General features: G+C 41.3%; 57 protein-coding genes (1 of these 57 cut by a window edge). 30 read left to right on the top strand and 27 right to left on the bottom strand.

The genetic code is table 11. The annotated features are described in order from the left end of the window. From lptA to HBH39_RS02450, 10 genes are all read left to right on the top strand, one after another. Positions 1-504, top strand: the 3' portion of a protein-coding gene (lptA, locus tag HBH39_RS02495; RefSeq protein ID WP_167675308.1) for a lipopolysaccharide transport periplasmic protein LptA. The gene continues 87 nt to the left of window position 1, outside the view; the window shows 504 of its 591 coding nt (coding positions 88-591); its start codon lies beyond the left edge, outside the window; its stop codon occupies positions 502-504. Then, complete coding sequence (gene lptB, locus HBH39_RS02490) at positions 501-1232, top strand: LPS export ABC transporter ATP-binding protein (RefSeq protein WP_167675306.1); 732 nt, start codon at positions 501-503, stop codon at positions 1230-1232. Before lptA ends, lptB begins: the two co-directional genes overlap by 4 nt. Before the next feature lie 171 nt (positions 1233-1403). Further along, positions 1404-2885 (top strand): RNA polymerase factor sigma-54, encoded by a 1482-nt coding sequence (locus HBH39_RS02485; protein ID WP_167675304.1) that lies wholly within the window; start codon positions 1404-1406, stop codon positions 2883-2885. Between the two features lie 25 nt (positions 2886-2910). Then, a complete protein-coding gene (gene hpf / locus HBH39_RS02480) occupies positions 2911-3198 on the top strand; it encodes a ribosome hibernation promoting factor (protein WP_167675302.1) in 288 nt (95 codons plus the stop codon). Between the two features lie 2 nt (positions 3199-3200). Further along, positions 3201-3644 carry a PTS IIA-like nitrogen regulatory protein PtsN gene (ptsN, locus tag HBH39_RS02475; protein ID WP_167675300.1) on the top strand — a complete coding sequence of 148 codons (444 nt, stop codon included), beginning with the start codon at positions 3201-3203 and terminating at the stop codon, positions 3642-3644. After that, on the top strand, positions 3641-4498 hold the full coding sequence (gene rapZ, locus HBH39_RS02470; protein WP_167675298.1) for an RNase adapter RapZ: 858 nt from the start codon (positions 3641-3643) through the stop codon (positions 4496-4498). Before ptsN ends, rapZ begins: the two co-directional genes overlap by 4 nt. A 37-nt stretch (positions 4499-4535) precedes the next feature. Continuing rightward, positions 4536-4811 (top strand): HPr family phosphocarrier protein, encoded by a 276-nt coding sequence (locus HBH39_RS02465; RefSeq protein ID WP_167675296.1) that lies wholly within the window; start codon positions 4536-4538, stop codon positions 4809-4811. 75 nt (positions 4812-4886) lie between these two features. Further along, complete coding sequence (mgtE, locus tag HBH39_RS02460) at positions 4887-6254, top strand: magnesium transporter (RefSeq protein WP_167675293.1); 1368 nt, start codon at positions 4887-4889, stop codon at positions 6252-6254. 301 nt (positions 6255-6555) lie between these two features. Beyond that, positions 6556-6705: a hypothetical protein gene (locus HBH39_RS02455; protein WP_167675291.1), complete on the top strand. Its 150-nt coding sequence runs from the start codon at positions 6556-6558 to the stop codon at positions 6703-6705. A 77-nt stretch (positions 6706-6782) separates the two neighbouring features. Continuing rightward, positions 6783-7031 (top strand): transposase, encoded by a 249-nt coding sequence (locus tag HBH39_RS02450; protein ID WP_167675289.1) that lies wholly within the window; start codon positions 6783-6785, stop codon positions 7029-7031. A 368-nt stretch (positions 7032-7399) separates the two neighbouring features. Here the strand turns inward: HBH39_RS02450 and HBH39_RS02445 are convergent, their stop codons facing one another. The 3 genes from HBH39_RS02445 to HBH39_RS02435 are packed head-to-tail and all read right to left on the bottom strand — an operon-like array spanning position 7400 to position 9761. Next, the gene (locus HBH39_RS02445) at positions 7400-8875 is read right to left on the bottom strand and encodes a methyl-accepting chemotaxis protein (protein ID WP_167675287.1); all 1476 of its coding nucleotides are present in this window, start codon (positions 8873-8875) and stop codon (positions 7400-7402) included. Then, positions 8875-9507 carry an amino acid ABC transporter substrate-binding protein gene (locus tag HBH39_RS02440; RefSeq protein WP_167679930.1) on the bottom strand — a complete coding sequence of 211 codons (633 nt, stop codon included), beginning with the start codon at positions 9505-9507 and terminating at the stop codon, positions 8875-8877. Before HBH39_RS02440 ends, HBH39_RS02445 begins: the two co-directional genes overlap by 1 nt. Positions 9508-9527: 20 nt before the next feature. After that, positions 9528-9761 carry a hypothetical protein gene (locus tag HBH39_RS02435; protein ID WP_167675285.1) on the bottom strand — a complete coding sequence of 78 codons (234 nt, stop codon included), beginning with the start codon at positions 9759-9761 and terminating at the stop codon, positions 9528-9530. 337 nt (positions 9762-10098) lie between these two features. Between HBH39_RS02435 and HBH39_RS02430 the strand changes: the two genes are divergently transcribed. Together HBH39_RS02430 and HBH39_RS02425 are read left to right on the top strand one after the other, a co-directional pair. Continuing rightward, entirely contained in the window at positions 10099-11094 is a 996-nt protein-coding gene (locus HBH39_RS02430; protein WP_167675283.1) for an ABC transporter substrate-binding protein, read from the top strand. Next, positions 11094-12413: a GGDEF domain-containing protein gene (locus tag HBH39_RS02425; protein WP_167675281.1), complete on the top strand. Its 1320-nt coding sequence runs from the start codon at positions 11094-11096 to the stop codon at positions 12411-12413. The genes HBH39_RS02430 and HBH39_RS02425 overlap by 1 nt, the downstream gene beginning before the upstream one ends. Here HBH39_RS02425 and HBH39_RS02420 read toward each other — a convergent pair whose 3' ends face one another. Then, positions 12414-12944 carry a hypothetical protein gene (locus HBH39_RS02420; RefSeq protein ID WP_167675279.1) on the bottom strand — a complete coding sequence of 177 codons (531 nt, stop codon included), beginning with the start codon at positions 12942-12944 and terminating at the stop codon, positions 12414-12416. A 137-nt stretch (positions 12945-13081) separates the two neighbouring features. Here HBH39_RS02420 and ubiD point away from each other — a divergent pair, with 137 nt between their 5' ends. From ubiD to HBH39_RS02400, 4 genes are all read left to right on the top strand, one after another. Next, positions 13082-14563, top strand: coding sequence for a 4-hydroxy-3-polyprenylbenzoate decarboxylase (gene ubiD, locus HBH39_RS02415; protein WP_167675277.1), 1482 nt, complete (start codon positions 13082-13084; stop codon positions 14561-14563). 109 nt (positions 14564-14672) lie between these two features. Then, the gene (fre, locus tag HBH39_RS02410) at positions 14673-15371 is read left to right on the top strand and encodes an NAD(P)H-flavin reductase (protein WP_167675275.1); all 699 of its coding nucleotides are present in this window, start codon (positions 14673-14675) and stop codon (positions 15369-15371) included. Positions 15372-15663: 292 nt separating this feature from the next. Next, positions 15664-17202, top strand: coding sequence for a methyl-accepting chemotaxis protein (locus tag HBH39_RS02405; RefSeq protein WP_167675273.1), 1539 nt, complete (start codon positions 15664-15666; stop codon positions 17200-17202). A gap of 15 nt (positions 17203-17217) precedes the next feature. After that, positions 17218-17796, top strand: a complete 579-nt coding sequence (locus HBH39_RS02400) for a nucleoside triphosphate pyrophosphohydrolase family protein (RefSeq protein WP_167675271.1) — start codon at positions 17218-17220, stop codon at positions 17794-17796. A 299-nt stretch (positions 17797-18095) separates the two neighbouring features. Here the strand turns inward: HBH39_RS02400 and ubiA are convergent, their stop codons facing one another. Beyond that, positions 18096-18962 (bottom strand): 4-hydroxybenzoate octaprenyltransferase, encoded by an 867-nt coding sequence (gene ubiA / locus HBH39_RS02395; RefSeq protein ID WP_432280134.1) that lies wholly within the window; start codon positions 18960-18962, stop codon positions 18096-18098. Between the two features lie 10 nt (positions 18963-18972). Continuing rightward, positions 18973-21156 carry a DNA helicase II gene (uvrD, locus tag HBH39_RS02390; protein WP_167675269.1) on the bottom strand — a complete coding sequence of 728 codons (2184 nt, stop codon included), beginning with the start codon at positions 21154-21156 and terminating at the stop codon, positions 18973-18975. A 218-nt stretch (positions 21157-21374) separates the two neighbouring features. Between uvrD and HBH39_RS02385 the strand changes: the two genes are divergently transcribed. Next, positions 21375-22256, top strand: a complete 882-nt coding sequence (locus tag HBH39_RS02385) for a LysR family transcriptional regulator (RefSeq protein WP_167675267.1) — start codon at positions 21375-21377, stop codon at positions 22254-22256. Between the two features lie 105 nt (positions 22257-22361). Here HBH39_RS02385 and HBH39_RS02380 read toward each other — a convergent pair whose 3' ends face one another. The 4 genes from HBH39_RS02380 to udp form a co-directional block, all read right to left on the bottom strand. After that, entirely contained in the window at positions 22362-23297 is a 936-nt protein-coding gene (locus HBH39_RS02380; RefSeq protein WP_167675265.1) for an SPFH domain-containing protein, read from the bottom strand. Further along, positions 23297-24232, bottom strand: coding sequence for an SPFH domain-containing protein (locus tag HBH39_RS02375; protein ID WP_167675264.1), 936 nt, complete (start codon positions 24230-24232; stop codon positions 23297-23299). Before HBH39_RS02375 ends, HBH39_RS02380 begins: the two co-directional genes overlap by 1 nt. A gap of 43 nt (positions 24233-24275) precedes the next feature. Continuing rightward, the gene (locus tag HBH39_RS02370; RefSeq protein ID WP_167675263.1) at positions 24276-24731 is read right to left on the bottom strand and encodes an NfeD family protein; all 456 of its coding nucleotides are present in this window, start codon (positions 24729-24731) and stop codon (positions 24276-24278) included. A gap of 289 nt (positions 24732-25020) precedes the next feature. Then, positions 25021-25779 carry a uridine phosphorylase gene (gene udp, locus HBH39_RS02365; RefSeq protein WP_167675262.1) on the bottom strand — a complete coding sequence of 253 codons (759 nt, stop codon included), beginning with the start codon at positions 25777-25779 and terminating at the stop codon, positions 25021-25023. A gap of 303 nt (positions 25780-26082) precedes the next feature. Here udp and HBH39_RS02360 point away from each other — a divergent pair, with 303 nt between their 5' ends. Continuing rightward, a complete protein-coding gene (locus HBH39_RS02360; RefSeq protein ID WP_167675261.1) occupies positions 26083-26307 on the top strand; it encodes a YdcH family protein in 225 nt (74 codons plus the stop codon). A gap of 109 nt (positions 26308-26416) precedes the next feature. Here the strand turns inward: HBH39_RS02360 and HBH39_RS02355 are convergent, their stop codons facing one another. Then, the gene (locus tag HBH39_RS02355; protein WP_167675260.1) at positions 26417-27592 is read right to left on the bottom strand and encodes a type III PLP-dependent enzyme; all 1176 of its coding nucleotides are present in this window, start codon (positions 27590-27592) and stop codon (positions 26417-26419) included. Positions 27593-27877: 285 nt separating this feature from the next. Further along, on the bottom strand, positions 27878-28348 hold the full coding sequence (locus tag HBH39_RS02350) for a hypothetical protein (RefSeq protein ID WP_167675259.1): 471 nt from the start codon (positions 28346-28348) through the stop codon (positions 27878-27880). A 155-nt stretch (positions 28349-28503) separates the two neighbouring features. On the opposite strand from HBH39_RS02350, the gene HBH39_RS02345 reads away from it, so the two are divergent. Further along, positions 28504-29337 carry a mechanosensitive ion channel family protein gene (locus HBH39_RS02345; protein WP_167675258.1) on the top strand — a complete coding sequence of 278 codons (834 nt, stop codon included), beginning with the start codon at positions 28504-28506 and terminating at the stop codon, positions 29335-29337. 59 nt (positions 29338-29396) lie between these two features. On the opposite strand, the gene HBH39_RS02340 is transcribed toward HBH39_RS02345, so the two are convergent. Together HBH39_RS02340 and HBH39_RS02335 are read right to left on the bottom strand one after the other, a co-directional pair. After that, the gene (locus HBH39_RS02340) at positions 29397-29858 is read right to left on the bottom strand and encodes a GNAT family N-acetyltransferase (RefSeq protein ID WP_167675257.1); all 462 of its coding nucleotides are present in this window, start codon (positions 29856-29858) and stop codon (positions 29397-29399) included. Between the two features lie 42 nt (positions 29859-29900). Beyond that, a complete protein-coding gene (locus HBH39_RS02335) occupies positions 29901-30779 on the bottom strand; it encodes a radical SAM protein (protein WP_167675256.1) in 879 nt (292 codons plus the stop codon). A 161-nt stretch (positions 30780-30940) separates the two neighbouring features. On the opposite strand from HBH39_RS02335, the gene HBH39_RS02330 reads away from it, so the two are divergent. Continuing rightward, the gene (locus HBH39_RS02330; protein WP_167675254.1) at positions 30941-31195 is read left to right on the top strand and encodes a hypothetical protein; all 255 of its coding nucleotides are present in this window, start codon (positions 30941-30943) and stop codon (positions 31193-31195) included. A gap of 66 nt (positions 31196-31261) precedes the next feature. Here HBH39_RS02330 and HBH39_RS02325 read toward each other — a convergent pair whose 3' ends face one another. Both HBH39_RS02325 and HBH39_RS02320 read right to left on the bottom strand, forming a co-directional pair. Continuing rightward, positions 31262-31579: a putative quinol monooxygenase gene (locus HBH39_RS02325; protein WP_167675252.1), complete on the bottom strand. Its 318-nt coding sequence runs from the start codon at positions 31577-31579 to the stop codon at positions 31262-31264. A gap of 12 nt (positions 31580-31591) precedes the next feature. Next, on the bottom strand, positions 31592-32044 hold the full coding sequence (locus tag HBH39_RS02320) for a GNAT family N-acetyltransferase (protein ID WP_167679928.1): 453 nt from the start codon (positions 32042-32044) through the stop codon (positions 31592-31594). A gap of 283 nt (positions 32045-32327) precedes the next feature. Between HBH39_RS02320 and HBH39_RS19935 the strand changes: the two genes are divergently transcribed. Continuing rightward, positions 32328-32453 (top strand): hypothetical protein, encoded by a 126-nt coding sequence (locus tag HBH39_RS19935; protein ID WP_280117338.1) that lies wholly within the window; start codon positions 32328-32330, stop codon positions 32451-32453. Between the two features lie 237 nt (positions 32454-32690). On the opposite strand, the gene HBH39_RS02315 is transcribed toward HBH39_RS19935, so the two are convergent. Beyond that, complete coding sequence (locus tag HBH39_RS02315; protein ID WP_167675250.1) at positions 32691-35858, bottom strand: TonB-dependent receptor; 3168 nt, start codon at positions 35856-35858, stop codon at positions 32691-32693. A gap of 273 nt (positions 35859-36131) precedes the next feature. Between HBH39_RS02315 and HBH39_RS02310 the strand changes: the two genes are divergently transcribed. After that, entirely contained in the window at positions 36132-36926 is a 795-nt protein-coding gene (locus HBH39_RS02310; RefSeq protein WP_167675248.1) for a S1/P1 nuclease, read from the top strand. Between the two features lie 124 nt (positions 36927-37050). Here HBH39_RS02310 and HBH39_RS02305 read toward each other — a convergent pair whose 3' ends face one another. The 3 genes from HBH39_RS02305 to zntR all read right to left on the bottom strand — a co-directional run bounded on the left by HBH39_RS02305 (position 37051) and on the right by zntR (position 41279). Next, the gene (locus HBH39_RS02305) at positions 37051-39027 is read right to left on the bottom strand and encodes a multiheme c-type cytochrome (protein WP_167675246.1); all 1977 of its coding nucleotides are present in this window, start codon (positions 39025-39027) and stop codon (positions 37051-37053) included. 269 nt (positions 39028-39296) lie between these two features. Beyond that, complete coding sequence (locus HBH39_RS02300) at positions 39297-40736, bottom strand: SO_0444 family Cu/Zn efflux transporter (protein ID WP_167675243.1); 1440 nt, start codon at positions 40734-40736, stop codon at positions 39297-39299. 72 nt (positions 40737-40808) lie between these two features. Beyond that, complete coding sequence (zntR, locus tag HBH39_RS02295; protein ID WP_167675241.1) at positions 40809-41279, bottom strand: Zn(2+)-responsive transcriptional regulator; 471 nt, start codon at positions 41277-41279, stop codon at positions 40809-40811. A 317-nt stretch (positions 41280-41596) separates the two neighbouring features. Here zntR and purH point away from each other — a divergent pair, with 317 nt between their 5' ends. The 3 genes from purH (at position 41597) to nhaC (ending at position 46984) form a co-directional block, all read left to right on the top strand. Beyond that, positions 41597-43186, top strand: a complete 1590-nt coding sequence (purH, locus tag HBH39_RS02290; protein ID WP_167675239.1) for a bifunctional phosphoribosylaminoimidazolecarboxamide formyltransferase/IMP cyclohydrolase — start codon at positions 41597-41599, stop codon at positions 43184-43186. An 85-nt stretch (positions 43187-43271) separates the two neighbouring features. Continuing rightward, on the top strand, positions 43272-44573 hold the full coding sequence (gene purD / locus HBH39_RS02285) for a phosphoribosylamine--glycine ligase (protein WP_167675237.1): 1302 nt from the start codon (positions 43272-43274) through the stop codon (positions 44571-44573). A gap of 929 nt (positions 44574-45502) precedes the next feature. After that, positions 45503-46984, top strand: a complete 1482-nt coding sequence (gene nhaC, locus HBH39_RS02280) for a Na+/H+ antiporter NhaC (protein WP_167675235.1) — start codon at positions 45503-45505, stop codon at positions 46982-46984. On the opposite strand, the gene HBH39_RS02275 is transcribed toward nhaC, so the two are convergent. Genes HBH39_RS02275 through HBH39_RS02265 form a run of 3 tightly spaced genes read right to left on the bottom strand, consistent with a single transcriptional unit; the run spans position 46981 to position 49122 of the window. Further along, positions 46981-48330, bottom strand: a complete 1350-nt coding sequence (locus HBH39_RS02275; protein WP_167675233.1) for an NAD(P)/FAD-dependent oxidoreductase — start codon at positions 48328-48330, stop codon at positions 46981-46983. The genes nhaC and HBH39_RS02275 overlap by 4 nt on opposite strands. 4 nt (positions 48331-48334) lie before the next feature. Then, positions 48335-48562 carry a hypothetical protein gene (locus HBH39_RS02270; RefSeq protein WP_167675231.1) on the bottom strand — a complete coding sequence of 76 codons (228 nt, stop codon included), beginning with the start codon at positions 48560-48562 and terminating at the stop codon, positions 48335-48337. An 8-nt stretch (positions 48563-48570) separates the two neighbouring features. After that, positions 48571-49122 (bottom strand): GNAT family N-acetyltransferase, encoded by a 552-nt coding sequence (locus HBH39_RS02265; protein ID WP_167675229.1) that lies wholly within the window; start codon positions 49120-49122, stop codon positions 48571-48573. A gap of 163 nt (positions 49123-49285) precedes the next feature. On the opposite strand from HBH39_RS02265, the gene HBH39_RS02260 reads away from it, so the two are divergent. The 4 genes from HBH39_RS02260 to HBH39_RS02245 all read left to right on the top strand — a co-directional run bounded on the left by HBH39_RS02260 (position 49286) and on the right by HBH39_RS02245 (position 53036). Continuing rightward, the gene (locus tag HBH39_RS02260) at positions 49286-49987 is read left to right on the top strand and encodes a spondin domain-containing protein (RefSeq protein ID WP_167675227.1); all 702 of its coding nucleotides are present in this window, start codon (positions 49286-49288) and stop codon (positions 49985-49987) included. Between the two features lie 11 nt (positions 49988-49998). Continuing rightward, positions 49999-50724 (top strand): spondin domain-containing protein, encoded by a 726-nt coding sequence (locus tag HBH39_RS02255; RefSeq protein WP_167675225.1) that lies wholly within the window; start codon positions 49999-50001, stop codon positions 50722-50724. A 90-nt stretch (positions 50725-50814) separates the two neighbouring features. After that, positions 50815-51546, top strand: a complete 732-nt coding sequence (locus HBH39_RS02250) for a response regulator transcription factor (RefSeq protein WP_167675223.1) — start codon at positions 50815-50817, stop codon at positions 51544-51546. Next, complete coding sequence (locus HBH39_RS02245) at positions 51546-53036, top strand: sensor histidine kinase (RefSeq protein WP_167675221.1); 1491 nt, start codon at positions 51546-51548, stop codon at positions 53034-53036. The genes HBH39_RS02250 and HBH39_RS02245 overlap by 1 nt, the downstream gene beginning before the upstream one ends. Before the next feature lie 269 nt (positions 53037-53305). Here HBH39_RS02245 and hemE read toward each other — a convergent pair whose 3' ends face one another. Further along, complete coding sequence (gene hemE, locus HBH39_RS02240; RefSeq protein ID WP_167675219.1) at positions 53306-54370, bottom strand: uroporphyrinogen decarboxylase; 1065 nt, start codon at positions 54368-54370, stop codon at positions 53306-53308. Between the two features lie 473 nt (positions 54371-54843). On the opposite strand from hemE, the gene rsd reads away from it, so the two are divergent. Beyond that, positions 54844-55311, top strand: a complete 468-nt coding sequence (rsd, locus tag HBH39_RS02235) for a sigma D regulator (protein WP_167675217.1) — start codon at positions 54844-54846, stop codon at positions 55309-55311. A gap of 94 nt (positions 55312-55405) precedes the next feature. Here rsd and HBH39_RS02230 read toward each other — a convergent pair whose 3' ends face one another. From HBH39_RS02230 to HBH39_RS02220, 3 genes are all read right to left on the bottom strand, one after another. Next, positions 55406-56455: an MJ1255/VC2487 family glycosyltransferase gene (locus tag HBH39_RS02230; protein WP_167675215.1), complete on the bottom strand. Its 1050-nt coding sequence runs from the start codon at positions 56453-56455 to the stop codon at positions 55406-55408. Positions 56456-56491: 36 nt separating this feature from the next. Continuing rightward, positions 56492-57001: a phosphatase PAP2 family protein gene (locus HBH39_RS02225; RefSeq protein WP_167675213.1), complete on the bottom strand. Its 510-nt coding sequence runs from the start codon at positions 56999-57001 to the stop codon at positions 56492-56494. A gap of 143 nt (positions 57002-57144) precedes the next feature. After that, complete coding sequence (locus HBH39_RS02220) at positions 57145-57399, bottom strand: YgjV family protein (protein ID WP_167675211.1); 255 nt, start codon at positions 57397-57399, stop codon at positions 57145-57147. Between the last annotated feature and the right edge of the window lie 272 nt (positions 57400-57671).

Genomic DNA, 57671 nt, shown 5'->3' with positions numbered 1-57671 from the left:
TCAGCTAAAGAAGGTGATTTACAGCAAGAATTAAAAATTGCAGCAGTCAGTCAACGCGCAGACATTAAAAACAATCAAATCATCTTTAATGGCCCTGTGAAAATCACCCAAGGTTCAATTAATATCAATGCAGATGAGCTAAGAGCCTTTTCAAGCGAGAACGGACAAACCCAAACCTTAGTTGCCACCGGAAATCCTGCGACCTTCTCTCAAGAATTAGATGATGGCCGCGTCGGTACAGCCAGTGCAAATGAAATTCGTTATGACTTAGCAACGACCACATTACTTCTCACTGGTAATGCTAAGCTTGATCAAGCGGGCAGCCAAGTTACCGGCAACATGATCCGCTATAACATAAATGCTCAGGAATTAGTTGCAGAAAGTACAGGCACAGGTAACGATCGCGTCATTACTATTATTCAGCCAGAAAACTTCCAAGAGGCTGATCCTGCTAGTCAGCCAAAAAGCCCTGAAACCCAGCTAGAAAAACAAGGTAACCAATGACTCAAATTACCTTAAAAGCCGAAAATTTAGCTAAAAGCTATAAAAACCGCCAAGTTGTCAAAAGCGTCAGTTTAACCGTTAAAACTGGTCAAATTGTGGGCTTATTGGGCCCTAATGGTGCAGGAAAAACCACTACCTTTTACATGGTTGTAGGACTAGTAAAAAGCGACAACGGCCGAATACTCATTGATGAAGACGACCTAACCGCAGACCCCATGCATTTAAGAGCACGTAAGGGCATCGGTTATCTGCCTCAAGAAGCGAGTATTTTTAGAAAACTAACCGTACACGATAATATTATGGCGGTATTGCAAACTCGCAAAGAAATCAGTAATGAGCAACGTTTAGAAGAACTTGAACATCTTTTAGAAGAGTTCCACATTACACATATTCGAGACAGCCAAGGTATGGCATTATCGGGGGGTGAACGTCGTCGAGTTGAAATCGCCCGAGCATTAGCGGCAAACCCTAAGTTTATCTTATTAGATGAACCTTTTGCAGGGGTAGACCCCATCTCGGTTATTGATATCAAGAAAATTATTCAACAGTTAAAAAATCGTGGTTTAGGGGTACTGATCACCGACCATAATGTGCGTGAAACCCTTGATGTATGTGAACGCGCTTACATTGTTAGCCAAGGTAATTTGATTGCCGAAGGCACACCGGAAGAGATCCTAAACAATCAGCAAGTTCGGGCTGTATACTTAGGCGAACAATTCAAGCTATAGTTAATCTGAGGTGTAATTTAAATCAACGATGATTAAATTCAATCAGTGATTCACAGTCACAATGTTAACGGATAAAATAACAACTAACATTCAGTTTTAATTAACTATTTCAGTAATGAATTACTGTATAATCTGTGTGGCAAACCATATTTCATCTAGGGATTAGTCGTAATGAAAGCTTCACTCCAACTAAAAATGGGTCAACATCTAACGATGACCCCACAGCTGCAACAAGCGATTAGGTTGTTGCAGTTATCTTCATTGGAGCTTCAGCAAGAAATTCAACAGGCATTAGATTCAAATCCCCTACTAGAAATGGAAGATGAGTTTTCACCATTAAACACTGAAAAGTCAAAAGATCAATCTGACACCGACTTCAATGAAGTCTCGGTATCTGCGGTTGAAAGAGATACCTCAAACGTCGATACAGCAGAATCACTAACCAAAGAACAACTACCAGATGAACTCCCAATGGACACCTCTTGGGATGAAGTCTATACCGCATCGCCAATGTCTGGTTCAGGTTCTGGTAACCTGCCAAGTGATGATATGCCATTTCAAGGTGAAACCTCTGAAGGCTTATATGAACATCTAGAATGGCAAAAAAACCTAACCCCATTTTCCGAAACCGACTTAGCCATTGCCACAGCCATTATTGATGCCATTGATGACACAGGCTACTTAACCCAAAGCACTGAAGATATTTTAGAGGCGATGGGCGATGAAAATATTGAGCTTGACGAAGTTGAAGCCGTATTAAAGCGCATTCAGCATTTTGACCCAATAGGCGTGGCATCACGAGACTTGCGTGAGTGTCTATTAATTCAACTAATGCAATATGCCCCTGACACGCCGCACATTGAAAACGCAAAACTGTTGATCAAAGACTATTTAGATTTGATCGCTGGTCGAGATTTTCGCACCTTAATGCGAAAAACCAAGCTCAAAGAAGATGATTTACGCGAAGCTATAGAGCTAATCCAATCACTGAATCCGCGTCCAGGGGCAATGATCTCCCCCCCTGATGACGATTATGTTATTCCAGATGTATCAGTGACCAAAAAGAATGGCCGCTGGGTAGTTGAATTAAACCCAGATAACATGCCAAAAATTAGTATTAATCAGCACTATGCTTCAATGGCTCGCAGTACCAAAAACCAAGCAGATAGCCAATTTATTCGTGGCCATTTACAAGAAGCCAAGTGGTTTATCAAAAGCTTAGAAAGTCGCAACGACACCTTACTTAAAGTCGCCAATTGCATTGTGCAATTTCAACAAGGTTTCTTTGAATATGGTGAAGAAGCCATGAAACCTATGGTGTTAAATGATATTGCTGAAGCCGTTGAAATGCATGAATCTACCATTTCACGGGTTACCACCCAAAAATACATGCACACCCCACGGGGTTTATTTGAACTGAAATATTTTTTCTCTAGCCACGTTAGCACTGACGATGGCGGAGAATGCTCTTCAACAGCAATCCGCGCATTTATTAAAAAGCTGGTTGCGGCTGAAAACCAGAAAAAGCCATTAAGCGATAGTAAAATGGCCGAACTGCTGGCCGAGCAAGGGATTAATGTTGCGCGTCGTACTATCGCGAAATATCGTGAAGCGATGATGATCCCGCCCTCAAACCAACGTAAGAGTTTATAACCTACTAAGCGATTGGAGGAACTATATGCAAATCAATTTATCAGGACATCATGTAGAAATTACCGAGTCACTTCGAGAATATGTCGCGACAAAATTCACAAAGCTTGAACGACATTTCGATCAGATCAATAATGTCAACGTGGTACTGAACGTTGAAAAACAATCACAAAAAGCAGAAGCTAAAGTGAGTTTAAACGGCGCTGAAGTATTTGCCATGTCAGAAAACAGTGACATGTACGCAGCCATAGACGCCCTGATCGATAAACTCGATCGTCAGGTTATTAAACACAAAGAGAAATTGACTAAGCATTAACGATGGAACTTAGTACCATCCTGCAGCCGGAATGCACTACCTGTGCCACACCGGGCAGTAAGAAAAAGGTACTGGAATTAATCAGCGACTTAGTCGCTGCCCAGTACCCGACCCTTTCCTCACAAGAAATTTTCGAAAGCTTAGTGGCTCGCGAAAAAATGGGCAGCACAGGTATAGGCAATGGTATTGCGATCCCGCATGGTCGCTTGACAACTATTGATCACCCAATAGGCGTTTTTATCAAATGCGAAGAGCCTATTGCTTTTGATGCCATCGACAAACAACCGGTTGACTTACTGTTTGCACTGTTAGTTCCTGCCGATCAATGTCAGCAGCACCTCAGTACATTATCTTCAATGGCAGAAAGGTTATCAGACAAACTCACACTCAAGCAGTTGCGTAAAACTAACGATTCAAGCGAACTTTATCAGGTTATTACCACATGAAATTAGTCATAGTATCAGGACGTTCTGGCTCAGGAAAATCCGTTGCACTTAGGGTGCTGGAGGACCTTGGTTATTATTGTGTTGATAATTTACCTGTGGCAATGATTGGCACCTTGCTTGAACAATTAAAAGCCAGCAGTGATTTAGTCGCCATCAGTGTTGATGTCAGAAACATTGCAGAACAAGGTAAAGTACTACAAGCGCAACTGGCACTACTTGGTAATGATATTGAAGTCACTAGCTTTTTTCTGAACTCATCAGATAAAGTGCTACTTAAACGCTACAGCGAAACCCGTCGGTTACACCCTCTCTCTAAAAATCAAATTTCACTTCAAGATGCGATAAAGCTAGAAGGCAAACTGTTAGAGCCGATAGCGAGTGTTGTTGATCATTACATTGATACCTCTGCGCTCAATATTTACGATCTTAGCGACCAAGTTCGTGAAATTTTAATGGGTAGTGTTGATAAAGACTTAGTGATCAACATTGAATCATTTGGCTTTAAACATGGCATGCCAACAGAAGCAGACTTTATGTTTGATGTGCGCTTTTTACCAAACCCACATTGGGAAGTTGAATTAAGACCTTTTACAGGCCTTGAGCAACCTGTACAAGACTTTTTAGGTAAGCAGCCACTGGTTAATAAATTCATTATGCAAATTGAAAATTTGTTTGAAACATGGATGCCACACCTAGAGCGTAATAATCGTAGCTATTTAACCATCGCAATTGGTTGTACTGGTGGACAACATCGCTCAGTTTATATTGCGGATCAACTCAGTAAACGATTTGCATCCAGCACCAAGCATGTTGTTCACGCAAGGCACCGCGAGCTTGATAACAAACACAAATAACCTAAAGTTTAAAACCTCTGTTGATGGAACACTCACAATGAGCCTATTGCAACGTCAAGTCACCATCACGAATAAACTCGGTTTACACGCCAGAGCAGCGACCAAGCTCGCAATATTGGCTACCGAATTTGATGCTAATGTCACACTAATCCAAGGCAGTAAACAAGCAAACGCCGCCAGTGTGCTAGGCTTGTTGATGTTAGAAAGCGGTATTGGTAAAACAATAGACATCACCGCTGAAGGACCAGATGCACAAGCAGCATTAGACGCCATATGTAATTTAATCAATGCCAAGTTTGACGAGTGCTGTTAAAGCCTTGCTTTGATAGGCTTGATATAACATCAAATTATTTAAACAGCATTTTATTGAGCTCGACAGGAGTGTTAAATGGGTATCGAAGAAGCATTAGATACTGAATTGACCGCGGCACGACTCAATCAACTTAGCCAAGCGCTTAGCAGCGGAATGTTTGTCCATGTGCGCAATATGCTCCATGACATGGCCGCCAACGATGTAGCCCATATTCTTGAATCTTCTCCCCCCAAAAGCCGACAAATATTATGGCAATTGATCGACCAACAACAAGCCGGTGATATTCTCGAGGAGCTCAATGAAGATCTAAAAGATGCACTTATCAGCGGTATGTCACCAGAAAAACTGGCCCAAGCCACTAGTGACATGGACACCGATGACCTCGCTTATATTTTAAGAAGTCTCCCCGATACCGTCTATCAACAGGTACTACAATCAATGAGTACCCAAAATAGGCTCAGAGTAGAACAAGCACTTAGCTACCCAGAAGATACAGCTGGCAGTTTGATGAACACCGACACCCTAACTCTTAGACCGGATGTCAGTATCGATGTCGTGCTGCGCTACCTGCGCCAAAGAGGCAATATTCCAGATACCACTGATACCCTCTACGTTGTTGACAGATCAGATTCGGTTCTTGGTGGGGTTAGGTTGGCAGATCTATTGACCTGTAATCCTAACGACAATATACGTAGCATCATGGCAGATGACTTGGAAAGTATCCCGGTCGACATGCCTGATACCGATGTCGCACAATTATTTGAACGCCATGACTGGGTATCTGCGCCGGTTGTTGATGAACACGGTAAGCTGCTAGGCAGGATCACCATTGATGATGTGGTAGATGTTATCCGAGAAAATGCCGAGCATTCTATGATGGGTATGGCAGGCATGGATGGTGACGAAGACACCTTTGGCCCCGTCCTCAAAAGTACTTTACGTCGCTCAATGTGGTTAACCATTAATTTATTTGCCGCCCTGCTGGCTGCTTCTGTGAGTAACATGTTTGAAGGAACATTAGAACAGTTTGCTACCATTGCCATTTTAATGACGATAGTACCCAGTATGGGTGGTGTGGCAGGTAACCAAACCTTGGCGCTGGTGATCCGCGGGATTGCCGTTGGTCACATAGGCCAGTCAAACTCACGCTGGTTAATAGGCAAAGAGCTGGCCATTGGCTTTTTAAACGGCCTAATATGGTCAATATTGGTCTTTATAGCCATCTGGTTATGGAAAGACGATCTCGCCTTAGGTGGATTGATTGGTGGCGCGATGCTTATCAATATGACCATCGCTGGTTTTGCCGGAGCAGCCATTCCGCTCGTACTTAAAAAGTTTAATATTGATCCCGCATTAGCCGGTGGCATGGTATTAACAACCGTCACTGACGTTATCGGTTTGTTTGCCTTTTTAGGATTAGCCACATTGTTTTTAATGTCTTAACCTTATCCAGTCTTAACACCACTACTTGACCTCAACTTATCTGCCAGCAGATTGCCAAGCTGTTATTTAATTTCAGCTTGGTAACTTTTACCCATTTATCACTCTTATTTACGCCAAGTTAGTGCAATTGCACCAAAACGATCCAGCTATAGAGTTTGCAATAATTAGCTAAAACCACAAGTTGCTGAAATTTAACAACAAAAATTATTTTAAAACTTGGCACAGACTTTCCATATAGATAAGTACCCATAAAGGAGTAGTTCATTACGTGAACACTGCTCATGTTGTAGGAGATAAGGTTATGAAAAACAATTCAATCGTTAAAGTTTTACCGGGCAGCATACTTAAAAATGTCACTCGTACCTGTCTATTAAGCACAAGCTTCATTCAACAGCAATATGCTTTTTTTGCTCACCTAGGAGTGAGCCAATGGGAAGTCGAAAAGCACTAAACTTAACCTCTTGTACCTATAGTTTGCAAATGTACTTCTGGTTGCAGAACTTAACGTGTAAAAAATGGATATAGATTATGAATTACTATCGAAATAGCCGTTATTCAGATGCACTAATTAACGAAGTCGTTAATCAAGTTAAGTGCCATAATCGCCTACTTTCTGAGGTGGCTAAAGATTACGGCATTGCCTCAAAAACCGTTTACAACTGGGTTAAGTCAACCGACAACACAAAGCTCAATAAAAAGCATCAAATCGTGGGTCAAATTGCATCACTACAACAACAAATAAAAAGTTTACATCAGCAATTACAATCAATTGCTTAAAATCAGTTTCGGCAAGGGTGTTAGGATATAGACAATTGTCCCCCAGCAATTTTATATATCAATGCAAACAACAATCACAAACAATAATATGGCGCTAGAGCCAACATAGTGAGTTTTCTAACATCCTTGCCATTTTCATTAAAGGCAATAGATAAAAAAGTTTACATCAGCAATTACAATCAATTACTTAAAATCGGTTTCGGCAAGGGTGTTAGGATATAGACAATTGTCCCCCAGCAATTTTATATATCAATGCAAACAACGATCACAAACAATAATATGGCGCTAGAGCCAAAATAGTGAGTTTTCTAACACCCTTGCCATTTTCATTCCCAAAAGCTTAGCCTCAAGACTCAGCTTGTAATCACTTAATAATTAAACCTATCGATTTGTGCTTCCATTTTTTTTGATACTTCAATGAGTTTTGCCGTGGTAGTTTGTAATTCTTCCGCGTCATCACTCAATGAATGTGCACCTTGGCTAAGTGTGCGCATATCATTAGCGACTGTTGAAGTGACGTTAGATTGCTCTTCACACGCACTAGCAATCATGGTGATCATATCGTTAATGCTATTCATTTCATCAGTAATTTTCATCAATGACTCACCCGTTTTATAGGTGGTTTCAATCGTGACGGCTACCAAGTCTTTACTGGTTAAGGTTGCTTGATATGATGCATCAGCCTGTTTTTGCAAATGACTAATAATAGATTGAATTTCCGAGGTGGAATCATGAGTTTTACTTGCTAGTGCCCGCACTTCATCTGCGACTACAGCAAACCCTCTCCCAGACTCTCCAGCGCGAGCGGCTTCAATGGCGGCGTTAAGTGCCAACAAATTTGTTTGTTCAGCAATACCACTGATCACATCCAACACCTTGCCTATATTATCACTCGCAGCTTTCAAACTTGTCACTTCAGTGGCGGTACGATCTAAGTTATCTACTAGTGCTTGAACCTGTTCTACATTGGCCTGAATATCTTTACCGCTCGCAACTGATAATCGATAAGCTTGCTGAGTTTTAGCTGAGGTTGATTCCGAATTACTGGCGATTTCTTTAGTGGCCAAATCGAGTTGGTGTAAATTAGAAAGCGAAACGGCGGTTAAATCACTTTGTTTCGCATTGCCTTGAATTGCTTTTTGATTGACCGATTTGACTTGAATAGAAACCTGTTTGAGCTGATGTTCAGCACCAGCAATATCTTTAATAATCAATTGTATAGTTTCGATAAAACTATTGAAATTTATCGCTAACTGACCAATTTCATCATTACGCTCGACTGGAATACGTGCCGTTAGATCACCGCCACCACCGGCGATATTAGCTAAAACCTTATTTACATCTAACAGCGGCAACACCATCACTTTACGCAGAACAATAACCAATAAAATCACTAACGTGATTAAATTAATTAATGAAGAAATAAATGCTTCTAATAAAATGGCATTAAGTGCATCACGCATTTGTTGTTTACTAAACTGTACAGTCACCTCACCAATAACACTTCCCTCCCATTGAAGGGATAACTGTATTTGTTCATCTTGAGATTTGTCTGTTGAAATATTTGCCATTAAGCGATTTCGCTGATCTTGCACTGAGATTTTTGCAATAAGCGGCTGCTTTGAAAACGCCATAATAATGGAATTGATACTGTCTTTATCATAGACAAATACAGGCTCTTTTAAGATAACTTCAAGTTGACTTTTAATAACTGATTTTTGAATATCATATTGGTCATAAAGTCTTTGGCTATTCACTAAATATGAGCCTACAGCAACAGCGACACCGACTATTAATACGATGATAATGACTAAAGATGTAATTTTACCAGTAATTGTTTTCATTATTTTGTTCCAGCAATAGGGTCAAACCAAACTTGACTAGGGATAGCGTTTACACGATCAGAAACATAAGGATTAGTAAGATCAATCACTACCCGTTTATTCAAATGACCTAATTTCAATGCTTTTTTTACATCGGCATCGGCATTGAATAACTTTTGGTAAGTGCCATCTTCAAACATGGCAAACAAAATAGTATTTAAGTGATCAGCTAATGCTAAATTGCCCTGTTTCACAAAAAAGAAAAATGGCATTTTGTAGCGCAGCATAATATGCGGCTCAACTTGCAGCTGGTACTGAGCTTCTCTCTCAACCTCAACCCAAGGCTCAAAAATAGCCCTAGGAAAATAGTCACATCTATCGGCCTCAACCATCGGGAAAATATTCGGATAACCTAAGCTTTTAGCCACTTTAATTCCATTAGCTTCAAGCACGTGAGTATCTGCCCACATTTTACCTTGGCAGGCCGTAAACCGTTGTAAATCAGCAAGGTTTTTAACATTACTAAATAACGACGTATTATTATCTCTTACAATCCCTAATCGCATCCCTAACGTCCCGCGATAGAGTGGAAAATAAACCGCTAGTAATTGTGATTCATATTCTGTTGATGTCGCGGTCCATAATAGATCCAATGTTCCCGCATTAAGGTCATTTACTGTTTTACTAAAACTGGTATCCCCCTTGAACCATAGGCAAAAGTGATAGAGTCATAAACATCACTGCGTTTAACGACTTCTTCAAGCAGAGTTACCGGTAAAGTGGTTCCTCCTTCAACGCCTGGAATAAGCAGTGGTTTTGCAATCACATTTATATGAATCAAAAACAGCATACATATAAGAGCAATCTTGACAGACTGCTTAATTGAAAACTCAGATATTAAGTGCACAAACACTCCTTTAAGGATTATTAATTCTTATTTTTAAACATGCACGACAAACACTATAGGTAGAAATAACAGAGCATTAACAAACTGTTAATGTCACACAGGTCGTCTACTGTCAAAATGAATACGTTTGCACATATATATGAGTGACTTAACCAATAGTTATAAATATGAGTTAACAACTGATTTGGTGGAGCTTTAGCAAGATAGATCAACAATGTGCGCTAGGTTAGCTCATAGCAGCTTTTGTAATAAATACGACAGAAAATTTATCATCATTCATACCTAAATATGAATATAGCGCTACACTTATAACAATAACCCTGCCAATCAGGTACCTATGAAGCTATTTTATGTCGCATTGATGATACTGCTCGTCGGTTGCCAACCAGCTAACGAAACTAAAAATGTTGAACATATTGTCAGTGATGACACTAGCAACACTTTTACCATTGCGGTATCAAATACCCCATTATCTAGCCCCATTTTTGTCGCGCATCATCTCGGATTATTTAAACAACACAAGGTTAATGTAATACTTCAAAGAGAAAACGGTGGCGTGAAGTGCTTTGATGAATTGGCCGCAGGTAATGTAGATTTTGCTACATCGTCTGAAACCGTCGCTGCGTTTAATAGTTTTTATCGCAATGACTTTGCCATTATGACTAGCTTTGTGGAATCGGATAACGATGTAAAACTGCTAACCTTATCGCCTCAAAAATACCAAAATCTGGCCAACATTGAAGGCGCAAAAGTGGGAGTCGTGAAAGGAAGCGCCAGTGAGTTTTTCTTTGATAGTGTACTCATGCTGCATCACATGCAACATATCAATGTAGAAAGAGTTTACTTAAGCTCTACCGAATTAATCCCCGCACTACTTGCCAATCAAGTTGATATAGTTTCGGCATGGGAGCCTTCAGGCTATGAGTTATATAAAGAAATCGGTCTGCACAACCAGATAATGAGAACCAAGGGTTTATACAATCTCTCGTTTAATTTAATCCGTTTAAAAACCAATCCTATTGACGAAAAGAGTATGCAAAACATCCTCAACGCGTTGAATGAAGCGATTGATTACATGCATCAAAATCCGCAAAAAACTCAACAAATAATGAGTAAAATATTAGAGATAGATAGGGCCCAATTAAGCTATCTTTGGCCAGATTACACCTTCAGACTGTCATTAAGTAATGCCTTAGTATCAAATATACAATCACAGTTACAATGGGCAATTGACAGAAATTTAGCCCCCCAAGATAATCGAATCGATATAAGAATGATTATTGATAGAAGGTTGTTTGAATCTGCCATCAAGCAACATCAAGGGGAACATTAATGAGGTTTGCCGCGCGCCTAAATCTGACAGCGTTTTTATGCACCCTTTTGACGCTTGCTGTAGGCGCTACATTATTTCAAGCCCATCTATATCAACAAAAAATCTATTCTCAACTGAATCACTCAATGCGAATTCAGTTAAGCATCGACAGTTTGCGCAGTCAATTATGGCTATATGAAGAATATAGCGACCAAATGAGTTTAAATGAACTCAATACCCGTCAAGCTAATTTAGCCTTTGAGCTAACACGAAAAATGCAGTGGAATAGCCAACAACAAAGAGTGCTTGATAATCTTAATCGACTTAATACTAACATTAGGGTGTTATTTAATACTCAATTATCTAAATCTTCACAGATTCAAACCGAGCAAGAACGAATCAATTCAGAGCGACTGTTGAAAGCAAAATACAGCATGAATATTGAAAGAATGACTGAAGACATGACTAACCTTCACCAACTTACCATTGCACAAGCTAAACAAACGCAACAAACCTTACTTATCGTAGTCTCTGTCGTGGTATTTTTACTGTCGCTAACCGTAACATTATGGTCATCCATGACTTTATTCCGCTTTAGACAAGGTATGAAAACACTCATTATTGGGATGAAAAATTTAGCCGAGGGTCATTTACATAGCCGTATTAAGTATCAAAATACCGATGAGTTTTCAGAAATGGCACAACACTTTAATCAAATGACGTCATCACTTGAAAGCACCACCATTAAAAAAGAAGCCCTAAAAGAAGAAGTTGCCAGACAAACCCAGAAATTGACAGAGCAACAAGTTAAACTCACTTATTTAGCGGAACATGACGAGCTAACAGCTATCTACAATCGCCGTGCATTTATTAAACAAATTGATCTTGCCATCACCAGAGACGCACGCTCCCAACAACAAGCCGCATTGCTATTTATCGACCTTGATCGCTTTAAAATTATTAACGACACCTTAGGTCATCAAACCGGTGATGAAGTACTTACCCAAATAGCCAAACGATTAATCATGAGCCTTAGAAGTAGTGATTTTGTCGGGCGTTTTGGCGGTGATGAGTTTGTTGTGTGGTTAGATTTTATCGAAAGCCGTACAGATATTATCGCTAAAACCCAACAAATTTTAGATGTGATAAAACTGCCAATGAAAATGGGCAACGATACCATCAATGTTGGCGCGAGTATTGGTATTAGTCAATTTCCAGCCCATGGAAAAAATAGCCTCACCTTAATCACTGCAGCTGATACCGCCATGTATATTGCAAAGCACGACCCACGCAGAGAATACTGTTTATTTGAAGATATTGACCAAGCTGGCTATGATTAACTATTGTTTAACATAGATTTTGAGATTCCAATCATAAGCATAAATTTGCCCTTGCCACTGATATAAGACCTTGCCATCTTGCTGAATCACCCTCGCATTATCCGGTAACGTTTTTAAGCCAGAATCGTACTGAACTGAAGTGGTTGTTTGCTCTGGTGGAGCTTTACTTACAGGATCAGTCCTAACGGGTTGATAAGAATAAGCATCATTTTGATATCGGTTATAACGATAAGGGTAACGCCAGTCATTCCCCCATCGATAACCGCTACTCCAACCAATGCCAAAACTGGGGCCCCAATAATTATTCCAACCGGCTCCCCAGCGCCAAGGATCACGATAACCACGATAGTGAGGGCGAATGGGATGATGAGGCCTATGATGATATTTGGATAACTGATGATTCACAGATGATTTTGGCTGGTTTAAATGCTCATAAGCTAACGGGCCTTGCGCCAGTGCAGACAAAGAAAAACCGCTCAATGGTAGCGCAACGATCGCCATTAACACCGCAGTTTGCTGGATCTTTAACATGATATTCTCGCCTAAAATACCAAACCATTAAAAGATAATATACCTAAACTGACTGAGTTAAAATCAAATGGCTTAACCCCAAATTATAAAAATGCTATAGTGCGCGCCACATAGGATTAGCAATACAGGCGGTAGGTATGAGTTTCAAGGATTTACGCAGCTTCATCACACATCTTGAAGCCAATGGTGAACTAAAGCGTATTAGTCATCCCGTCGATCCCCATTTAGAGATGACCGAGATCGCTGACCGAGTATTACGCTCAGGCGGCCCGGCATTATTATTCGAAAATCCCACTAATCACACCATGCCAGTGTTAGCCAATCTATTTGGCACCCCTAAACGCGTTGCCATGGCGCTGGGCAAAGAAGACCCGTTAACACTGCGTGACGTGGGCGAACTGCTAGCCTTTTTAAAAGAACCGGAACCACCGCGCGGCTTTAAAGATGCCATTGCTAAAATCCCCATGTTTAAACAAGCTTTAAACATGCCACCCAAAACAGTTCGTAATCCACCTTGCCAAGAAGTCGTTAAAACTGGAGAAGAGGTTGATTTAACCGCCTTACCTATTCAGCACTGCTGGCCGGGCGATGTTGCGCCACTAGTCACTTGGGGATTAACCATCACCAAGGGACCACGTCAAAAACGTCAAAACCTCGGCATTTATCGCCAGCAATTATTAGCTAAAAACAAACTCATTATGCGCTGGCTCGATCACCGTGGCGGGGCATTAGACTTTAAAGATTTTAAAGAAAAACATCCCGGTGAGCGCTACCCAGTAGTTGTCGCTTTAGGCAGTGATCCGGTCACTATTTTAGGTGCTGTTACTCCAGTTCCTGATGCGATGAGCGAATATGCCTTCGCAGGGTTATTGCGTGGTGAACGCACCGAAGTCTGCAAAGCAATAAGCTGCGATTTGGAAGTCCCCGCCACCAGCGAAATCATTTTAGAAGGCTATATTGAACCCGAAGAAATGGCTGAAGAAGGCCCATATGGTGATCACACAGGCTATTATAACGAAACAGACTCATTCCCTGTGTTCACCGTCACCCATATTACCCATCGTAAAGATGCCATTTATCACAGCACCTATACCGGCCGTCCACCTGATGAACCGGCAATGCTAGGTGTGGCATTAAATGAAGTCTTTGTGCCTATTTTACGTAAACAATACCCTGAAATTATCGACTTCTATTTACCGCCTGAAGGCTGTTCATATCGCATGGCGATTATTTCAATTCGTAAGCAATACCCTGGTCATGCCAAACGGGTGATGATGGGGGCATGGTCTTTCTTACGCCAATTCATGTATACCAAATTTATTGTGGTGGTTGATGACGATGTTAATTGCCGCGACTGGCAAGATGTTATTTGGGCGATTACCACGCGCATGGATCCCACACGCGATACCGTAATGATAGATAACACACCAATTGATTACCTAGATTTTGCCTCCCCTGTAGCGGGCCTTGGCTCAAAAATGGGCTTAGATGCCACGAACAAGTGGCAAGGTGAAACAAATCGCGAATGGGGTACGCCTATTGTAATGGATGAGTCGGTTAAACAAAGAGTTGATCAGATATGGAGTGATTTAGGTATAGATGAGCAACCAACACTCTAGGTGGAATAACCATAAGGCCCAATAAAAGTCTTAACAATATATACCCTATAACCGCTATAATTTAGCAAATGATAAAACACCTTCAAAGAAAGGGCCCAAAGGACGTTAGATGAAAACCATTCGTTGTCAGATAGAAAAAGTTACTCCGTTTAATGATGCTGTTTATCAAGTCATCTTAAAACCTGAAGCCACATTTGATTTTAAAGCAGGCCAATATTTATCTGTGGTGATGGGCGAAAAAGACAAACGTCCTTTTTCAATTGCCTCAGCCCCAAATGCTGACAAAATTGAGCTTCACATTGGTGCTGCGGTTAGCGAAAGCTATCCAATGCAAGTGGTTGAGCGCTTACAAACCGCCACTCATATTGATATTGAAGCACCGGCAGGGGAAGCATTTTTACGCAGCGATAGCCAACGCCCACGTATTTTGATCGCTGGCGGCACAGGTTTTTCTTACATCAAAAGTATTGTCGAAGATCAGATTGCTACTCAACAAAAGGTTAAAACTCAACTGTATTGGGGATGTCGAACTGAAGAAGCAATGTATTATCAATCTATTGCCCGTCAATGGCACAACGAGCATGATTGGTTAGAGTTTATTCCCGTTGTTGAACTGGCAGGCCCAGATTGGAAGGGTAAGCAAGCCAACCTCATTGAGCAAATCAAACATGATTTTATCAGCTTAAATGGCTACGATATTTATATCGCCGGTCGTTTTGATATGGTTGGCGCCGCACGCGAAGCATTCCGTGAAATCGGTTTTGAAGAAGCGCATTTATATGGCGACGCCTTTGCCTTTATAAAATAGAACATAAAATAAAACTATAAATCAATAATTTAAAAAAATACCTAACCGAAATGTTAGGTGTTTTTTTATCAATATCAACAAGCAATTCCCCATCACACCCTCTCACCTCAATATGTAACCATTTGTATCGCCGCGGGTATATTTAGTGAACTAGATCATGTTTTCCACTAAAATTAGCAAAACCGAATTCGTTAACCAATCAGTAACATTCCAATAAATCTATACTGAAAGTTGTACTACCTGCAACTTTAGTTTCAAAACGATAATTAACAATAATAAATGGATTTACCACATGCGAAATAAGCCAGTCACTAACAAAGAAGTTAAATTAGCCCCTGACGACGAACTGGTCTCAATTACCGATACTCGCGGCATTATTACCTATGCAAACCCATGCTTTATCCGTATTTCAGGGTATAGCGAACAAGAACTCGTTAGTCATAACCATAACCTTGTCCGCCACCCAGATATGCCCGCAGCGGCCTTTCAAGACTTATGGGATAGATTAAAAGCCGGTGACTCATGGCGCGGCATAGTTAAAAACCGTTGTAAAGATGGCAGTTATTATTGGGTTGATGCTTTTGTTTCACCCTTATATGAAAATGGAAAAATAACCGGTTATCAATCTGTTCGTATTAAAGCAAAACCTGAATATATTCAAAATGCAACCCGCCTTTATGCAAGCATTCTTCAAGGTAAAAAAATTTCCAATCCACTGAGTTTTAGTCAAAAGCAGCTTATTGGCGCTTTATTGGTTATGGCTGGCGCAATAACCTTAGGAATTAGCACAAGTGTCTTTGCCTCATTTGCCTTTATCTTATTTGCCGTTGTGTTAGCTGGGTTGTTTAAAGAAGAGCTATTTAGTATTCCTGCCAAAATTACTCAATATAAAAATGACTATGATTCGGTTAGCCGTTTAGTTTTTTGTGGTAACAGCAATAGCTCTGTGTTGGATTTTCAACTCAAAATGAACCAAGCCAAAATGCAAGGGGTACTTGGCCGAGCTCAAGATCAAGGCAATCACCTTGATCGCATTGCCAATGAACTCGTAGCAACCGCAAAACAAGCCAATCAAAGTATTGAGCAACAAACAGATCAAATTAATCAAATTGCCACTGCGATCGAAGAAATGAACATGACCGCTGCTGAAATGGCGCAACATGCCGTATCAACCTCAACAAGCGTTGAACAAGTTCAGCTAGTATGTGTTGATAATCTTGGGGCCATGAAAACGAACCGAGACAATATCGAAAACCTCACTCGTTCTGTCACCGAAGCGGCTGAAAATGCACACCTTCTTAATAAAGAAGCAGAAAATGTGGCTAATGCCATGTTAGAAATTAACGGCATCGCAGAGCAAACCAACTTGTTAGCATTAAATGCCGCCATTGAAGCCGCCCGCGCCGGCGAGCAAGGTCGCGGCTTTGCCGTAGTGGCCGACGAGGTACGGGCTCTTTCGACTCGCACCCAGTTATCCACCGATCTTATTTCAAAAAGCGTGCAATCAATGCACACCATGCTCAACAAATGGTCGCAACAAATGCAAAGCAGTAAACAACAAGCGGCCAATTGTGTCGATGAAATCAGTCATGTTGCCGAGCAATTTGAACAAGCGTACCAGCAAGTCACCGGTATTAATCAATTTACCCAGCAAAGTGCGGTTGCCGCTGAACAACAAAAAGCGGTTACCAATGAAATGACCCACAATATTCACCAAATCAGCGAACTCAGTCAAAGTAATGTTGATAACCTAATTGTGATAGGATCAGCAGCGCAGAATATTCAGCAAAATGCTGAAAAAGCCAAAGGGCTTAGAAACACATTTGGATAATTTTTAAGGTTAATCATGCAGCTCAGTCAACTAACACAACCGATTTACGATCATCTGTACCGCGATATTTTTGAATTTAGAACCACCTTCGATTTACCTGTTGAAGATGAATCTAGCATAGATGCAAAAGCCGATACCTTGCACACCTCACTTATCATTGAAGAGCTGACTGAACTTGCCGAAGCAGATTGCCGTGTTGAACAAGCCGATGCCATTGTTGATTCGGTATATGTATTAATGGGGCGCTTAGTGCACTTAGGCGCCGCCAAAGTCGCCGACAGACTAGAAATTAGCTATTTGATTGACTTATTACTCAACGTAGCGAAAAACCGCGAAATCGACTTTATTCGCTGTTGGGATGAAGTCCATTCAAGCAACATGAGCAAAGTGTGCCGCAATCAGCAAGAATTAGACGAAACTATTGCACATTACGCTAAGCAAGGTGTTGAAATTGTTGGCAGTAGCAAAGGTGAGTTTATCATTGCTAAATGTGCCAAAGATGTCGAAATGGCCGGTAAAGTGGTTCGCCAAGGCAAAGTGTTAAAGTCGGTTTATTACCGCCCGGCTGATTTAACTTCGTTAGTTAAGGATTAAGGATTAAGGATTAAGGATTAAGGATTAAGGATTAAGGATTAAGGATTAAGGATTAAGCCTTAAACCATTGGTCAGCTAAAAACACACTTAATCATTGTGACCAAATACCACGTAACATGCGCTTACTTATTAAGCGCATGTGTGTATTTAATGTGTGAAATATAATAGCGTTTCCATCTTGATTATTAAAATAAAACAACTGCAAAAAAACTATAACGATATTTGCTATACCTATGTTTTTATTTAATATTCCGATGAGATAACTCGCCACCCCAAAAGCAAATATGCATCTAAAAACTCTACATATAGTAATCAGCACTTAAGGCGACAAACAACGCAAAACCTGCCCAATTATTATTTAAAAATGCTTTAAAGCATGGCGCACGTTCACGGCCATAGATTAGCCATTGTTGATAACTGCTAAAGGCTACAAATGTAACTAAGCCTAACGCGTAAAATAAACCTCGCTCGGCTGACCAACCTGCCATCATAAAACAGCCTAAAGCGGCTAATTGAAACAAGCCTATCCATTGACGATCATACTGACCGAACAAAATTGCCGTAGATTTAATACCAACCTTTAAGTCATCATCGCGGTCAACCATGGCATACATGGTGTCGTAAGCAACAGTCCAGCACCAATTTGCCGCAAATAACCACCAAGCCTCAACGGGTACATAACCAAGTTGAGCGGCGTATGCCATTGGAATAGACCAACTCCACACTATCCCTAAAAACATTTGTGGCATATTGGTTACCCGCTTCATAAACGGGTACAAAATGGTCAATATAATGCCCACAACCGATAATTTCACCACTAGGGTATTTAAAAAAAGCACTAAACTAAACGCGACTAACCCTAAAATAACAAATAAACTCAGTGCTTCTTTAACGCTCACCTCACCTGATACTAAAGGTCGCATTTGAGTGCGCTCAACATGGGCATCTAATTTACGGTCGGCATAATCGTTGATAATGCAGCCACAAGCGCGCATCACCACCACACCACAAACAAAAATAATCAGCACCTTAATATCAGGCATACCTTGTGCCGCTAGAATGAGCGCCATTAAACATGGCCATAGCAACAACAACGTACCAATCGGTCTATCTATTCGCATTAAACGCGCGTAAGCATTTAGTTTTTGCTTCACGGACAACTCCATTTATTGTGACTTAACAGGCTTCCAGTTTTGCTAAACTCACCAGCAGCCATTTACTGCCAAAGTCGCTGAAATTCACCTGAATGCGAGCCTTTTCACCCGTACCTTCAAAGTTTGTCACCACACCTTCATTAAACTTAAAATGCTTAACCCGTTGGCCAACACTAAAACCTGTACTGTTAGGCGCACTATCTTTAAAGCCTGAAGTGGAACCGCGGGCAGGATAGCGTTGACTAATTGAGGGGGAAACTTGTGCCCGCAAACGAATTTGCTCGACGTATTTCTCAGGAATTTCATTAATAAAACGCGACGGACTAGCGTAATCTTCTCGGCCATAAATACGGCGTGATTCAGCATAACTGATATACAGTTTTTGCATTGCGCGGGTCATGCCAACATAACAAAGACGACGTTCTTCATCTAAGCGATCGCCTTCATCTAAGGCCATTTTGCTTGGGAATAACCCTTCTTCTACTCCAGCCATAAACACCATTGGAAACTCAAGTCCTTTGGCTGAATGCAACGTCATCAATTGCACCGCATCGGTAAAGGCATCGGCTTGGCCTTCGCCCGCTTCTAATGCTGCATGAGATAAAAAGGCGTTTAGCTCGCCCATATCTTCAAGCTCTTCGGGCATTTCAAAACTACGCGCAGCAGTCACTAACTCGTTTAAGTTTTCAATACGTGCTTGGGCTTTCTCGCCTTTTTCGGCTTCGTACATGGAGCGCAGACCAGAGGTATTTATCACGCTATCAGTCATACGATATAGCAGCATATCTGCGGTATCGGTACGCATATTGATGATTAAATCCATAAAACCGCGCACAGCATTAGCTGCACGGCCAGCAAGTACTTTTTCATCTAATAAACGTAAACTAGCTTGCCATAGGGTTAATTGATGCTGTCTGGCTGTCGAGCGGATAATTTCTAAGGTGCGATCGCCAATGCCACGGGTAGGCGTATTCACCACTCGCTCAAAGGCGGCATCGTCATCTTTATTGTTGATAAGACGCATATATCCCATGGCATCTTTAATTTCTTGGCGTTCGAAGAAGCGTAATCCACCATAAATTCGATAGGCGATACCCCGATGCAATAAGGCTTCTTCTAATACCCGCGACTGAGCATTTGAGCGATACAAAATAGCACAATCACTAAGACTACCGCCCTTGTCGTGCCAATCATTAATTCGGCCAACAATAAACTTAGCTTCATCCATTTCATTAAAGGCGCAATAAACTGAAATCGGCTCGCCGTCTTTATCTTCAGTCCATAGCTTTTTGCCTAATCGATCAGGATTGTTGGCGATCAGTTCGTTTGAGGCATTCAAAATATTGGCTGTTGAGCGGTAGTTTTGCTCAAGGCGAATTGTTTCTGCACCAGGGAAATCTTTTAAAAAACGATGCAAGTTTTCAATTTGCGCCCCGCGCCAGCCGTAGATAGATTGGTCATCGTCACCCACAATCATCACGTTAGCGGTATTGCCTGCTAACACTCTGATCCATGCATATTGAATCGCGTTCGTATCTTGGAACTCATCCACCAAAATATGACGAAAACGCTCTTGGTAATGGGCAAGCAAATGTGGTTTATTGAGCCACAGCTCATGGGCACGTAACAGAATTTCGGCAAAATCCACCAACCCTGCGCGATCGCACGACTCTTGGTAAATTTTGTAAATGTTTAATAAATTCTGTTCAATAGGAAACCCACCAGCATCAATATGTTTTGGGCGTAAACCTTGATCTTTTTTACCATTAATATACCCCTGAGCTTGACGCGGTGGGTATTGCTTTTCATCCAAGTTAAGGCTTTTCAAAATTCGCTTTAATAGCCTTAGCTGATCATCAGAATCAATAATTTGGAAGCTTTGCGGTAAGTTAGCATCTTGAAAATGAGTGCGTAAAATACGATGGGCTAAACCGTGGAAAGTACCTATCCACATGCGCCCCATGTTGCTGCCAACCACTTTTTCAACTCGCTCGCGCATTTCAGCTGCGGCTTTGTTGGTAAAAGTAACCGCTAAGATGGAATATGGACTTTGCTGCTCAACCTGCATTAACCAAGCAATTCGGTGAGTTAGCACCCGCGTTTTTCCGCTACCGGCACCGGCGAGCACCAACATATTGGATAAAGGTGCGCCTACGGCTTCACGCTGCTTGTCATTTAGGCCGTCTAATAATGATGATACGTCCATTTTTCCTCCCAAAAATCTGCTTGGCATTATATACCTGAGTGAGGTAAAGATGCGATGATAGCCAGCCGTTTTCTGAAGCTTTGCATCTTTATGGGTAATAAGTGGTCGATTTCGGTTAACTTATGTGCGCTATTCAATACTGAGTTATCAGTCAAATTGACAAAAATCAGTGTGAAAACTACTATAAATCGTCTTTTCGCTATCAGGGTTTTAATATTTTGAATATCAATGATTTGGAGCTATTTGTTACTGTTGCAAAACTGGGGAGTTTTTCAAAAGCTGCGCAATCATTAGATACTCGTCGCGCCCTTGTTAGCCGCAAAATAGCCGAGCTTGAGCGTCAACTTGGCGCACCGCTGTTTACCCGTACCACCCGTGCCATGTCGTTAACCCCTTCCGGCGAGTTGTATTTAGAGCAAGTTGAACCACTACTCAAGCAACTGCAAAATGCCGCTTTTGTATTTAAAAATCGATATAACGAGGTTCAGGGTCGATTACGCATTGGTTTGCTGCCCTTTGTTGATAAAATTATGGACAAGCAAATTGCTGACTTCATCCACTCTTACCCTCAAGTGCAATTAGATATTTTTGTTATAGCAGGCGGTTATAAAGAGTTAACCCGTCTTGGGCTAGATTTTGTAATGGATGCAGGCGAAATCAATGATGGTCATTTTACCAGTAAAAAATTAACTACTATTGAGCGTAAAATATACGCCAGTCCAAGTTATTTAGAAAAGTCTTCAGTCATTGAAACTATGGATGACTTGCAATATCACTCCTTATTGGGTTTTCGCGCAGCCAATGGCTTAGTTGAAAATACTTGGCAGTTTCAACACGCTAGTATTAGCGTTAATCATAAAGTGACTTGTAGTGACTTTAACTCCCTGTATAACTTTTGCTTAGGCGGTGCAGGGATTACTTTATTGCCACAAACGATTGCCAATGATGCAGTCGCTAGCCAGCAACTGATTAACGTACTACCAGAGTTAAGTGCTGGATTTACCGATATTAATTTGATTTACCCTAATAACAGCAGCCTATCGACTGCAGCAAATGTATTTATGGAATATATTCTGCGGGAAGCTAAAGAATCTATATAGGCATAACGCAAAACCGACCCGAACTTCTCAAATAAATCATTTAAACTGACGCTAAAAAAATGGGCTAACCTTTCGGTTAGCCCATTTTACATACTAATTATAAATTTATTTTTTATCGTCTTTCAAACCAATGCTGTCCATCCAATATTCAAAGTTCACTAAATTGCCGGGCAATACAATACGGCTATCTTGTTTACTTAACCCATCAAGTTGCTTCATATATTGTTCACCAAGTTGCATACGCAAGGCACTTTGCCCCCCTTGTGATGAAATGACCGACGCTAAACGCTCAATAGATTCAGAAGTCGCTTTCGCTAAGGTTAAAATCTCTTGCGCTTTACCTTCGGCCTCATTAATACGGCGTTGCATTTCACCTTCTGAGCGGTTAATGGTTTCTGCCATCACACCTTCTGAACGGTTGATTTTACTTTGCTTGTCACCTTCACTTTTTGCCAGTAAGGCGCGGCGTTCACGTTCAGCGTTAACTTGCATTTCCATAGCATTTTTAACGGTTTCTGGTGGGGTGATATTTTTTATCTCGTAACGATGCACCCGAATGCCCCACATGGCACCCGCTTCGTCTAATACTTCTACCACTTTGGCTGAAATCAGATCGCGCTCTTCAAAGGTGCGATCTAAATCCAAAGTACCAATGACTGAACGCGTTGTGGTTTGTGCCAACTGAATTGCTGCATAACGGTAATCGGTTATACCGTAACTGGCCTTAACGGGGTCTGTGACTGAAATATAAATGACCCCATCAACTTCTACATTCACTTCATCACTTGAAAAACACTCTTGCGGAGGAACATCAATCGTTTCTTCTTTTAAGTCATGTATGTAGGCAACTTTATCCACAAACGGCACTAAAGCATGGAAACCTGCATCTAAGGTGGATTTGTACTTACCTAAGCGCTCAACAATATAGGCAGATTTAGTAGGTACTAAACAAATAGACTGAAATAGTTTCAACACAAAAATGGCAAAAATAATGCCCCAAATACCCATGACAATTAAGTCTGTATCTACACCGTTAATCATTAGCGCGCTCCTTTTGCTGTTGATTGTGAACCCGATACCGCATGCGTCACTTGCTCCATACCTTCAAAAAAACCTTCAAGCTTAGCCATTTCCGCTGGTACAACTGAGACTTGTGATTCCGCTAAAATCTTACCCACTTGGCTGATGAATTGCTCTTTAAGCAGCATGTTCATAGCATCATTACCGCCATTAACCGCTAATGCCTTGCAGATCATCTCCATCCCTTCAGCTTTAGCATTGGCAATAATCGAGATCTCTTTACCTGTCCCCACGGCTTCATTAATGCGTTTTTGTTTTTGTCCTTCAGATAAATTAATCGCTTCTTGGCGTTCGCCTTGCGACATATTAATCATTGCCGCTTTTTCAGCATTAGCGAGCGTGATTTCAGCCCGTTTACGGCGCTCGGCTTCCATTTGTTTTTCAAGGGTATGAATAACATGGTGCGAAGGGGTAATGTTTTTGATCTCGTACCGCAACACTTTGATCCCCCAAGGATCAGAGGCTTTATCGATTTCACGTACAATGGATTCGTTAAGGCTGTCACGCTCTGAAAAGGTTTGAGATAAGGTCAGTTTACCTATTTCAGAACGCATCGTGGTTTGTGCAAGGTTAACCGCAGCACGACGATAATTTTCAATACCATAACTGGCTAATTTACCGTCCATCACTTTTAAATATACTAAGCCATCCACTTCTAACTGAGTGTTATCTTTAGAAATACAACTTTGAGGCGGCACATCTAACACTTCTTCGCGAGTGTCATGGCGATACGCAACACGATCAAAGAAAGGAATTAGAAAGTGGAATCCGGGCTGTAGCACAGTACGAAACTTACCTAAGCGCTCAATAACATGCACTTCACGCATCGGTACTATCAGCATCAATTTATATAAAATAAATAATACAAACAAAAATAATAAGGTGATCAAGAACATAATTTATTCCTTTTAGTTCAACATCAATGGCGACATCAGTGGATTATTCCACCAAGGGTTCAACCACTAACGCAATGTTTTCCCGACATATAATTCTAACTTTACTGCCCGCTTTAATTTCAGAGCCATCACCTAATGCGGTCCAATCTGATCCTAAGCAGTGTATCCGCCCTGTTTGCTGTCCAGGTCCGATAGCTTCTTTGACCACAGCAATTTGGTTATAAAGATCAAGCTCTTCATCTGTATTGCCTACATGGGAATCACCACCAACCATTTGTTGAGTCACATGGCGAAAGCTAAGTAACAACACCATGGATGTGATAAACCATAAGGTTAAACTTTGCGCAATTCCTTCAACAATGCCAGTCGCTAAAGCTAAGGCCACCACTAAGCAAGCCGAACCCAGTAATATGACGATACCGCCTGGAATAATGATTTCGGCTAACATCAAGATAATGCCAAGGCATACCCAAACAGTAATAGGATTTTCAAGCTCCATACTCTCCCTCCTGAAGATAGAGACCCATGCCAACAATCTTAAAAATAAATTAAAAAATGCGACATATTATGTCAACCATACAGTAGGAATCATGAAATGCAAAGTGATATTTGATCAAAGATCTATCTTGATGTGATTAAAAATTGTTTCAAAATATCTAGCAAGAAATTATCAAACAAAGGCTGGCTGACTAAGATAAATCTGACGATGCAAAAAAGGGGAAGAATATAAAAAACGCCCAATTGTTTGCACAATTAGGCGTTAGATTGACTCAAAAAAATCGCTTGATTTAGCTAAGCAGCTTTTTAGCGGCTGCAACAACAATAGACACAGCACTGACTTCAGTTTGCTTCATTGTGGCTTCATCAGGAATTTCTTGTTGAGTACGGTTAACGATCACACCGGCAACACATGCCGCACGCCAGCCTTGAGTGGCACACATAGTAAATAATGTTGCTGACTCCATTTCGTAATTAAGCACGCCCATTGATTGCCATTCTTTCATTGACCCCACAAAGCGTTGAGTAACTCGGCCTGAAACTGTGTCATAACGTTCTTGACCTGGGTAGAAAGTGTCTGAAGAGGCTGTAATACCCACATGCGGTTCAACCCCGGCTTCACGACATGCTGCAACCATTGCGGTAGTACACTCAAAATTAGCAGCAGCAGGAAATTCAAGTGGCGCAAAATGTAAACTAGCGCCATCTAAACGCACCGATGCCTGAGTCACAATCACATCACCTACGTTTACATTTGGCTGAATCGCACCTGTGGTACCAACACGTAAAAAGGTAGTGACACCGAGTTGAGCTAATTCTTCAACTGCAATAGAGGTTGAAGGACCACCAATCCCCGTTGAACAAACCACAACAGGCTTGCCATCAATGTATGCTAGATAGCTAGTATATTCACGATGACTGGCTAAAAAAGTGGCATCGTCCATAAGTTCAGCAATGCGCTTAACACGCTCTGGATCACCAGGCACAATTGCTAATGTCGCGCCATCTAGCATTTTTTTGGTCAAACCTAAGTGGAATACTTCAGACATGCTGAACCCCTTTTAATTATCTTTAAAATGAAACGCTGTGTTTCGTAAACTGTAACCTACTATACCATCATAAAAGGTTAACTTGATCACAATTCTCTTTTTATGATGATTAAGTTGTCATAAAAAGGTTACAAATAAACGACATCTAAAATGCCAGAATATTGAGTATGACAAATAATAGTGACGACAAAAAATATTTTTGTGAATTTGCTGTAAATTGATTTACATCAATTTAAAAAATCAAAATTAGGACTAGGGTAAACCTAAAGAACAATTTTGAATTCAATAGCAAGGAGCTTAACTATGTTTCCAGAGTACCGCGAACTAATCACTAAACTAAAAACTTCAGATGCGCACTTTTTACGTAAATTTGATGAACATAATCAGTTAGATGAAGAAATCAAACAACACGAAGCACATAGTAGTAGTGACACCACACCAGAAGTGAAAATCTTAAAGTCTAAGAAACTCCATTTAAAAGAAGAAATTTACCAAATTTTGAAAAAGCATGATGCACAATCAGCTTAATCCGGCGATTGAGTAAGGTTTACCCGCAAACATTAAAGGACGCCGAAGCGTCCTTTATTTTTAGTGTTAAATGACTTGGTTAAGTCAACAGCATTAACGACTTAACACCTTAAAGGTAGTAATCTTTTAATGGTGGAAAACCATTAAAGCACACCGCTGAATAAGTCGTGGTGTACGCCCCAGCCGTTAACCAATACATACGGTCGCCAATGGCTAAATCAATAGGTAAACCATAGCTGTAATGCTCGTACATAATGTCTGCACTGTCACAAGTTGGCCCAGCAATAACGCATTTATCTAACTCACCTTTACGATGGGTGTAGATGGGGAACTTAATCGCTTCATCCATGGTTTCAATCAAACCAGAAAACTTACCAACATCAGTAAATACCCAGCGCTCTAGAGCGGTATGAGATTTACGTGAAATCAATACCACTTCCGACACCAATACACCGGCATTAGATAATAAAGATCGGCCCGGCTCTAAAATGATCTCGGGTAATTCATCACCAAAGTCTTCATGTAAAAAGTGCTTAATTTGCTGCGCATAAGTGGCTAACTCATTGGTTTTATCTAAATAATTAGCAGGAAAACCACCACCTAAGTTAATCATTTTTAGCACAATGTCATGCTCATCACGTAGACGATCAAAAATGCTTTTCACTTTACCAATGGCAGAATCCCACGCACCAATATCACGTTGCTGTGAACCAACATGGAACGAGATACCATGAGGTACCAAGCCTAGCTCTTTGGCTAATACTAATAAGTCGTAGGCCATTTCATTTTGACAGCCAAACTTACGAGACAAAGGCCAATCAGCGGTATGGGTGCCTTCAGTTAAAATACGAACATACACTTTTGAACCGGGAGCTTCTTGTGCAATCATACGTAAATCGGCTTCAGAATCAGAGGCAAACATGCGCACGCCTTGCTGATAAAAAGCACGAACATCAGCGCGCTTTTTAATGGTGTTGCCATAACTGACTCTGTCAGTGCTTACACCAATATCTGTCACCATTTTTAATTCATAAATTGAAGCGATATCAAAGTTTGAGCCTTTGTCACGCAACAAGGTTAAAATTTCTTTTGCTGGGTTAGCTTTTACCGCGTAATACACGTTAGCGAACGGAAAATTACTAACCATATCATCGTATTGTTTTGCAACGATTTGTGTATCAATGACAACAAACGGCGTCGGTTTATCTTTCGCAAATGCTTCAATGCGGGCGAAAGTGTCTTTGTCATAATAATCAGCTACATCAATAGTTTGAAATTGGCTCATTAGGCCAGTGCCTCCTCTAAGTTGGGCATAAAATTTAAGCAAAAGTGACAGTTCAAAATTAACATGGTTAACTTTGTTCTTACATCAGCGTAAAAACATGCGCAGTAAACGATATTTTCACCCTAGATGCAACGAATTTTTATGCAAAAATAGCAATTTTTTATTCCAGCAATAAAAAAGCCAATTTCACAAAGAAATTGGCTTTAAAACTACTGTATCTGACCTATAAAAACTGGGCGTAATTAATGAGTATTTCGACTTTTTCTAATTACAAAAAATGCTTCTTTACCACTTTTTAATCAACAGATTAGCATCTGCTACTTGCTCAATTGAGATCACTTCTAATTGATTCAGTTTGATGATGGTTGCTTGCTTTTCGGTTGTTGGTAGGTTTGCAGTCGCCGCGCCTTCTCTATCAAGCCCGAGTACAAATGGATAATCTTTCATTTTCGGCACAGCGATAAACTTAGCAATTAAAGACGGCATACCACTAATATCGGCAATATAAACCATGTTTTGCGGCCACTGTTCTTTTGGTGCTTCAGCAAAAGCTGCCTGAACCACTTCACCACCATCCATATCACGACTAAAAATCAGCATTGTAGTTTTTGCGGTAACTTCAATTGGCTTATCAAACTGATCTTGCAAGCTAATCGGGGCTAACTTATCGCCCACTTTTAGCCATTGTTGTTCGGCAGCAGCTTGAGCTGACACACTGGTAAATATCAAACTGAGTAGTAAAATAAAATGACGCATAATGACTCCAATAGATGATAAAAAGTTATCTTACTAGGCAAAATAGCAGTCGATTGTGAAAACTGTCTGAATAAGCAGATTATCTTTTAAACTCATAAACTTGTTATGATATAGCTCACAAAAAAATTAGTGTTTGCATTAAATAAGGATGCCCCATGGACCAGGCCAGCTTAGAACAAGAACTTGAACAACTGCAAAACGTTTATACCCTAATCACTGAGTTTTTAGTGCAGTATAGTTTTCAACTAGTCGGTGCATTATTAATTTTTCTACTTGGGCTGTGGGTCGCCAACAAAGTATCTAATTTTGTTGCTGCTCAATTTGTTAAGCACAACATTGATATTACCTTGAGTAATTTCACTTCGAATCTAGTGCGGATCATAATTATCATTATGGTTGCAGTGGTGGCATTGGGTAAGTTGGGGATCAGTGTTACTCCTATGGTTGCCGCCATTGGTGCGGCTTCACTGGGTGCTGGTTTAGCCTTACAAGGCATGCTGTCTAATTATGCTGCCGGTGTCACCATTATTGTGACTCGCCCATTTGTGGTCGGTAATACCATTGAAATTAAAAATGTTAGTGGTGTGGTGACAGAAATCAAACTCGGCTTGACCATTTTAACCAATGAAGAAGGCGAGCAAATTAGCATCCCCAATAAGCACATTGTGGGTGAGATTTTACATAACTCATTTGAATACAAGTTGGTAGAGAATAAAATTAATATCGAGTATCAAGCAGATAGCAATAAAGTTGTGGGCATTATTCAACAAGCATTAGCAAGCTCTGAGATGGTCAATCAGCAACCCGCACCGCTCGTTGGCATTAATGGTTTTAACAGTATTGGGATGGAGATTGGCATTCGTTATTGGGTTCCTACAGCCAACTACTTCCAAGCAAAATATCAAACTAATCAATCTATTATTAGTGCATTAAGCAAAGCTAACATTAGCATCCCTTGCCCAGTGCGTGAAATCCATATTCAGCATTAACCCACATAGTTTAGGGGCATTTAGTTTGTGATTAATGACTCAAATGCCCCTAATTGTGTTTATTTGCCCAAGACTTTGTGCATAAACATACTATTGGGGTCATCTAGGTAATCGGCAAATTTATCACCCACTTCAAAACCAAATTGACGATACAGCTGTCGCGCAGGCTCAAAAAAGGCCATGGTGCCGGTTTCTAAACTCAGCAACTGATATTGCTGTTGTTGAGCATGGGTTAACATGTGTTGCAGTAACTTAGCTGCCACTCCTTTGCGGCGATGTGCATTGGCCACTCGCATTGATTTAATTTCAGCGTGATTGGCAGACAAACGTTTTATGGCTCCGCAGCCCATCAATTGGTTGCTATCCCAAACCGTCCAAAAAGTGATTTCTGGTTGGCGTAATTTACTTAAATCAAGGGCATGTACGCTTTCTGCTGGCGAGGTGGCATACATATCTTGCAAGTGTTCATTAAGCAGTGCTGCGATTTCAGGCCCGCTAAGATCATCAATTTTAATATCCATATTATTATTCCCAATAATCCTATCTTGAGGTTAAAAACTTGATTACAAGCCTCGTTGCCACTCTTGTCTTAATGGCACCATGCCTTGTAATGCTTGGGCTACTTGATTAACAAGTTGAGGCTTGTCTTTGCCAAGTACCCCTTTTAATACCAGATAATTAGATGCGTGATCGGATCTAAAAATGGTTTTATCTAGCTCGAGGTGACTCAGTAAGGTGTGCATTTCTTGCAACAGCCCGCGCTGATCAGGTAACACAAACTTACCATCAAATGCTGCATCCATACGCTCAGTACCCAAAGGTAATGTCACCACTAATGTAGATAAGTAATCTGGCTGGGTGGCATTCATTAATTTGGCTGAGGCGATTGCATGCTGGGTTGATAAGGCTTTACCGCCTAACCCCATTAAAATCATCACTGATGACTTCATCCCCGCTTGACGAATTTTGCTTAACGCCTCAAGTGACGATTGATAATCTTCACCTTTTTGAATACGCCTCAATACTTCATTATCACCACTTTCACAACCTACATATAACAGTGATAACCCCATGGCTTTTAGTTCCGCCAGTTGGTCACCCGTTTTATTTTTTAAGTTACGAGGCAAGCAATAACTACTGATCCGAGTCACTGAAGGTAAATGAATATTGATTAACTCGCAGATAGCCTTTAAACGATTGAAAGGCAGGCTCATGGCATCACCATCGGCTAGAAACACCCGTGAGACAGGGTAGCCTGATGACGCAGCCGTCAAAATATCTTGCTCAATTTTATCAAGCTTTTGTGCTCTAAACTGCTTTTGCGGTTGGGTATACATGTCGCAAAAACTGCAGTTATTCCAACTACAGCCATTAGTGACTTGTAAAATTAGTGACTTCCACTCAGAGGGTGGTCTAAATACCGGTTCGATATAACGCAGCAATCTGCCTCCTAATGACTTTTTTGATCCAAATAATGATTTAGCTCATATAATCGACAAATCATGCTCGTTTTCGATCATCAAAAAGTACTACCATTTAGTTTAATTATTGTTATATTAATGCGATAACAATAAGTTAACAATTCAATTCTGGATATATTGCTATGGCTCAAACAGCTCAAGATATCAGTGAACGTCGCACAGCTTCGCTATCTAATGAAGACCATTGGGAAATGACATCAGCAGAACAAAAGCTCGCCCTCTATGACCTACACAGATTTGGTTACCGCTTGCTGTTTGTGCGCCACACTTTAAATGGCCCTGTGGCTTTTGTGTCGCAACAAGATGATATTGCGATTATTCACCCTGACGGTGAAGTGGATTTACGCCCTAAACTCACCTTGCGCCAAACTCATTAAAGCAAGTTGTTCCGAATGACAAATAAAGAGTGTTTTAACACTCTTTATGAATTTTGCTATTACCCATTAAGCAATCACTTGGTTAAAGATTTCCACATGGTGAGATTCCACTAGCTCAGGCATCACCTTGTTAAAGTAATCCTGAATTGCCTGCGATGCACAATGCTCATCAAATGCGGCTTTATCAACAAACTTTTCGACAAACGCCACTTTATTTTCATCTTCTAAGCTGACATTTAACTCGTAACGAATACAACCCGGTTCACGTCTGGTTGCAGGAATTAATGCCGCTAAAGCGGCTGTCAGCGCATCACGCTTTCCTGGTTTGGCCACAAATTGGGCAACACAAACTAATTGAGTTTTGTTAATCACGAAATCTGACATGGTTATGTTCCTTTATGCTTGATAAATCATATCTAAATGGGGGATACCATCTTCTAAATACACCTTGGAGTGATTCATAAATCCAAGGCGTTGATAAAACGCTTGAAGGTGTTGCTGGGCACCAATTTGTATACCTGACTCAGGCCATTGCGATAATGCAATGTCAATCGCTTGCTGCATTAAAGGCTCTGCCAGCCCTTTCCCTCGATGGGATTTGACCACCAGCACACGGCCAATGCTGGCTTGAGGATAACTCACCTCGGGAGGCAAAATACGGCAATAAGCAGCAAGGGTATTATCGTCAGCATACCCCAGTAAATGCAGGGCTTGTGGATGACGGTCTTTATTATCTAACTCAGAATAAGCACAATTTTGCTCAACCACAAACACATCTACGCGTATGGTCAATAACTCGTACAACTGATCAATAGATAACTGGTTAAAGGGTAATATTTGCCACTGCAACATAGACTCCTGAGTATTTTTATTAACTGGGTGCTGAATTGGCACAGGGGTTGATAACCATAAATGGCCTTATTCTAACATGAGTTTTCATGCCAAACTGATAGAGTTAATTGCGCTAATCCTAGACTAAAATATTCTATCGATACACTAGATAAAATCCTTCATTTTAGTGCTACGCTGTCAAGCACAAATACTGATTTGAATAGATCATCTCAACACCATTCTACTTGATTATTTCGACATTGTTTTAACCGTAACCCGTTAATTTTATTTGGAGTTCAACATGAGCAAAGAACGTAATAATGCCAAAGAAGCTAAAAAACAACCTAAGCTTTCTTTAAAAGAAAAACGCGCTGTAAAACAAGCTAAAAAAGCGCCAACATCTAACATTATCAGCAAAGTTAAATAGTTCAATTTCTACCCACCACAGTAAATATGTGGCCAGAAATAGCGTAGAAAAAATGCGTGGTAACAAGGCAATTTTTTGATAAGCACTTATTCTACAATCAAAAAACCTAACGCAGTTATCAGGTATTTTCACAAGCTAGAATGATCAGTTATTTAATACGATTGGTATTATTAGCTAGCCCTAATTAGATAAAAAAATACCGAGCAAACGCTCGGTATTTTTGTTTAATCATCAAATTTAGAACTTGTATTTAACGCCTACTTTTAACTGCCAAGCAGATTGCTTGATGTCATAGTTATCATAGGTCTCGGTTTCAATCCCCTGTTGACCAAACGGCACTGAGTAAGTGTAAACACCAGTCGCGGCATCGTAATCATGATCCACTAGCTTTTTACTATTAAAGCTTTGGTATTCAACTACGCCCCAGTCATTGTTCATTAGGTTAAGTACGTTTTTCACATCAAAGTACAAAATACCTTTATGCTTTTCCATAAAACCTGGTAACTCTTGGGTAAAGCGGAAGTCTAACTGATGTACCCAAGGCTGATTGCTGATGCCTTTGGGTGCGATACCACCGGCGTATTTACTTAAGCCAAGTTTATCTAGTGCTGATTTAAACTCTTCATAAGTTAACCCTTTGTATTCAACATTTGGGTCATCAGCACCCGTTGGTATATAAGGCAGATAGTAAGAAGCATTAGCAAAACTCGTTTGGTCGCCCAAGTTGCCATCTTTATATGAACCTAACAACCACGTGACTGGATTGCCTTCTCTTGCTTCAAAGAACAAGTTAAAGCTTGAATTGTAGCCTGCAATAAACTCGACATCATAACCTAGATTTAAGGTGAAACGATGTGGGGTTTCATAATAGCCTGTACCCATTGTGGTGCCATTACGATCATATTGCACTGGAGTATATTGGTAGTTAGATGTAGCAGTAGACGATGAACCTTGGTTACCTTCTTCAACTGAGTTGTAGGCATAACCCGCTCGCATGCTCAAACCCATATCCCAGTTTTTCGCTAAACTTAAACTAAGAGTTTTGCTGTTACCATCTTCTTCAGCATTGGTTAGCATTAAGTCGTAACGGTTAGTATTGCCCCCTGCGCCGTTATTTGCTAACGGATCCCAAGTTTCATATACAACACGACCTGTAGCATCGGTTTTCACTTTACGACGAGCTAAATCAACCCAAGCCACATCGTTTTCTTTTGCAATATATAAAAACTCACCACCCACAAACCAGTCTTCGCCTAATGGGCCAAAGTCCCAAGTACTGTCAAAACCAATGCTGGCACGCCAGTCTGATGGTAGTTCGAAATTAGGGTCTAATGAGTTAGTATTGCCGTCACCGCCCACTAAACCATCTTGTGCTTCACTAGGTACGTTTGCAAAATCTGGCGTGCCCCACGCATCATTCCAACCATTGTTGTAACTCAGTAAGCTGTTACCGTCATTTGAGAAGCTGTTTGACATCCATACCGTTGGCGAACCACCGCTATAACGACCCACACCTCCGCGAAGCGTTACATTGTCATTTAGTAAATAAGTTAAACCAATACGTGGTAACCAGATGTCTTTACCATCCATAGTTTTGTTATTAGCAAAGCCGTAACGGTCAACAAAGTTTTGATTTAATGATGGCGAATCTGACATGCTGATGGTTTCATAACGCATACCAAACGTTAATTCTAAATCAGCGGTGATATCCCAAGAATCTTCAACAAATAACGCTAAGGTATCCATGTTAAAGCTTGCGCCCACATCGTTCGGGTTACCCGATTTGGCATTAGCATAAAAGAATTGATCAACCACACCATTTTCAAAGTCTTCAATGCTGTTAAATGACCAGTTACCAATGACGTTTTGAGCAAATAAGTTAAACACTTCAACATTATTGTATTGCAAACCAAAGCCAATATTGTGGTCACCTAAATAGTAATCACCCACAAAACGTACTTCTAAGTTTTGGTTGTTTAACTTATTCGCTTGGCGAGACTTATCGGTACCAAAAACCACTCTGTCACCCGAGCGATCATAGGTCTGAATGCTCACACTACCAATGCCTAAATCGTCAATGGTGTTTGAATTAGAGGTGGTGTCTTTGTAAGCCACTTTAATTTCAGTGCTGAAATCATCGGTCCAATCACTGTATAAGTTAGCGGCATAGGTTTCTAACTTTTCTTCTTTGTTATACCAAGCACTCGACATAGTTAACTGTGAAGTGTTTTCTGAAATATTGTTGGTTAAGTTACCTAAGGTATATTGATAGGTGAAACTTGCACGATGTTGATCGTTAATATTCCAGTCAACTTTAGCTAAGATTTTCTCATCTTCTTCTTGCGGGTTTGCGTCAAACGTACCAATGGTATCTAACCCATATACGCTAGAAGCGATGTTTTGAATTTTGGTAAATTCTTCTAAGGTAATATCTGAGCTTTTAGCAAATCCACTACCAGCAGGACCATAAGCAGCAGACTTGGGTGAGTCAAAGTTTTCATAAGATCCAAAGAAGAACAAGGTGTCTTTAATCAGTGGAAAACCAATCGTGCCACCAAATGTGGTTTCTTCAAAATCTTGATTTATTCTTTTACCTTCATCATCTGGCTGAGTTTTACCTGCCATGCTGTCGTTAGTAGTTTCCCAAAACACACTGCCTGATACATCATTAGTACCCGATTTGGTTACCGCATTGATTTGTGCGCCAGTAAAGCCGCCATTACGGGCCGTATAAGGCGACACATTTAATGCCACACTTTCAACTGCATCTAATGAAATAGGTGAACGCTGGGTTGGATAACCATTTGAGTTAAGACCAAAGTCATCGTTTTGCGAAATACCATCAACCACAAAGGTATTAAAACGTGGGTTCATACCCGCAACGCTCATTGAGATACCATCAGTACCTACAACCGCCATTGGATTTTGGCGTAATACATCTTTCAAGTCGCGGCTAACACCTGGTGCGTTAGCAATTTCTTTCGCGCCAAATTCACTGTCGCCACCAGCACTACGGTAATAACTGGCACTACCAACAACGCCGATACGTTCCATGTCTGCCGCAAGTTGTAAAGTTCGGTTAAAACGGAAGGTTTCACCTACATTTAAAAATAAGTTTTGCTCAACATCATCAGCAAATTCATCTGAATCAATTTTGATAATGTAAGGACCACCAACACGTAAGCCTCTGGCAAAAAACTCGCCATTAGCTCCCACTGTCACCTCGGTCACAGTGCCTGTTGGTTCATGCATAATGGTAATTTTTGCATCTGTAACAGCATTTCCTTGTGGACCAACAATTTGACCACGGATATTTGATGCGGTATCAGCTGCCATGGCGGGAAAACTAACACCCATAGCAAAGCAAGTCGCTAGCGCTAAGCGACTGATTTTATTATTTAACATTGTATTCAGACCCCTGAAATTATAATTTTTAAGTGCATCCTGCTGTAGGGCAAGCGCAATCAAATTTTTAGAGTAAAAACTTGATTGCGCAGAATTGTATAGAACATTTGTTGCAATTTCATGTCTAAATTAGCGTAAAATAACAACAAATGATCCACCAAGATGTAACAGTATTGATACAGTGTCATCTTGTGGTCATCTAAAGTCGCTAGTCTATGCCTGTATTAACGGGCATTTATATCGATAAATAATTAAAAAACAATCGGGGTTTTCATGAAAAAAGTGGTACTTGCCATTAGTCTTGGCATGGTCATAAATGGCGGTCTGGTAGACCAAGCACAAGCATTTGGTCCTCTAGGGCATCGAGTGATTGGTCAAATCGCAGAAAATAATTTAACCAATGATGCTAAACAAGCAATCGATAACATTTCCAATGGCAAGTCACTTGCTCAGTTATCCACATGGGCAGATGAAATTCGTTCTGACAAAAATTGGGATCATGCCGGGCCTTGGCATTATGTTTCAATCGCAGATGACGAAACTTGGCAAACAGTTAAACGCAGTGAAGATGGCGATATTATTGCAAAACTTGAAGACTTTGAACGAGCACTGGCAAACCCTAACCTGAGTGCATCGAAAAAACTCGAAGCTTTAGCCTTTTATGTGCATTTTGTGGGTGATATTCATCAACCGCTGCATGTTGGTCACAGCCACGATAAAGGCGGAAATGCTATTAAACTGAAGTGGTTTGGTGAACAAACAAACCTACATTCAGTATGGGATAGTAAAATTCTTAATCATCAAGAATTAAGCTATACCGAATACACTGGCTTTTTAAGCCACTTTAATGCTGATGATGTGAAAGCTTGGCAGGGTAAAAATTACTATCAGTGGGCAGATGAGTCAAAAGCACTTCGTGATTCGGCTTATCAATTAGAAAAAAATCGTGATGGTGAAGATGACTTACGCTTCAACTATGTGTTTATTCATAAACCTGTGATTGAAAAACGCGTACAACAAGCGGGTGTACGCTTAGCTGAAAAATTAAATCAAATTTTAGCAAAGTAGTTCATCTCTTGTGATCAAATATCGATAACACATATAAAAATGGGAGCCCAGTGGCTCCCATTTTCTCGCTATAATCATGCTATCTCATTATCAAACTAAAATGATAATGGACAATCATCAATCATTAACGCTCAAAGTTATGATACTTCTCGATACCAAATGAACGACCTTCAGCATGACAAGTTGCACAAGATTCAGCAGTAGGCTGTGTGAACCAATCTAACGTTTTAGGTACGTTAAGCTCACCCCCATTTTGCTCCATGTGGCTTAAGGCTTGTGCGCCATCATGACAAGCAAAACAGTTAGCCATAATCGGACTTGTCATAACACCTGAGACACCGCCATTGTATGCTCTAGATAGCATGTAACGGTTTGGAATAGCATTTAAGTTAATGCCAGTAGAGTGACATGATACGCAGTTATCAGCATTTAGTTCGCTTGCTGAATTTGCATCGTCAGTACCTTTACCACTGCCTACACCCCAGTGCATGCTGTGAACCATAGGGCCAAAGCCTGGCGCTGAGTTTCCTGCACGACGATCTTGACCATTGTTGTGACAAGCTATACAAGACTCACCACCGTTGTTGTAACTACCATTTTTGTGGTAGTTAGTTTCATTGGTGTGACAAGTTGTACAGCTTTGCGCATCAACATTGTGACGACGTGAGAATGGCTTATCGATAGGTGTAAAAGTATTGTCGACTACTTCAGAGAAGCCAGTCAAAGAAACACCAAACTTACCATCATCATCTTGCCAGTTTGCATCAGCTAAAGTTACGCGTGAACTTGTGGTTAGATGTGCGTTTTCATAGCCGCTACCAGGACCATTTAATAACTGTCCATAACAAACTGAACGAGTGCCATCTTCACGCTCAACATAACCTTCAGTACCATGACCGATGACACGGGCAACAATTGAGTCAGTTTCGTTGTCGTACGCATTCACATAAGCACCAGCGTAGGTGATGGTATGCGCTTCATACATTTCACCAATGTTTAATTGCACTGGAGTTTCACCAGAGTTATCAAACAATTTAACGTCAACACAGTAACCACCAACCCAAGATACATCTTTGTGATCAGTAAATTCTAACGTTTCATCGAAGTAAACAGCTGAAGTTTCAGTGTAGAAGTTTTCACGCATTTCTTTACGTTCAGTGATACCCGCTGCATTAGCATGTAATGCGCGAACATCAAAGTCGTCATTGGCTGCATAAAAGTTTTGTACTTTAGTCGCGCTTGAACCAGTGTGACAATCAGTACAGCCATTGCCTGCAATACTGGTGTTCATTACAGGTTCAGCATGACAGGTATAACAATTTGCTGGTGTGAAATCTTTTTCAAATTTCTGGTGATTGACGTGACCCAATTTCTGCATGGTGTTTTTAGCGTAACCACCCGTGTTCAAAGATGAGCCATCTTCAGCGATATCACGTGGTACGTTGTTATGACACACCATACAGCCACCAACAAAATCGACTTGGCCATCTGTATTTAAAGCAACATAGCGAGAATGCCTCAGATCAGAGGTTGCATAATCAACGTGACACGAATAACAAGTCTCTGTCGTTGTTGTATGAGTCATTTCAGGCTTATCGATAATTAAATATGGTGATTGAGCAATGTCGCCACCACCCACTTGTAATCGGATCAAACCTTCTGTATCAGCTTTAACTGCTGCCATAGGAGCAACAAACTGGTAGTTTCCGTTATCCAGTAACGAAATACTTGCACCTTCTGTCGGAGAATTACCACCAACAGTAGCACTGCCACCAACACTGCCATCACGGCTACGTTGGATACCATTCTCGGTCATTGCCGCTAAATATACAGAAGCATCTTTTAAGCCAGTAATAGCGATACCATCTTCATTGGTAATACCAAATTCAATAGTCACCTTACCGTCTTCAATCATATGATTGATCATTTCCACATTAGTAACAGTAGAGGTTTCTACTGTTGGTGGTGTAGGTCCTGGACCTGGTTCGCCTGGTATACCCGGTGCGCCATCTTGTCCATCTTTGCCATCACTGCCGCAAGCTGCAACCCCCATTGCAGTTGCGACGAGAAACGCTATTTTGCATAGGTTCATTTTCATCATCATCACTCCACTATCGCCTTTAGACGAATTACTACTTTATAGGTATAAACGCAATTTAATAGTAATGATGAATAGGTTAAATCATTGAGATATTGGTCACAGTACAAGACTGACAGTTATTAAACTTAATGACTTTGTATCAAAAGTAAGATCTTGATCAGCTTTTGTTACAAGCTGTTTCAAACACCCTCCGCTTGATAACAAAATAAAAACATCTGGGCAACAGTGGGATTACAGGATATCAATCAAAAAAATGTTAATAGATGAAATTACGAACAACAAGAGTCAGACTTTTTCTGCTTTGGAATTTTATCCCACACCACTTTGGCCATTAATAGCGCGAGTATAATGCCACAAATAGCAACAACCCCTTGTGGTAATAATTGATGTTCATGGCCGATTTGTGGCATTACCTCAAAACCAAAGGTAGCAACTAGGTAATTCACTAGCATACCGGCAATTAAAGCGACGCCCAACACTCCGCCTAAATATCCCAATAAAGCGCGCTTACCTAATTCTTTGCTCACAACACCCAAGGTCGCAATGTTAGTTGCTGGACCTGCCATCATAAACACCAATACCGCTCCTGGTGATACTCCTGCCAATAACAAACCCGCTGCAATAGGTGTTGAGGCGGTAGCACAGATATACATAGGCACAGATACCAGTACCATCACTAACATAGCTAAAACACCATCGCCCCACTTAGCTAAAAAATCTCCTGGTACATAAGTTTGTACTAGCGCTGCAAAAAACAAACCAACCAATAGCCACAAGGTGGTATCACGTACTAAATCGGTCGCACCATAATGTAAACCGCTAGCAATGCGGCTAATGATGGATTGCTGCTTTAACTCGGTCGCCATATCTTTGGTTGAAGCACAGCAACTTGCCGCGCCTTTACTTCCCTGTTGAGCCACGGGTTGCATATCACTTTCGATAGATGTTGATGCGCAGCAGCTAGTTTTTGGCTTTGCCTCGCTTGCGGTTTTGCTGCAACTTTGACTTTTTGACGTGTTAACAGGCATAAGTTTTGGTGTGGCTGAAGTTGATGCTGTCATCATCGAAGGTTTTAACAGGCTACTCGATGGCTCAGTCACAGGGCGAAATTGCGAAACAGTGTCACTGGCAGCTTTTTTGCTGTTACAGCAACTCGCTGGTTTTTCAGGCTTGTTTATTGGCTGGGTTGTAGTTGAACAACAGGCCTTTGCCGCCGTGTTAGCCTTAACAGACTCAATGGTGTCAGTGTTAACCGTGCTGTCATCATGACGGCCAGTCGCGCCGCCAGAAATCCCGTCATCTTTATCATCACGGCCCACTAAAAGCCCTGCCACAATCGCACTGGTTATCGCCGCAATTGGCCTTACTATGGCCATAAACGGCCCAAGTAACACATAAGATACAGTAACCGAGTCGACCCCAGTTTCAGGAGTCGAAACTAAAAATGAGGTAGTGGCCGCTTTTGATGCACCGGCGCGACGCAAGCCAATTGCTGCAGGAATAACACCACAAGAACACAAAGGAAGCGGTGCGCCCAATATTGCCGCTTTGAGCACGGTTTTAAATCCATGGCCACCCAACTGCTTTTGCATCCATGCCATTGGCACAAACACTTTTAATAAGCCTGCTAACACCAACCCAAGTAGTAACCACGGGGCCGATTCTAAAAATAGGTGAATAAAATTTTCAAATAACTGTTCTAATAACATAGTGTTCTCCTTCAACAACTCATTACGCATTCTGTGCTTGTTTGATCATCTGTTAGATAACCAAATCAACGATTAAGACGAATGAGTTGATGAATGATGATGTGCTTTATGGTGCGTTTCTTTTTTAGTCTTCAGTTGTTTATCTTCTGATTCCAGCGCTTCTAAAATACTACAATGCTCAGCGCTGTCAGGACCGCCACAGCAAGCATTAGATAAACGTTGTAGTGAATTTGAAAACTGAGTTAATTCGGCCAACTTCATTTTAACTTGCGCAAGCTTGTTATCGACCAAGCCTTTAACATCAGCACAAGCCCAATTGGCTTTGTCTAATTCAATTGACAGTAATTCAGCAATTTCATTTAAGGTAAACCCCACCGCTTTAGCGCGTAAAATGAAGCGCAATCTTGCCGCGTCATCTTTGGTATATAAGCGATATCCTGCCTCTGAGCGGCTAGAGGGCGACAATAAACCATGCTTTTCATAAAAGCGCAGCGTATCGGCTTTAATGTCACAAAGCGCTGCCAGCTCACCAATCCGATACATTATCGGCTCCTTACATTAATGAAAAAACGGATTACATTACCCCAAGTATAAACCTTAGAGTTTAATATAAGGTCAAGGGTTTTCTGTGACTAAATTAACTCTGCCTTTGTTCGGATTTCAATATTGTGAAATCACGCAGAAAAAACACGCAAACAGTGAGCTTTACGTTAAAATACGCGCGCTCAGAATCGGCATAGATAAAAAGTAACATAACAGCCGCGAAATACACTTGAGGGACTTTGGCAAAGCAGATTGCAACTTAGCTTAATCTGATTTGCGAAAGATCCTTGAACTTAAATAGTGGACCCTGTACCTACATGAATACTGTCAGACCAATTCGTCGCGCCCTACTTAGCGTTTCAGATAAAACTGGAATCCTTGAATTTGCTCAAGCTTTGCATGCTCAAGGTGTTGAACTGTTATCAACTGGTGGCACAGCAAAATTGCTTGCCGACAACAACATCCCTGTTACCGAAGTTTCTGACTACACAGGTCACCCTGAAATAATGGATGGTCGTGTTAAGACCTTGCACCCTAAAGTGCACGGTGGCATTTTGGCTCGTCGCGGTATTGACGAGTTAGTGATGGAACAAAACGCCATCAAACCTATCGATTTAGTTGCCGTTAACCTATATCCATTCGCCCAAACTGTGGCAAAAGAAGGCTGCACTTTAGCTGACGCGGTAGAAAACATCGATATCGGCGGCCCAACCATGGTTCGCTCAACCGCCAAAAACCACAAAGACACCACCATTGTGGTGAACGCTAAAGATTACAGCCGCGTAATTGCTGAAATGCAAGCAAACAACGGCAGCACAACCCTTGAGACTCGCTTTGATTTAGCCATTGCTGCCTTTGAGCATACTGCTGCTTATGATGGCATGATTGCTAACTACTTCGGTACTATGGTGCCAGCACACAGCACTGACGAATGCCATGAAGATTCTCAGTTCCCACGCACTTACAACACCCAGTTAGTCAAAAAACAAGACTTACGTTATGGTGAAAACAGCCATCAAAAAGCTGCGTTTTATGTTGATATCAACATTGACGAAGCTTCAGTAGCCAGTGCCACTCAGTTACAAGGTAAAGCACTGTCTTATAACAATATCGCCGACACTGACGCGGCCCTTGAGTGCGTTAAAGAATTTGACGGCCCTGCGTGTGTGATTGTTAAACACGCAAACCCTTGTGGTGTCGCGTTGGGCAACAACATTTTAGAAGCCTATGACCGCGCATTTAAAACTGACCCAACCTCTGCCTTTGGTGGCATCATTGCCTTTAACCAAGAGTTAGATGCTGAAACAGCAAAAGCCATTGTTGATCGTCAATTTGTTGAAGTCATTATTGCCCCTAAAGTAAGCCAAGCAGCCCGCGACATCGTTGCAGCTAAAGCAAACGTACGTTTATTAGAGTGTGGCCAGTGGCAAGCAAAAACCAGCAGCTTTGATTACAAGCGTGTCAATGGTGGCATGTTAGTACAAGATCGTGACCAAGGCATGGTCGATATGGCTGATGTCACTGTGGTGTCAAAACGTCAACCAACGGCTGAGCAATTAAAAGACTTAATGTTCTGCTGGAAAGTGGCCAAGTTTGTTAAATCAAACGCCATTGTATACGCCAAAGATGGCATGACCATCGGCGTGGGTGCAGGCCAAATGAGCCGCGTTTACTCGGCCAAAGTGGCTGGTATAAAAGCCGCTGACGAAGGTTTAGTAGTTGAAGGTTCTGTTATGGCATCGGATGCTTTCTTCCCATTCCGTGATGGTATTGACGCAGCTGCGGCAGCCGGCATTAGTTGTATTATTCAGCCAGGCGGCTCAATCCGTGATGAAGAAATCATCGCGGCTGCTGATGAACACAACATTGCCATGGTATTTACTGGTATGCGTCATTTCCGCCATTAAATAGCCTTTGAATTAAGCAGCCTTATGGGGCTGCTTTTTTCGTTATAAGAACATAATTAATTTTGATATTTTTAGGGGTGAACCAATGAAAGTACTTGTAATTGGCGGTGGCGGACGTGAGCACGCCCTAGCATGGAAAGCTGCACAATCACCACAAGTTGACACGGTATTTGTTGCACCAGGCAATGCTGGCACAGCCTTAGAGCCAAAACTAGAAAACGTTAACATTCAAGTTGAAGCCATTGCTCAGTTAGTCGCATTTGCACAAGACAACAGTATTGAACTAACCATAGTCGGCCCTGAAGTGCCATTATCATTGGGCGTAGTCAATGCCTTTAATGAAGCAGGTTTAGCGATATTTGGCCCAACACAAGGTGCTGCCCAGCTTGAATCATCTAAAGCCTTCACCAAAGATTTTTTAGCCCGTCATAATATTCCGACAGCGGCTTACTCAAACTTTACTGAGATAGCACCAGCCAAAGCTTATGTGGCTGAAGTCACTGCCAAGACCGGCTTCCCTATTGTCATTAAAGCTGACGGTTTAGCCGCTGGTAAAGGGGTAATTATTGCCGCAGACCAAGCCGAAGCGGATGCGGCCATCGATGACATGTTAGCTGGCAACAAATTTGGTGACGCCGGCTCGCGCGTGGTTATCGAAGAATTTTTAAAAGGCGAAGAAGCAAGCTTTATCGTGATGGTAGATGGTAAAAACATTCTAGCCATGGCCACCAGCCAAGACCATAAAGCCCGCGACAATGGCGATAACGGCCCGAACACTGGTGGCATGGGAGCTTACTCACCTGCGCCTGTGGTCACTCAAGCCGTTCACGATTGGACTATCGCTAACGTTATTCGTCCAACTGTTGACGGAATGGCTGCTGAAGGCAACGTTTACACTGGCTTTTTATATGCAGGATTAATGATTGCGCCTGATGGCAGCGCAAAAGTGCTTGAGTACAATTGCCGTTTCGGTGACCCTGAAACTCAGCCCATTATGATGCGTCTGCAATCAGATATCGTTGAGCTTTGTTTAGCCGCTACCCGTGGTGAGTTAGATAAAGTAACAGCTGAATTTGATTCTCGTGCAGCGGTTGGTGTTGTGATGGCTGCCGGTGGATACCCTGATGCCTATCGTAAACATGATGTCATTGACGGCTTATCGCTTGGCGATAACAAGGCTAAAGTATTCCATGCTGGCACCAGCATGAAAGACGGTCATGTAGTAACAAATGGTGGCCGCGTATTATGTGCGACGGCTTTAGGTAATACGGTAACAGAAGCGCAAAAAGCCGCTTACGCTTTAGTAGACGCTATCCATTGGGATGATGTGTACTTCCGTACCGATATTGCCTACCGTGCGATTGCGCGTGAGCAAGAAAAAGCCTAATTCGTCAGTTTTTTCTGCGTAAAAAATCCCTGTGATGCCTGCATCACAGGGATTTTTAGTTTAGGTGGACAAGGTTTTATCGTTACTCCATGCTAAGCTTTGATAAATTATCCGCATCCCCTCTTTAACCACTGTAGATTTATCCTTTCGTACTCAACTGGTGAATCTCAGCCAAAAAAAAGCCGAGTAATTAACTCGGCAAAGGGAGATGAAAATCGGTAAAAAAGGATAGCTTGTACTCAAAGTCGCTTAGCAATCCGTAATGTATTCGTGATTGGTATGGTTATTTTCGCAGGGCGTTTTTACCCAGAAAAATATCAGTTCATCTTATCTGCTGGTAATTTGTCAGCCTTGAGGCTATTGCTCACTTGCGTAAAGATTCACTTTATGAAAATGATGTAAAACAACCATAAGTGCGATAATCGTGTTGCGTTTTTATCGCTAATCAATTCAATGACGCTAGATTAAAGCTAAAAACTCAAAACCAATAATCGCTTTTGATGGATCAAATCCACAGTTTATTCATTGCCTTGATAAAAATAGTCACAACCAACAGGCAGTAACAACCCAACAAGCAATAAAACAAACGATGAAACAATCAATTTAATGAGAGGCATTACGCTAAAAAGGCAAAAATTTTATTCAAACTACCACCCCAAAAACAGCTTAAAAAATCAAAAAATACATTAATAATTGAATAGAAAGTTATTAATAACGCAATCTTAATCACAACCCCATCTGCTGTTTATTTATCCACTCCAAGCCTTTAGGGTAAATCGCTCGACTTGGTTATCTGCTTTATGTCAGGATAGCTCCTCTTTGATACATTTATTTAACAAATCAATTAATGATTATTTTGTGCTATCGACAGATTAAAAATAATTAAAAAAATAATTAAAAAAATAATTAAAAAAATAATAAGGATTTTAATGTCTGCTCACTCATCTACTCCATTCAAACCCAGCTTACTTGACGCACTCATTCCCGTTTTCTCGCTGATCATCATGCTAGCCTCGGCTGTCTATCTGTTTTCATCTGACAGCTCTGCTGGTGCAAACCAAATCGCTTTAATACTTGCAGCTTGTATCGCAATGGTTATTGGTTTTAAAAATGGCTTTAGCTGGAATCAAATGGAACGAGGCATAGTGAAAAGTATCGGCATTGCCACAGGCGCATTGCTGATCTTATTTAGTGTTGGCTCGTTAATTGGTACATGGATTTTAGCGGGCACAGTACCCACTATGATTTATTACGGCATGCAGATATTAAATCCACAGTATTTTTATGCCGCCTCATGTGTGTTGTGCGCCATTGTAGCCTTAAGCATTGGCAGTTCATGGACAGTGGCTGGCACCATTGGCATTGCGCTCATTGGTATCGCCTCTGCAATGGAATTAAACCCTAGCATTACCGCTGGCGCTATTATTAGCGGCGCCTATTTTGGCGATAAAATGTCACCCATGTCTGATACCACAAACCTAGCTCCTGCTGTAGCCGGTAGCGATATTTTTGCCCATATCAAGCATATGACATGGACCACCTTTCCTAGCATTATCATTGCCATTATTGCCTATACGATAATCGGCTTTAATAGCAATGTAGAACCGGTATCGAATCAATTAACTCATACCTTGCTATTGCTTGAACAAACCTACCAACCTGGCGCTCATCTATTGTTGCCATTATTAGTGGTGTTATTTTTAGCCCACAAAAAAATGCCTGCGTTTCCCACCGTTATAATTGGCACCTTAGCAGGCGCAATTTGCGCAGCATTATTTCAGTTTGACAACGTGTTAGCGTATGTTGACGATGAAAGTTTGCCTAATGTAGTCGCTCTGGTAAAAGGGATTTGGATTGCCATGTTTGATGGCTACGTGGCTAGTACGGGGGATGCGGTACTCGATAACCTATTAAGCCGAGGTGGCATGAGCAGCATGGTCACGACCGTGTGGTTAATTTTATGTGCCATGGCTTTTGGTGGCATAATGGAAGTCACAGGGTTACTTGGGCGTTTGCTTGAAAGCCTTTTAAGTTTAGTAACATCAACTAGCAGTTTAATCATCACCACTTTAGGCGTGTGTATTGGGGCGAATATCATTACAGGTGATCAATATATTGCCATTGTCTTGCCCGGCAGAATGTTAAAAATGGAGTACACCAACAGAAACCTAGCCGCAGTTAATTTAAGTCGCACCTTAGAGGATTCTGCCACCGTCACGAGCCCATTAGTGCCTTGGAATACCTGCGGTGCGTTTATGGCCAGTACGCTGGGCGTGGCAACTTTTGCCTACTTACCTTATGCATTTTTTAACCTTGTATGCCCACTAGTTAGCGCGACTTATGCATACTTCAATATAAAAATTGAACCGTTAAATGCAACCGTTAAAGACGATCACCTTGTTGCCAGTTAACTAAATTTATCTTTCAGCCAACCGTAATGATAATACCCCCACTGCCCTATGCGCTTTAACTGGCCAAAGGGCAGTATCGATAGTGGTTGTGCCGGTAGAGGCTGCTGATATAGAGGTAAATTAGGCCGAGATACGCCTGCCATACTTTGGGCAAGTCGATAAGCGGCCTGACTACTAAAAGAAACACCCGCACCGCAATAGCCTAAGCTATAACCCACACCATATTGGCTGTACACATGTGGCATATCGTCGAACGAGGCCGCAATCCAGCCCGTCCAGTTATAGGCAATTGCTTTATGCTGTAATGCCGGAAAGCATTTATCTAAGGCCATTTTGAGTCGTTGCCCATAAATAGGGTTTGCCGCATCTTTGCCCCACACCGCGCCTCGACCACCAAATAGCAAACGATTATCTGGCAACAGCCGATAATAATATTTCAAAATGCGAGTATCCATAGTGACTTGCGACGTATGAATGCCAGCTTGCTGCAGCTCATCAAGGGTTAATGGCTCAGTAACAATCACATTACTTAAAATAGGTAAGTACTTGTTATCGGTTGCCGCATTAAATCGTTTCGGCGTATAAGCATTACCCGCCATAATCACCTGATTAGCAAGCAACTCACCTGAGTCAGTAATTAAGCGATGTTTGCCCTGCTGTTGATGCCATTCAAGCACGCAAGATTGTTCTGATATCGACACCTTGGCTTGCTGCACCATGTCTTTATAACCCAGTAATAATTTTAATGGGTTAATCCCAAAGCCATCAGTTAACCTTAATGCACCATAAGCCTGATGATGATTCATGTATTGCTCACAAAACGTCTCACGGTCAATAAACTCGGCACCATCACCAAAGTGTTGTTGAATAAACGCAGCAGCATTTTGTAGTTGTGCTAACGCTTTAGGGTTATGAGCCACTTTTAAGTAGCCTGTTTCTTGCACATCACAATCAATTTGATGCTGCTTAATCAAACCGTCCACTCGCGCAACCGCCTCGGTAAACTCAGCGTAAATCCCCTTAGCAACATCGATATTCCAACGCTTTGCCATGGCGCTATAGCCCAAACGACCAGAACCTTTAAGCACAAACCCCGCATTACGGGCGCTGGCACCAAAGCCCACTTGATTGGCTTCAAGTACATGGCAATCAATATTAAATTCAGTCGCCAAATAATAAGCGGTTAATAAACCTGTGTAGCCACCACCAATAATGGCCACATCCGTTTGCTGGCAACCTTTTAACGCCGGATTGGCTTGTGGCACTGGCATGGTGCTAGCCCAATAGCTATTTGCCGAAGGTTGATGTTGGGGATTGATATTTATCAGCGGATCATAAGGTTGCATTTTGTTAGCCTAATAACTGTAAAACTTGTTCCCATTTACATGCGATTAAAAGCAAAACCACGATGCCAAGTGGTATAAAAACAATCATTTGAACAAATTTCAAATAAAGCACAATTTTTGACAGTTTCAGGTTTTCCAACTCAAGTTTATCTAACTCAAACTTGAGTAATTTAAGCTCTGCTGATGTTGGACAGTGCATTTCAGACAATGTTTGAATCGATGTTGTCATCATTTAACCCTTTAAAATATTAACAACATTTCACACGCCACACAGTGGCAATCAACGCCACAAAGCACGCAGATATAATCTTCGCCCATATGCCGTTGATGCCAACGGTTCGGGTGCTGTTTGATTAATTTTCCACCAGCTTTGGTAAAATAACGAACTGCTGCATTATTGGGGCTTTGTTGCCATAAATGGCTGACACCAGCTTTAGCGCCTTGTGCCATAACCGCCTCTTTAGAAGCTTGTAAAAGGCGTCCGCCTAATCCTTTCCCGCGACCATGTTCAGCAATGGTATTGGATTTAAAGTAACACACATCTTCAAAGTCAACTCCCCAGCGCTCAACAGTACACCATTGATCTTGCTGCCATTGGCCTGCAGCATAGGTTAATCTAAAGCCCACTAATTCATCATTTTCAATCGCAACAAAATTGGCATTAATACCATTTTTTATTCCTTTGTGATAAATGGCAGTCAGTTCATCCATATCCATATAGCCCTGACCATGCACTTGCTCACCCAATGCTAATACCGCTTTAAAATCATCTTGATGTAACACTTTTATCATATTATTTATTCTTTTTATTTGATATTAAGGGTTAGTCTTCCTGCTAATTTAGCATAATAAAATAGCCTGAAACTAACGATGTTAAACTTTCGTGATAATTTGGCGATAAGCCAGTGAGATCCCTTTGCAATACTAGCTGTAATTCAACAAAAGGAGCTCGGTTATGAAACGTACATTAGTTAACGCTAGCCTATTGGCAGCAGGTTTATTTAGTTTATCAACTCAAGCCGCAGAGATTGAAGTCAGTGTCACTAATCTTACTCACGGAAACCACTTTACCCCATTGCTGATTGCTGCCCACACCACCGATAGTCATTTATTCCACTTAGGTGAAATGGCCTCACCCGCATTACAAAAAATGGCGGAAGGAGGTGATATTGCCGATCTCAATACTGCCGTAATAGCTGCAAATGGTGTTAGCTCAACAAATCCAGCCATGGGATTACTTGCCCCGGGAGTCAGTGTCAATGATGTCATGTTAAACACAGGTGATAACACCCACCTTTCTATCGTTGCCATGGTGCTACCAACTAATGATGCTTTTATTGGTTTAGATAGCTGGACTATTCCAACTGAAGCGGGCACCTATACTGTTTATATCAACGCCTATGACGCAGGTACTGAAGCCAATGACGAAATCATTAATGGCGGTGGCATGCCAGGAGCAGCCGGTATCCCTGCTGCACCTGGTGGTAATGGCGGCACCAACGGTACAGGAGTGATGGACAGTGCCGACAACATGTACATTCATACACACCCTGGTGTATTGGGTGACACAGATACTGCAGGCGGTGCCAGCGATTTAGACAGCCGTATTCACCGTTGGTTAAACCCTGTAGCGAAAGTCGTGGTTACGGTCAAATAAGGAGGTAACCCATGAAGCCTACAAACTTAAACCTTAAGCCAAGTTTACTGGCAATAGTCGTCAGCACTAGCTTGCTGACAGCATGTGGAAGTGACGATGATAATGATGTTCTAGTCACGCCCGAGCCTGCCCCCGTGGTGATGCAAACCTTTAGTGTCACTGTGACTAACTTAACCGCCAATCAACCCATGTCACCGGTTATTTTGGCATCCCACAGTGCCGATGCGATGTTATGGCAAGCGGGTGAACCTGCAAGTGTCGCGATAGAGAAAATGGCCGAGGGTGGAGATACCGCCGACATTGCAGCACTTGAGGTTGTTAACAGCAGTGTCAATGGTGTTGGCATGTTAATGCCCGGTATGAGTGAAACGCTCATTCTGACATTAGCAGAAGCTGACGTTGCCAATATCAGCTTAGCAACCATGCTGGTTAATACCAACGATGCCTTCACCGGACTCAACAGTATCAGTATTGCCGGCATGCAAGTAGATATGCCATCGATGATGCATAACATGGCATACGATGCTGGCACTGAAGACAACAGCGAACAAAAAGGCACGATACCCGGCCCTGCTGATGGCGGTGAAGGTTTTAATGCTAACCGAGATGATGTTGATTTTGTGCATATTCATCCGGGTGTTATCACGCAATATGATGGCTTAGATGATTCTGTATTAATGCCATCGCATCGATTTGACAACCCCGTTTTGGCGGTAAAAATTGTCCGAACCCAATAAGTCTTGATAAAAAATTAACCAATGTGAAATTAATCTTCCTCATAACAGGTCTACTGCACTAGATGCACGGATCTGTCTTGGGGAATATTAATGAATCATTTGGCTAAACATAACGGACACGCTAGCCCACAACATATTTTAGTGGTTGAAGATGAGCAAGATTTAGCAAAATTACTGATGCTAAATCTTAAAGCGCTAAATTATGAAGTGTTTCATGCCACTACCTTAAAACATGCGATGCAGATCATTGAGCACACTAGAATCGACTTAATTCTATTAGATCGCATGTTGCCTGATGGAGACGGCATTATGTTATGCCAACAACTCAGGCAGGCAGAAAAAGAGGTGCCCATCATGTTATTAACCGCCAAAGATACAGAAGCCGATATCGTTCTTGGGTTAGAAGCCGGTGCAGATGATTATTTGATCAAGCCCTTCAGCGTACTTGAGTTTCGGGCACGGGTAAAAGCCTTATTAAGGCGCGGCCAAAGCCTGAATGACAACAACCAACAATTAAACTTTAATGGCGTGAGCATTAATGCTACCACCCGTGAAGTCACAGCCTTTGATAATCCGTTAGAGCTCACTGCGCGTGAATTTGATTTACTGTTATTTTTAGCCAAACACCCACAACAAGTTTTTAGCCGCTTACAATTATTAGAGGCTGTATGGGGATATAGCTACAACGGATATGAACACACAGTAAATAGCCACATTAATCGTTTACGCAACAAACTTTCACGTTGTTCTGAGCATGACTTAGTTAAAACCGTGTGGGGTGTTGGCTATAAATTCTCACCACCACAGATACATGCCCACTAATGACTAATTTATTCAGCAGCTTATTTAATCGACTCTTTATTACCACTAGCCTTATTGTATTGTTACTTTTTTTCGCCCTATGGCAATGGTTACAACTAAACCATGAATTTAGCCGCAACCAGATCCAACAATCACTACATAGTGAATTAGCTCAGCATATGGCACATATTAATCCATTATTGTCACAAGGAATCACCTCTGATGCAGCGCTGAAAGAGGCCTTTCATGATTTTATGTTGTTAGGTCCTAGTTTTGAAATTTATACCCTAAACCCCGACGGTAAAATTATCGCCTATGATGCCAAAGCTGAAAAAATTAAAAACCATTGGGTTGATTTGAGCGCAATTAGGCAATTTTTAAACGGTGCAAGCTTACCCATTTTAGGCACAGATCCTCGCACCAAAAACACAAAAAAGATATTTTCGGTGAGCAAACTAATTAACAGCGAAGGGCTGCACAGCGGTTATTTATACGTGATTATTGGTGGTGAAGACTATGACAGCTGGCAAGCCCTGATTACTGCGGAAAACAAGCCCAAAATCTGGGGAGCGACAATCGGATTTTGGGTAGTATTTGCCTTGATATTATTTGTGATGTTATTACGCTACTTCACTCGCCCAGTCCAAAAAATGGCACAGGACTTAACCCGGTTAACAAACCAACCTATGCAGCCGAACTTAGCATTACCTCAACGTTATAGCGGTAGTGCCGAAATTAGTCAGCTTAGTCATCATATCAATCAGTTATTGCATGAAATTCAGCAGCAACAACAGCAAGCAAAACGTCAACAACAAGCAAAACATGACTTCTTGTTGCACTTATCGCACGATCTAAAAACACCACTTACTGCGCTATTGGGCTACATAGATACGTGGTTAATTTTACCGAACGAAAAACGTGATGCAGAGCTAATTCAATACGCGGCAAATTCAGGGCAAACTTTACAACAGTTACTGGCACAACTGTTGGAATTAGCGGCGCTTGAAAATGGTCAAATCGAAGCACATGTGAAACAAGTAGACTTAAATGAATTATTAGCTCAAGTGAAACAAACCTTCACCCCCAGAGCAGAAAGCTTAAATGTGAGCCTTAAGCTAGAGAACCCCAACAGCCAACTTATTTTAACCGACCCACAATTAATGCGCCGAGTATTAAATAATTTGGTTGATAACGCCCTTCGTTACACCCAAAGTGGCGGCACTATTTCGATTTATACCCAGCTAAAAGATGAGCAACTTTGGCTTACGGTTGAAGACACGGGCGCCGGAATGCATCAACATGAAGTAGAAGCGTTAATCCAGTTATCTCTAAGCCAATTTGAGTCTAAACCGGCCTATGTAAAATACAACAATGATAGCTCACTCCCTCAACTAGGCGTTGGCCTCGCTATTGTTAGGCAACTACTTACACTATTGAAATGCCACATTAATATTAACAGTACACCTGGAGAAGGCAGTCAATTTATGATTGAGCTATACCAAACAAAGTAAATAAGTGGACAGACATAGCGTACGATAAATGAACGATAATAAGGAAGATTTTTTTGACGGCAGTGATTCTACAATCTAAAAATTTAACGCGGTCATCAGCTATTTTCAAAAGTTAGCATGATCCGTCATTGATTAAAGGCATTAGCCAAAAAGTCGTGCCAACAACACATACAACAAAGCCACCTATAATTAGGTGGCCTTGTTGTCATTCATCTAAGACGAGCGTGGCTCGTCTTTTTTGGCATTATCACAATGCAATAGCTTAATGATTACTTATGATATTTAGCCGATAACTCATGCACAGAGTTAATGAAAGCACCCGCATGCTCAGGATTAACATGCTGATGAATACCATGACCCAAGTTAAAGACATGGCCAGTACCTTCACCATAAGCAGATAAGATTTGATCCACTTCTTGATGAATACGCTCAGGAGAAGCGTAAAGCACAGATGGGTCCATGTTGCCTTGCAGCGCCACTTTATGACCAACACGGCGACGTGCATCACCAATATCAACAGTCCAATCTAAACCTAATGCGTCACAGCCGGTTTCAGCCATGGCTTCTAACCATAACCCGCCACCTTTAGTGAATAAGGTAACAGGAACAGTGCGGCCGTCGGCTTCACGTGTTAAGCCATCAACAATTTTTTGCATGTAACGTAATGAAAACTCACGGTAAGCGTGGTGAGATAACGCACCGCCCCATGAATCAAAAATCATTAACGATTGTGCACCATTAGCCACTTGCGCGTTTAAGTACAAAGTTACTGAATCAGCTAGCTTATCTAATAGCATGTGTAATGTTGCTGGCTCTTCATAAGCCATTTTTTTGATCTTTTCGAATGTCTTGCTTGAACCGCCTTCAACCATGTAAGTAGCAAGTGTCCAAGGTGAACCAGAGAAACCAATTAAAGGTACTTCGCCTTTTAGCTCGCGACGAATGGTGCTAACGGCACGCATCACGTAACCGAGTTCGTCTTCAGGATCTGGAACACAAAGCTTTTTAATCGCGTCGATGGTATCTGTTGGGCGTTCAAAACGTGGACCTTCACCAGTTTCAAAATACAAGCCTAAGCCCATAGCATCAGGAACAGTAAGAATATCTGAGAACAAGATAGCCGCATCTAAGTCATAACGACGTAATGGCTGCAAAGTAACTTCACAGGCTAAATCTTGGTTCTTACAAAGAGACATAAAGTCACCCGCTTCAGCACGAGTTGCTTTATATTCAGGTAGATAACGTCCAGCTTGACGCATCATCCATACAGGAGTTCTATCAACAGGTTGTTTTAATAAAGCACGTAAATAACGATCATTCTTTAGTTCTGCCATTTGGCTTAATTCCTACTTTTTATGACTTCCACTGGCGAGTAGTTTAGCACTTACGCTATTAATGTAACCAGTTAAGCAATATTTATGTGAACTAATCCTAATTCTCTTGGGCGAAATACTAACTTTCAGCTAACTTCTCATCACAAAAATTTTAAAAAATAAGGCAAACTGATTATTGTATAAACTAATTATCGTGATAAATGGTTGCACCAACCCTGTGCGTTTGATATAAAAAGTATGCGCTAGCAAGAACAATCAAGAAGCACGACACATCGAGCCCTCAAAAACTATTTTGACCCAATGATAGATTTCTATCATTGGGTTTTTTATTGACGCGCATTTATCTTTCTCATTCTCCTATCTTTATCTCCTCTGGTTTGTCCATTGTCAGAAAAAAAATAAAACAGTTGATCAGGTTAGCTATTGTCAAATACAGTAGAAGTTATCAAAAGGTTGCTACTTAGAGAATCAATATGCTAACAAAACTCGAAAAAGCGGAAAAACGTTGGGGTGGCGCCAATAAGCTAATTGACCAGTGGTTAACGCATCGTCGCAAATTGCTCGTTAAGTACTTCAAATTGGCCGGTCTTGCGCCAAATAGAAACACTGACAAAACACTACCGTCTATTGAAGATGTAAAGGATTTCTGCGCTCAACTTGTTGATTATGTGTCAGAAGGTCATTTTGAGGTTTACGATAAAGTAGTCAGTGCATGTGCAAAACATGGCCAAGAAAGCAAAGCAACGGCCCAAACATTATTACCTAAAATCAGTGAAAGCACAGATATCGCTTTAGACTTTAACGATAAATACACAGAGTCTGAAAATGATGAAATCCTATATCACCTTGATAAAGACTTAGCGCAATTGGCTCAAGCAATGGAAACACGCTTTGAATTTGAGGATGAGCTGATAGAAATCCTTCACAGCCGTTACTCATAAATAACCGCCATTTATCACAATAAAAAATAACCTTACCTATAAAGCCACTGCCATTACTCAGCAGTGGCTTTTTATTAAGACTCTCACCCATCTTTTATTGCCTTTTATGCCAGTTTTCAGGCAACTCCACTTGAGCCCATAGCTCATCGCATAAGGATTGTGATTGATGCCACTGCCCCGATTTAAGCCAGATAGCCAGCGCATCGCCCACTTTGGGGTAACTTATCGGTTTAGGCGATGGCGCTTTTAACCATCGAAACAACTTGCTGCGGTCAAGGGTTTGCATGCTGTCCGCAGCCGCCAATAAATCCAATGCCGCCACATTTGCAGATTGCTCAAATTGCCCTAATAAAGGTTTTACCAATAACTTTTTACCTAATGCCATCGCTTCACTGGCGAGTTCAAATCCGGCATTGCCAATCACACCACCGCATTGCGCCAAATGTTGCTTAAATCCTTGGCGACTAAAACCATGCCAGTGAATATTATCAGGCAATGGTAAAATAGGCTTCACACTGTGATAAACATAAAACTGAAATTGGCTAAATGGCTTTAAAAACTCAGCAATGTTATCGGCATTTTCAAAAGGTAAATAAACCAATATTTGATGGCTAAGTTGCTGCACATGATCGGGCACTTCAACAAATGGCGGTAAAATGGGGCAACCAAAATGATGCCAATGGCAACCTAATGATAAATCCACCGGCGCAAAATGATGCAATAATAATTCATCAAACCAGCTACTTCCTTGTTTTGGCACAGGATACTTCAACGCAGCTTGATGACTGATAGAAATTGAGGTGATCTTTTGCTGTTTCGCAGCCCATGCGCTTATTGGCTCAAAATCATTTAACACTAAATCATAACCGCCCAAATCTAGTGTGTTTACCTCAGTAAAAATTGCAGCAGATAAATTCCGCTTGGCCGTTTTTAGCATGTTTACCCGACCACTTTCTGTCACGAAAGACAAACCTTTATAGCATTGATAATCACCAAAATCGTGCATATCAAAATACTGCTCAACTGGCCTACCACTAAACAAAAAATCGACCTCGATATCCTGTTTTTTGAGTGCTTTAGCCATTAACCTTGCTCGGGTAATATGCCCATTACCCGTCCCTTGCACACCGTAAAGTATTTTCATGCCATCTACCCAACATTGAGTTATATCATGTAAAGATTAAATCACTTGTTCAGCTAATCTCACCGAGCCCATTCCCAGTCCAATACCAGCAATAATATCAAGTGGATAATGTACCCCTAAAGCGACACGCGATAATCCAACAGCAACAGCCCAGCTATAAGCAACGAGAGATAAACACGGCATAAATTGATAACAAACACTGGCAAACACGAATGCCGCAGCAGTATGCCCAGAAGGTAAACTAAATTTATCGCTAGGATAAAAACCATTGGTAAATCCAGCAAAGACATAACAAGGACGCTGGCGTCGGATAGTGTTTTTCAACAGCAAATAAAGCGGTAATTCAACCATGAAACTGAGCAGTAACAAGTTAAAAAATGCCTGCCCTTGAGAGTGGCCAATCAATATGGCAACGGATAGGTAAACATATAAAGGCCCATCACCTGTGGCAGAAACCTGTAAGGCACAGTGAGACAGTTTATGCTTACGAGTGATATCGATTATTAAATAGAAAAAGTAGCGATCAACTTTGGCAACATGTTCCATTGCTCCCCCTAGATATAGGTTTTACTTAACCATGCATGCAGGTTAATCGGAGGCAATGACTTAACAGTGACAAATATTAGAAATATTTATGACAAACAATCGCCCTTAATCACACAGGGCGATTGCTTCAAGAAAAAGGTTTATTAAGCAGTAGTTGGCTCAGCTTGAAGTTGTTTATTGCGATAAATTTTAATCAAATGGAAAACATTAATACCAGCTACAAATGCATTCATCCCCGCAACAGGCCAAGCATCAATTGAATAACCATAAGCAACAAACAAAGCACAGCCTACAAAATTAAGACAACGCAACCAAATTATGTCTTTCATCATCAACGAAATCGCTACCATAACAGAAGCGACATAACCTAAAATCTCAACCATATTAATACTTTCCATAAGAACCTCTTCTAGGCTATCTACCATCCTTGATGTGCGCGAGGGTTCCATGCCCCTAAAGCAAATAGTTAACTAAATTAAACGTTAAAAACCACAAACGATTGAACAAGTGATAACGGTGAGCGCATTGAGTCGGCACATGCTGATGATAAAGGTCTTAATTAGTAGCTAACCTGTTAAATTAACTAGTAAATAATTGTTAAAACCACACATCGTTCTAAATACAAAACACTACGTCCTACAAACAGTATAATTGAGTCCATTTGATTTGC

It is taken from the genome of Shewanella aestuarii, assembly GCF_011765625.1.
Classification (GTDB): Bacteria; Pseudomonadota; Gammaproteobacteria; order Enterobacterales; family Shewanellaceae; genus Shewanella; species Shewanella aestuarii_A.
This window is presented reverse-complemented; position numbering and strand designations above follow the sequence as displayed.

What these genes read in the sequence shown, in the direction of transcription:
- HBH39_RS02225 (WP_167675213.1), bottom strand. Translation starts at nt 57,001, where the DNA reads ATGGAACATGTTGCCAAAGTTGATCGCTACTTTTTCTATTTAATAATC.
- rapZ (WP_167675298.1), top strand. Translation starts at nt 3,641, where the DNA reads ATGAAATTAGTCATAGTATCAGGACGTTCTGGCTCAGGAAAATCCGTT.
- nhaC (WP_167675235.1), top strand. Translation starts at nt 45,503, where the DNA reads ATGTCTGCTCACTCATCTACTCCATTCAAACCCAGCTTACTTGACGCA.
- HBH39_RS02370 (WP_167675263.1), bottom strand. Translation starts at nt 24,731, where the DNA reads ATGGAGCTTGAAAATCCTATTACTGTTTGGGTATGCCTTGGCATTATC.
- HBH39_RS02265 (WP_167675229.1), bottom strand. Translation starts at nt 49,122, where the DNA reads ATGATAAAAGTGTTACATCAAGATGATTTTAAAGCGGTATTAGCATTG.
- HBH39_RS02275 (WP_167675233.1), bottom strand. Translation starts at nt 48,330, where the DNA reads ATGCAACCTTATGATCCGCTGATAAATATCAATCCCCAACATCAACCT.
- HBH39_RS02230 (WP_167675215.1), bottom strand. Translation starts at nt 56,455, where the DNA reads ATGAAAATACTTTACGGTGTGCAAGGGACGGGTAATGGGCATATTACC.
- purD (WP_167675237.1), top strand. Translation starts at nt 43,272, where the DNA reads ATGAAAGTACTTGTAATTGGCGGTGGCGGACGTGAGCACGCCCTAGCA.
- HBH39_RS02465 (WP_167675296.1), top strand. Translation starts at nt 4,536, where the DNA reads ATGAGCCTATTGCAACGTCAAGTCACCATCACGAATAAACTCGGTTTA.
- HBH39_RS02350 (WP_167675259.1), bottom strand. Translation starts at nt 28,348, where the DNA reads ATGCGTCATTTTATTTTACTACTCAGTTTGATATTTACCAGTGTGTCA.
- HBH39_RS02325 (WP_167675252.1), bottom strand. Translation starts at nt 31,579, where the DNA reads ATGTCAGATTTCGTGATTAACAAAACTCAATTAGTTTGTGTTGCCCAA.
- hemE (WP_167675219.1), bottom strand. Translation starts at nt 54,370, where the DNA reads ATGGCAGAACTAAAGAATGATCGTTATTTACGTGCTTTATTAAAACAA.
- HBH39_RS02450 (WP_167675289.1), top strand. Translation starts at nt 6,783, where the DNA reads ATGAATTACTATCGAAATAGCCGTTATTCAGATGCACTAATTAACGAA.
- HBH39_RS19935 (WP_280117338.1), top strand. Translation starts at nt 32,328, where the DNA reads ATGAGCAAAGAACGTAATAATGCCAAAGAAGCTAAAAAACAACCTAAG.
- zntR (WP_167675241.1), bottom strand. Translation starts at nt 41,279, where the DNA reads ATGTATCGGATTGGTGAGCTGGCAGCGCTTTGTGACATTAAAGCCGAT.
- HBH39_RS02340 (WP_167675257.1), bottom strand. Translation starts at nt 29,858, where the DNA reads ATGGATATTAAAATTGATGATCTTAGCGGGCCTGAAATCGCAGCACTG.
- HBH39_RS02430 (WP_167675283.1), top strand. Translation starts at nt 10,099, where the DNA reads ATGAAGCTATTTTATGTCGCATTGATGATACTGCTCGTCGGTTGCCAA.
- HBH39_RS02330 (WP_167675254.1), top strand. Translation starts at nt 30,941, where the DNA reads ATGGCTCAAACAGCTCAAGATATCAGTGAACGTCGCACAGCTTCGCTA.
- HBH39_RS02485 (WP_167675304.1), top strand. Translation starts at nt 1,404, where the DNA reads ATGAAAGCTTCACTCCAACTAAAAATGGGTCAACATCTAACGATGACC.
- HBH39_RS02345 (WP_167675258.1), top strand. Translation starts at nt 28,504, where the DNA reads ATGGACCAGGCCAGCTTAGAACAAGAACTTGAACAACTGCAAAACGTT.
- HBH39_RS02315 (WP_167675250.1), bottom strand. Translation starts at nt 35,858, where the DNA reads ATGTTAAATAATAAAATCAGTCGCTTAGCGCTAGCGACTTGCTTTGCT.
- ptsN (WP_167675300.1), top strand. Translation starts at nt 3,201, where the DNA reads ATGGAACTTAGTACCATCCTGCAGCCGGAATGCACTACCTGTGCCACA.
- ubiA (WP_432280134.1), bottom strand. Translation starts at nt 18,962, where the DNA reads ATGGAGTTGTCCGTGAAGCAAAAACTAAATGCTTACGCGCGTTTAATG.
- HBH39_RS02270 (WP_167675231.1), bottom strand. Translation starts at nt 48,562, where the DNA reads ATGATGACAACATCGATTCAAACATTGTCTGAAATGCACTGTCCAACA.
- HBH39_RS02250 (WP_167675223.1), top strand. Translation starts at nt 50,815, where the DNA reads ATGAATCATTTGGCTAAACATAACGGACACGCTAGCCCACAACATATT.
- udp (WP_167675262.1), bottom strand. Translation starts at nt 25,779, where the DNA reads ATGTCTGAAGTATTCCACTTAGGTTTGACCAAAAAAATGCTAGATGGC.
- HBH39_RS02220 (WP_167675211.1), bottom strand. Translation starts at nt 57,399, where the DNA reads ATGGAAAGTATTAATATGGTTGAGATTTTAGGTTATGTCGCTTCTGTT.
- purH (WP_167675239.1), top strand. Translation starts at nt 41,597, where the DNA reads ATGAATACTGTCAGACCAATTCGTCGCGCCCTACTTAGCGTTTCAGAT.
- HBH39_RS02445 (WP_167675287.1), bottom strand. Translation starts at nt 8,875, where the DNA reads ATGAAAACAATTACTGGTAAAATTACATCTTTAGTCATTATCATCGTA.
- uvrD (WP_167675269.1), bottom strand. Translation starts at nt 21,156, where the DNA reads ATGGACGTATCATCATTATTAGACGGCCTAAATGACAAGCAGCGTGAA.
- HBH39_RS02260 (WP_167675227.1), top strand. Translation starts at nt 49,286, where the DNA reads ATGAAACGTACATTAGTTAACGCTAGCCTATTGGCAGCAGGTTTATTT.
- HBH39_RS02360 (WP_167675261.1), top strand. Translation starts at nt 26,083, where the DNA reads ATGTTTCCAGAGTACCGCGAACTAATCACTAAACTAAAAACTTCAGAT.
- HBH39_RS02305 (WP_167675246.1), bottom strand. Translation starts at nt 39,027, where the DNA reads ATGATGAAAATGAACCTATGCAAAATAGCGTTTCTCGTCGCAACTGCA.
- HBH39_RS02375 (WP_167675264.1), bottom strand. Translation starts at nt 24,232, where the DNA reads ATGTTCTTGATCACCTTATTATTTTTGTTTGTATTATTTATTTTATAT.
- ubiD (WP_167675277.1), top strand. Translation starts at nt 13,082, where the DNA reads ATGAGTTTCAAGGATTTACGCAGCTTCATCACACATCTTGAAGCCAAT.
- HBH39_RS02355 (WP_167675260.1), bottom strand. Translation starts at nt 27,592, where the DNA reads ATGAGCCAATTTCAAACTATTGATGTAGCTGATTATTATGACAAAGAC.
- HBH39_RS02455 (WP_167675291.1), top strand. Translation starts at nt 6,556, where the DNA reads ATGAAAAACAATTCAATCGTTAAAGTTTTACCGGGCAGCATACTTAAA.
- HBH39_RS02400 (WP_167675271.1), top strand. Translation starts at nt 17,218, where the DNA reads ATGCAGCTCAGTCAACTAACACAACCGATTTACGATCATCTGTACCGC.
- rsd (WP_167675217.1), top strand. Translation starts at nt 54,844, where the DNA reads ATGCTAACAAAACTCGAAAAAGCGGAAAAACGTTGGGGTGGCGCCAAT.
- HBH39_RS02420 (WP_167675279.1), bottom strand. Translation starts at nt 12,944, where the DNA reads ATGTTAAAGATCCAGCAAACTGCGGTGTTAATGGCGATCGTTGCGCTA.
- HBH39_RS02255 (WP_167675225.1), top strand. Translation starts at nt 49,999, where the DNA reads ATGAAGCCTACAAACTTAAACCTTAAGCCAAGTTTACTGGCAATAGTC.
- HBH39_RS02380 (WP_167675265.1), bottom strand. Translation starts at nt 23,297, where the DNA reads ATGATTAACGGTGTAGATACAGACTTAATTGTCATGGGTATTTGGGGC.
- HBH39_RS02300 (WP_167675243.1), bottom strand. Translation starts at nt 40,736, where the DNA reads ATGTTATTAGAACAGTTATTTGAAAATTTTATTCACCTATTTTTAGAA.
- lptB (WP_167675306.1), top strand. Translation starts at nt 501, where the DNA reads ATGACTCAAATTACCTTAAAAGCCGAAAATTTAGCTAAAAGCTATAAA.
- mgtE (WP_167675293.1), top strand. Translation starts at nt 4,887, where the DNA reads ATGGGTATCGAAGAAGCATTAGATACTGAATTGACCGCGGCACGACTC.
- hpf (WP_167675302.1), top strand. Translation starts at nt 2,911, where the DNA reads ATGCAAATCAATTTATCAGGACATCATGTAGAAATTACCGAGTCACTT.
- HBH39_RS02405 (WP_167675273.1), top strand. Translation starts at nt 15,664, where the DNA reads ATGCGAAATAAGCCAGTCACTAACAAAGAAGTTAAATTAGCCCCTGAC.
- fre (WP_167675275.1), top strand. Translation starts at nt 14,673, where the DNA reads ATGAAAACCATTCGTTGTCAGATAGAAAAAGTTACTCCGTTTAATGAT.
- HBH39_RS02425 (WP_167675281.1), top strand. Translation starts at nt 11,094, where the DNA reads ATGAGGTTTGCCGCGCGCCTAAATCTGACAGCGTTTTTATGCACCCTT.
- HBH39_RS02310 (WP_167675248.1), top strand. Translation starts at nt 36,132, where the DNA reads ATGAAAAAAGTGGTACTTGCCATTAGTCTTGGCATGGTCATAAATGGC.
- HBH39_RS02245 (WP_167675221.1), top strand. Translation starts at nt 51,546, where the DNA reads ATGACTAATTTATTCAGCAGCTTATTTAATCGACTCTTTATTACCACT.